Genomic DNA, 56,424 nt, shown 5'->3' on the forward strand with positions numbered 1-56,424 from the left:
AGAACAGCAGCAGCCAGAAGAACGGGACCGCGATGACGATCTTGCGCCAATTGGTCTGGAACCAGTGCGAGAGGCGGTCCAGCGGCGACCGTTGCGGTCGCGATCCTGATGGCGCGATATCCGTCATGTGTTCAACAGCATCGGGCTGGAGGGCTCCCAGGACAGGTACACCTCGTCTTCCCAGGTGATCGCGTGGGTGCGGCTCATCGGGCGGATGCGGTTCGGCGCGGTGGCGTCAATGATCGTGCCGCTGTCCAGCCGGATCTTGTAGATCGAGACCTCGCCCAGATAGCCGATATCGTCCACGACGCCCTTGCATTGGTTCGGGCCGGGCGTTTCGGGCGCGGATTTGCTGACGGTGATCTTCTCGGGCCGCAGCCCGACCCAGATCTGGCTGCCGGTGCTGACCTGCTGGCCGTGGTCGATATAGATCTCGCCCAGCTCGGTATCGACGCGCACGTGATCCGCGCTGTCCTCGGTCACCCGGCCCTGGAGGATGTTCGCCGAGCCGATGAAGTCTGCCACAAAGCGCGACTGCGGGAACTCGTAGATCTCGGTGGGCGTGCCGATCTGCTGAAAGCGCCCGGCGTCCATCACCGCCATGCGCGTTGACAGGGTCATCGCCTCTTCCTGGTCATGCGTGACGACGATAAAGGTCACGCCGACCTGCTCTTGGATATTGGCCAGCTCGAACTGGGTCTGCTTGCGCAGCTTCTTGTCCAGCGCCGCCAAGGGTTCGTCCAGCAGCAGCAGGCGCGGCTCTTTCACCAGCGCCCGCGCGAGCGCCACCCGCTGGCGCTGCCCGCCGGAGAGCTGCTGCGGTTTGCGCTTCTTGAAGTCCTGCAGCTCCACCAGCTTTAGGATCTCATGCACCCGGTCGGCGATCTCGCCCTTGGGCATCCGGTCCTGCTGCAGGCCAAAGGCGATGTTGCGCTCGACGCTCATATGCGGGAACAGCGCGTAGCTTTGGAACATCATGTTCGTCGGGCGCTCATAGGCCGGAACCGTGGACATGTCCTGGCCGCCGATGCTGATGCTGCCGGAGTTGGGGAACTCGAAACCCGCCAGCATGCGCAGCAGGGTGGTCTTGCCACAGCCGGACCCGCCGAGAAGGCAGAAAAGTTCGCCCTGGTAGATGTCCAGGTCGACATTATCGACCGCAGTGACGTCGCCGAATTTCTTTGAAACGCCCCTGATCTGGACCAAGGGCGTGTTGTTCGCCTGGTCCAGCCAGGGCTCTTCGGTCACGGAAGGTTCTCCGGCCAAGTCGCACCCCTACCTAGTCTGTCATGGGAAGGTCAGCAGCGGCGCAACCTGCGCCGCCGCCAGTTCTTACACGGGCGATCAGTTGCCCGCCTTAAAGTTGGTCCAGGTGCGGGTGCGCACGCGCTCCGCACGGGGCGGCAGCGGGCTAAGCGTGTACATCTGCGCCACTTGGTCCGGCGTCGGGAAGGCGGCGGGGCTGGAGGTCACCTCTTCATCCACCATGGCCTTGCCGGTCGCGTTCGCGGTGGCGTACCAGGTGTAGTTGCTGTCCGCCGCGCCGACCTCGGGCCGCATCATGTAGTTGAGGAAGAGATGCGCGTCCTCGACATTCTCGGCATCGGCGGGGATCGCCCAGCCATCCACCCAGAAGTTCGAGGCGCCGTCACCCTCGGGCAGGAAGAAGTCCAGCACCACGCCGGTGTTGGCCTCGGCCGCACCCGACATCGCCAGAAGGCCGTCCGGGCCCCAGGTGGTGGAGACGCAGAACTCTTTCTGCGGCATGCGCTGGTAGGCGTAGTTGTCGAAGGTCTTGATATAGGGGCGGATCTCAGCCAGCAGCGCCGCGACCTTGTTATAGTCCTCGGCGTTGGTGGAATCCGGCGGCAGGCCCAGATAGGCCAGCGCCATCGGGATCATGTCCGTCGGGCTGTCCAGGAAGGACACGCCGCATTTGGCGATCTCTTTCATGTGCTTGGGGTCAAAGATCAGATCCAGCGAGCCGATTGGCGCGTCCGGGTAGGTCTCCAGCACCAGCGCCTCGTTATAGGTCACCCCGTGGGTGCCCCACATGAACGGCACGATATAGGCGTTGTCCGGGTCCCATTTCGCCGAGAGCTGGCCCAGGACGGCCTCATCCATATGCTTGAAATTGTCCAGCTTCGACTTGTCGAGCGGCTGCACGATGCCGCCCGCCGCGATCAGGCGCGCGGTCTGCGAGGCGGCGTGGCTGACCACGTCATAGCCGGAGTTGCCTGCCAAGAGTTTGGCGTCAATCGCCTCAACGGAATCGTAGTTGTCGTAGATCACCTTGATGCCGTACTCGGCCTCGAAATTCGCGATCGTGTCCTCGGCGATGTATTCCGCCCAGTTGGTGACCTTTAGCACGCGGTCCTGAGCGCTGGCCGCGCCCGAGAGGCCGACGCTAAGCGCGACGGTCCCCGTGACACCAAGCCAGAAGTTGGTGAAGTTCATGTCCGTTTTCTCCCTGTTGTGACCGTCAAGCGTGAACCTGGCCGGCCCAAATCAATCTTATCGGCTTGCTTTCAACCCGCAAAAGTCATGCACGCCCACACAAGACCGTAATCGGGCAAAATCGGCCAAGTCAAGCAAAGCCCGGCCAACAATTTTCCCTTAGGGGCTTGCGATGATGCGCCGCTGTCTGCTCTGGTCACATCATAAGCACCTCTGGGACGCCGATTGATTGAGAGCCTTGTGCCCCGCACCGATATCCTCAAGCGAAAGCCGCACGGCGCGGCGCCCCAGATCCCCTTCGGTCGCTTTCGTGGTCAGGGCCCGGCCGTCGCCCTGACTTGGAAGCGCGCCAAGGATACCATACGATCATAAGCGCGCGCCCGCATCGCAGGCCGCGCGACAGTACGAGGAGCCCGCGCCCATGAGAGACATCCACATCCCCAAGGATTGGGACCGCCGCGGTCTTCCGGGCTGGACCTATCACAGCGCCGCCCTGTTCGAGCTTGAGACCTCGGAGATCTTCAAGACGCATTGGCAGATCGCCTGCCATGTCTCGGACATCCCCGAGGTGGGCGATTTTCAGACCTTCGACCTCTGCGGCGAGCGCGCCATCGTGCTGCGCGACCGCGAGGGGCAGGTCCGCGCGCATCACAACATCTGCCGCCATCGCGGCTCGCGCTTGGTGGCGCAGGAAAGCGGCAATTGCCCCAGCGCCCTGATCTGCCCCTTCCACGGCTGGGTCTACAACCTGGATGGCACCCTGCGGGGGGCGGCCCGGCCCGAAAGCTACCCGCCCATGGACAAGCACGAATTCGCGCTAAAGCCGCTGGAGTTCGAGATCTGGCACGGCTTCGTTTTCGTGCGCTTCCAACCCGGCCCCCAGCCCGCGGTGGCCGACCTGCTTGGCCCCTTTGACCAAGAGGCCGCCGCCTACCGGATGGACGCGCATGTGCCCACGGATGGGTTCTGGGCGCAGGACGTCCCGGTGAACTGGAAGTCGGTGCGCGACGTGGACAACGAGGGCTACCATGTGACCATCGCCCACCCCGCTTTGCAGGACCTCTACGGCTCCACCTATAGCGACGAGCCCTATATAGACGGCATCAGCCGGTCCGAGGGGCGGTTCACGCCCTCCGCCGGGCGGCGATGGGCGGTGCGCAACTACAAGAAAATCTCAAAACCGCAGGCGCATCTGCCCGAGCCTCTGCACCGGGCCTGGATCTACTACGGCATCTTCCCCAACACGGTCATCGCGGTCACGCCCGAGACCTCTTTGTTCTACCAAGAGCTGCCCATGGCGACGAACAAATCCGTCGTCCGCTCGGCCACCTACCGCAACCCCGACGAGGACCGGCAACAGCGCCTGGCGCGATACCTTGCGGCGCGCATTGACCGCGAAACCGTGGTGGAGGACATCCAGCTTACGATCTGGTCCAACGAGTCGATGGCCACGGACGCGTTCGAGGGGTTCTACCTGTCAGACCTGGAATACGGCGTGCGCACCCATCACGACCACCTTCGGGCGCTGCTGCCGATCTATGGCGTCGAAAGCGCCCCAATGGAGGGCGAGGTCCGCGCGCTGAACGCGGAAATGGCGGCAGCCGGCGGTCCATGACCCAAGCCGAGGACGATTGGCAAAAGTCGGAGCTTCACGCGCCCATTGGCCTGCCCGGTTCCGGCGCGCGGCGCTATGCGGCCGCGATGTATTTCAACCGACAGGGGCGGCTCTCGGACGCTTTGTTGGAGATCTACCGCCGCTGTTACCGGCTGGACGACGAGAATCCATTTGACTTGGCCTTGTTCGAGGGCATTGAGGTGCCAGACAACTTGGCTCCACCGGAACAGCAATGACCGCATACCCCGCCAACCCGGACGTTATCATCGTGGGCGCAGGCACCGCGGGACTTTCCGCGGCCAAAGCCTTGCGCGACGCAGGACAAGAGGTCCTGGTGCTCGAGGCGGCGGCGCGCACCGGCGGGCGGTGCTATGCGGACAGCACGCTGTTTGACATCCCCTTCGATATTGGCGGCTCTTGGCTGCATGACGCGGATATCAATCCGCTGGCGCGACTGGCCGAACAAGGCGGCGCGACGCTTCACAAGACGGCCTGGGACTGGAACTGGGTGACAGAGGAGGACCGCGCGCTGAGCCGCGCCGAGGTCAAGGACTACAGCCGCTATCAAGACAAGATGTGGGCGCATATTACCGAGGGCCCAATAAGTGGCCCAGACCGGCCCGTCGCGGACGCCCTGCCCGCCTCGCCCTGGCGCAGCACCGCGAAACACTGGGTCGCGCAGATGGAGGGTGGCGACGCTGAGGCGACCTCGCTGCACGATGTGGCGCGGTACAGCTATGGCAACGGCGATTGGCTCGTCGAGGGCGGGCTTGGCGGCTTTGTCGCGGGCTTGTTCGCCGACGTTCCGGTGCGACTGAACTGCCCCGTGACCGAGATCGACACGACCGGCCCAAAGGTCCGCGCCGTAACACCTGATGGCACCGTCGAGGCCAACAGGCTTATCCTGACGGTCTCAACCGGTGTGCTGCGCGCGGGCGCCATCACGTTCACGCCGCAGCTGCCAGACTGGAAGCAAGCCGCGCTGGAGTACCTGCCAAACGGGCTGCTCAACAAGGTCGGGCTGGAGTTCGACCCGGCCTGGCGCGGTGCCCACGAGGGCCAGATGGCCGATTACCGCACCAGCGGTGGCGGCTTTTGCACGCTGCTCTTTGGATTCTACGGCACGAACCTCGCGGTTGGCTTTGTGGCGGGGCGTTTTGCCGACCTGCTGGAGGCCGAGGGGCCCGGCTCGGCAACCGAGTTCTGCCTGCAGGCGCTGCGCGCGATCTTTGGCAATGACGTCACCAAATATGTACGCCGCACGCATGAGACCGCCTGGCGCAGCAATGCCAACACCCTTGGCGCTTATAGCTATGCCAAACCGGGCTGCGCGGACGCCCGCGCGACGCTTTCAAAGACGGTCGACGAGCGGCTGTTCTTTGCGGGCGAGGCCACGATGCCGCACGCCTATTCGACCGTTCATGGCGCCTATCTCAGCGGGATCGAGGCCGCGCAGCGCGTGATGACCAGCCGGGCTTAGGCGAACTTCGCCGCGACCTCTGCCACCGCATCGTCAATGATGTCGAACATGGCGTCGATCTGCGCGGGCGTGATCGTCAGCGCTGGCGAGAAGACGCACATGTTGATCAGAGGGCGCACGATCAGACCGCGGGCCTCGCAGGCCTTATCAAGCTCTGCCCCCATCGCGCGCTGCACCTCTAGCGGCGTGTCGCGGCCCGCGCCGGTGAGCCCTTCGATGCAGCCCAATATCCCCATCCCCCGCGTGTCCCCAACGATTGGCGAGGCTTGCAGGCGCGACAGCCGCTCTTGGAACTGCGGCGCGACCGTGCGCACATGACCCAAGAGGTCCTCACGCTCAATGATCTCGATATTCTTGAGCGCCGCGGCACAGGCCACGGGATGGGCCGAGTAGGTGTAGCCATTGGGAAACAGGACATCATGGTCCGCGCCGGTCATCCGCTCCATCACCCGGTCAGAGATGATGCAGGCGCCTAGCGGCAGGTAGCCAGAGGTGATCCCCTTGGCGCAGGTGATGATATCCGGCTCGATCCCGAATAGGTCTTGGGACGCGAACCAGTGCCCGACCCGGCCAAAGCCGGTGACGACCTCGTCCGAGATGTAAAGGATATCGTGGCGGCGGCACATTTCCAAGGTGCGGCGATGGTAGCCCTCCGGCGGGATGATCACGCCACCAGAGCACAGGATCGGCTCGGCGATGAAGGCCCCGATGCGGTCGGCGCCGACCTCGGCAATCGCGCGCTCTAGGTCGGCGACCTTGGCGTCGCACCAATCGGCCACAGACATGCCCTTTGAGCGGATATACGGGTTCACATCCGGCAGGAAATGCACCAGGCGGTCTTCGAAATCGAAACAGCTCTTGTCACGCTCTTTGCCGGTGACGCTGGCGGCGAGATAGGTCGAGCCGTGATAGCCCTTCTCGCGTGCGATCACGATCTTCTTCTCGGGGCGGCCCAGGCGGTTGTTCAGAAAGTGCACGGTACGCAGCGCGGTATCCACCGCCGTCGAGCCGCCGGTGGTGAACATCACCGTGTTCAGATCCCCCGGCGCCAGCGCGGCCAGTTTCTGGGCCAGCCGCGCCGACGGCGCGGTCGTGCTGGTCCAGGGCGAGGCATAGGGCAGCGCCATGACCTGCGCCGCGATGGCCTCTGCCATCTCCTGGCGCCCATAGCCGATCTGCACCGCCCACATGCCTGCGGGTCCGTCGATCAGCCGCCGCCCGGAACTGTCATAGAGGTAAATGCCGTCGCCATGGGTGACCACGAAGCGTTCCGATTGGCGGAACGAGCCCATATGCTCCCACGGGCGCAGGTGATGCGCCTGATCGCTTTCCGCAATACCGTGCAGCCCCTGGTTATGCCCAAGCTCTGACGAGACCAGCCTTGCGTCATCCTCAGCCATGCGGAAGCTCCTCCCCGGCCTCGGCGTAGACCGCAATCAGACAGCCGGTCTTGGTATGCGAGGTATGCTCGGTCCCAGGGGCGAGCCAGACCACATCACCGGGCCGGTAGATCGTGCCGTCATTGTCGATCAACTCGCCCTCGATCATCACGAACTCCTCGGCGCCACCATGGCGGTGCGGCGTGGATTGCGACCCCGGCTCCATCTTGTAGATGTAGAACCCCACATCGCGGGCGCCTTCGGGGTTGAGCTTGAGCATGGACGTGCCCTGCTCATTCACGCCCTCGGGATCGAACGCTTGATACGCGCTGGCATCGTGGATGTTGGCGACCCTGCGCTCATTCGGCTCGATTGGCTTCATGCTGCGCTCCCTCTGGTTGGTTTCGGCCGGCGGGCCATGAGGGGGACCCTAGCGTGTAACGAGAGAACTTATCAATCTGCTAAAGCGCTTGGCGACGCGGCGCCCAAGGGCTTTCCGGCAGTCAACCCGGCGGGCCAGTCGAAACGCGACAGGCCCGCCCGGCGTTGTTTTACAAGCAGCCCGAAAGCGCGCCTGCCAGGTTGCGCAGAAGCTGCGGGTACATATCCGCACCCGGCTCCAGGTCCGAGCCCAGCGGGTCCAGAACGCCGGTTTTGGCCTGCGTGCCGTCCAGAACAACCGCGACCATGCCCGGATTGTATTGCGGCTCCGCCAGGACACAGTCGATGCCCTCTTCCTTCACCCGCCCCTGGATCTCGGCGATCCGGGCAGGGCTTGGGTCCGACGCGTCACCGAGCGAGATTACCCCGGAGGCCGGGAAATCAAAGCTGGTCTCGAAATACTGATACGCGTCATGGAAAACGACGAAGGACTTGCCGCGCACCGGGTCCAGCATCGCGTTGATCTCGCCCTCTAGGGCCTCAATTTCGGCGCGTCCCGCTGCGGCATTGGCGAAATAGGCGCCCGCGTTGTCAGGGTCCGCCGCAGAGAGCTGCGCCGCGATGACGTTCAGCCAGGCGCTGGCGTTGCCGGTCGACAGCCAGGCATGCGGGTCGTGGGCGCCGTGGTCATGCCCTGCATGGTCGTCCCCGTGGTCGTCGTGGTCGTCCCCGTGGTCGTCATGGTCGTCATGCGCTTCTTGATCATCGTGTTCGTGATGCTCATCGTGATGGTCCCCGGCGGCGTGATCTTCGTCGCCATGCGCATCCTCAGCATGCTCGTCTTCATCATGATCGCCATGCTTGTCTTCGGCGTGGTCATCATGATCGTCATGCTTGTCTTCGGCATGGCCATCATGGTCATGATGCTCGTCTTCGGCATGATCATCATGGTCGTCATGCTCGTCTTCGGCATGATCATCGTGATCGTCGTGGCCGTCATGATCATCGTGATCGTCGTGGCCGTCATGATCATCATGGTCGTCGTGGCCGTCATGATCCCCATCGTCACCGTGATCGTCATGATCATGCGCCTCAAACAGCGCGCCCTCGCGGAACTCCAGCAGGCTGGTCTCGTCGATCTCCAACAGCGTGGTAACGGCGGCGTCTCCCGCCAGCGTCTCCAGGGCGTCCTCCATCCAGGGCGTCAGCCCCTCGCCCATCCAGAACACCAGGTCAGCGCCCTGCAGCGCACCTGCTTGTGAGGGCCGGAGGCTGAACTCATGCGGCGACGCGCCCGCGGGCACTATCAGGTCCGGCTCGCCCACGCCCTGCATGACGCGGGCGACCAAGGAATGGACCGGCGCGATATCAACGGCTACAGAGGGCACATCCGCCATTGCGGTGCTGCCTAAAAGAGTGGCAGTCATAGTGGCGGGAAGAAGCTTAATGGACATCCGTTCCTCGATGTGATGTTATAACATCTCGATCTGGTAGCGAACCACAAGCACCAAGACAAGTGCGGAGCCGGGTATGCCCGAAAAAAATCCACATTCGAGATGCGGCGCGGGTTCGAACCATCCGGGGGCCGTGGAAGCAGCGCTGGACTTGGCCGAGGCGCAGTGCCAGGCGCAGGGCCTGCGAATGACGCCGGGCCGCCGCAACGTGCTGGAGCTTTTGCTGCGCGAGCATCGCGCGCTTGGCGCCTACGAGATCCTGGACCTTTTGCGCTCGAAAGAAGACGAGATGGTCAAGCCGCCCATCGCCTACCGCGCGCTGGACTTCCTGACAAAGCACGGTTTCGCCCATAAAATCGAGCGGCTAAGCGCCTTTGTGGCCTGCGCGCATCCCGGCGAGAACCACTCGCCCGCGTTCATGATATGCCGCAAGTGCCGCGCGGTGGACGAGGCGCATATTAGTCTGGGACAGGGCGCCTTGGGTGCCGCGGCGCGCGCGACCGGGTTTCAGGTCGAGCGCACCATGGTCGAGGTCGAGGGCATATGCGCTAATTGCACGAGCGCGTCCGCGGCATGAGCCTGATTGCTGTCGAGAACCTGAGCGTTCGCTACGGCGCGAACACCGTGCTGAACCATATCAACTTGACGGTTGAGCCGGGCGAGATCGTCACCATCGTCGGGCCCAACGGTTCGGGCAAGACGAGCCTATTCCGGGCGATCATCGGCGCCGCACAGCCCTCGGCGGGTAGAATCACGCAGCGCCCGGGCCTGCGCATCGGATATGTGCCGCAAAAGCTGCATATTGACCCGACCCTGCCGATGACCGTCGAGCGGTTCATGCGCCTCATGGGGCCTGCCGGTCGCAAGGACTGCGACCAAGCACTTGCGACCGCCGGGGTGCCTGACATCGCAATGCGGCAAATGTCGGAATTGTCCGGCGGGCAGTTTCAGCGCGTGATGCTGGCGCGTGCGCTTATCAACGCCCCGGACGTGCTGTTGCTGGACGAGGCGACGCAGGGCCTGGACCAGCCGGGCTCGGCCTCTTTCTATCGCCAGATCGAAGCGGTGCGGCGCGACACAAACTGTGCGGTGCTGATGATCAGCCACGAACTGCACGTGGTGATGAGCGCCTCTGACCGCGTGATCTGCTTGAATGGGCATATTTGCTGCGCCGGCACGCCCGCTGTGGTGGCCTCGGCGCCCGAATACCGCGCGCTGTTTGGAACCGGGACCGGCGGCGCGCTGGCGCTTTACCAGCATGACCACGACCACCATCACCATGATGGTGACGATCATGATCACGGGCATAACGGCGGCGCGCGCCGCACGGAGGCGGCAGAGTGATGCTTGACGACTTTATGGTGCGCGCAATACTGGCGGGGATAGGTGTGGCGCTCGCCGCCGCGCCCCTGGGCTGCTTTGTCGTGTGGCGCCGCATGGCCTATTTCGGCGACGCGACGGCCCATGCCGCGATCCTTGGCGTCGCGATCTCGCTGGCGTTCCAGATGTCGATCTTCGTGGGCACAGTTTCGGTGGCTTTGGCGATGGCGATGGTGGTGACTGCCATCTCCGGGCGCGGCTACGCGATGGACACAATCCTTGGCGTTCTGGCGCATTCGTCGCTGGCCTTTGGGCTTGTCGCGGTGTCGTTCCTGTCGGGCATACGCATCGACCTGATGGCCTATCTGTTCGGGGATATCCTGGCGGTATCGCGCACGGATCTTGTGGTGATCTGGGGCGGCGCGGCGCTGGTCGTGGCGCTGATCGCGTGGCGCTGGTCGTCGCTGCTCACCAGCACGCTCAGCGAGGAGCTGGCCTATTCCGGCGGGCTGAACCCGCGGCGAGAGCAGCTTATCCTGACGCTCTCTTTGGCGATCACGGTTGCCGTGGCCATCAAGGTTGTCGGGGTGCTGCTGATCGCGGCGATGCTAATCATCCCCGCGGCCGCCGCGCGCGGGCTTGCGCGCACCCCAGAGGCGATGGCCGTCATCGCGGCAGGGATCGGCGCCTTCTCGGCCGTGGCCGGGCTGCGCGGGGCCTATGTGTTCGACACCCCCGCCGGACCCTCGATCGTTTGCGTCGCGGCGCTGTGCTTTGCGGTCTTCGGCATGTTCGGATGGCGGGGCGGGCGCTCTGGGTAGTCGTATCTGTTTGCGCCTCGAATGGTCAGCATTTCGGCACCTCAGATCTTGGGGGAAGGAATTCGTGTCGACTGAATGCTGTCTCAATAGCAAAAGCTTAGTTCAGCGATCCCGCTTTCTCGCGCGCCCCAAAGCGGGTAAAAGCTCCGCACGGCGCGCAATATCGTTCCTCGGTTCGGGGCGGCGGTCATCACCGTTTCGACAACGATTTACGCCAGGCTCGCCAAGAGCATACACCGCGCGAAGACGAGAAAATAACACCGGCCGGGATGACTTTGGAAAACTTGTTCCCGAGAACTCCCGCGCAAGTTTGCGTAAATAAACCGTTTTTGCTTTCGCCATCGGGATAATTTTGTAAACTTCGCAATATCATAGGCGTTCTTAAGGGAGAAATAAATGAAACTCACAACAACAGTCGCTGCAATCGGTCTGCTGGCCGGTGGTGCCCATGCGGCCGATCTGGGCTCGGTGGACGAACCCATCAAACTGGCGATCAACGAATGGACCGGGCAGCATGTTTCAACGCATGTCGCGGGATCGATGCTGGAAGCCGCCGGGTACAAAGTCGAGTACACGACCGCGGGCTACATGAACATGTACCAGGCGATGGCGGATGGCGAACTGCACGCAGCCCTTGAGATCTGGTCTTCCAACGTGTCGGAAGATTACGCCAAGAAGGTCGATGCGGGCGGCGTGGTCGAGCTGGGCGATCTCGGCTTGGACGCCAAAGAAGGCATCGCGTATCCGGCGCATGTGGCCGATTTGTGCCCGGGACTGCCAGCCTGGGAAGCGCTAAAGGATTGTGCGCAAACCTTTACTTCGGCTGAAACAATTCCGATGGGCCGCTTGGTGGATTACCCTGCGGATTGGGGCACACCGGGCGCGGACCGGATGAAGGGTCTGGACCTGCCATTCAAGGCGGTGCCGGCCGGATCTGAAGGTGCCCTGATCACCGAATTGCGCGCCTCGACCGAGAAAAAGTCGCCGTTGCTGATCACCTTCTGGCAGCCGCATTGGGCGATGTCTGCCTATGACGTGCAGTTCGTGGAGCTTCCCGTCGGTAACGAGGAATGCTTTAACGACCCGGCATGGGGCACAAACCCGAACGCAACCCATGACTGCGACTTCGCGGCTTCGCGGATCTTCAAAGCGGGATGGTCGGGAATGGCCGACAAGTGGCCGGCGGCGTATGAAATCCTGACGAACTACCAGCTTTCGGTGACCGACCAACAGCCGATGATGGGTGCTGTCGACGTCGATGGCGGCTCGGTTGAAGAGGTTGTTGCGGCCTGGATGGCTGCCAACGAGGCAACCTGGAAGCCGGTTGTAGACGCGGCGATTCAGTAAGTGACACCCGACACAGAAACGGCCCGACCCCCAAGCGCGATCTCGTGCAAGGGGGTCTGGCAAGTCTTTGGGGACAACGCAGAGAGCGCGTTGTCCCATTGGCTTTCCTCCTGCGATGGCGATGCCGCACAAGCCGCTCAAAAGCTGAAAGAAGCAAGACTGATCCCCGCGGTTCAGAACGCCAGTTTTGATGTCGCCGAGGGCGAATTATTCGTCATCATGGGCCTGTCTGGCTCTGGCAAATCGACGCTGATCCGCTGTATCTCCCGCCTGCTGGAATGCACCGGCGGCGAGATCCTGATCGACGGCGAGAACATCGCCTCGGCCAGCAAGAAACGCATGACCGAGCTGCGCCGCGGCAAGCTGGGCATGGTGTTCCAGCACTTTGGTCTGTTCCCGCATATGACGGTTGCGCAGAATGTGGGCTTTCCCTTGAAAATGCAGGGGCAAGGAAAGGCCGAGCGTCTGGCGCGCGCCATTGAGGTGATCAAGCTGGTTGGGCTTGAAGGGCGCGAGGACGCCTATCCGCGCGAATTGTCAGGCGGGCAGAAGCAACGTGTCGGCATTGCGCGCTCTTTGGCGGTCAACCCCGACATCTGGTTCCTGGACGAGCCGTTCTCTGCCTTGGATCCGCTGATCCGTCGGCAGCTCCAGGATGAGTTTCTGAACATTCAGAAGACCCTGAAGAAATCCATTGTGTTCATCACCCACGACATCACCGAGGCGCTGAAGCTGGCCGACCGGATCGCGATCATGAAGGACGGGGCGATCGTGCAGATTGGCACGCCGGCTGATATCGTATTGAACCCGGTCAACGACTACGTGGCGGAATTCTCAAAAGACGTCGCAACCGGTCGGCATGCAAGGGTGGCATCCGTGATGCAATCGACCGGGTTGGCTGAGACCCCCGCGACAGATGATCCCGGCTTGCGCACCGATATGACGCTGGAATCCGCCCTGGCGTCTTGCATGTCGCTATACGAAGCGGTCCCAGTGCGCGACGAGAAAGGCGACCTGGTCGGGTCGGTCTACCCCAGTGATCTGGCCAAAGCATCGTTGCAGGCGGACAGCTGAAGATGGAAATGACCGTGGAGCAAAGCCGGAAGATTGGCGGGCTTGGGATAACGACGCTGGCCGGGCTATTCGTCGCCGCCGTCGGGCTCATATGCGTTGCAATCGAACCCTTTGCGCCATGGATCACCGCCTGGCCCGCCTCGTTAACAATTCCGGCCTCGGATTGGATCGGCGCCGCGCTTGAGTACATCCTGAACGTCATAAAGCCGGTTGCGCGCGCGTTTTCAGCTGCGTTGGCCTATCCGATGTATTGGACCAACTCCGCTTTGACCCTAACGCCATGGCCGATTGTGATCGGAGTTGTTGTGGCGCTTGGCTGGTACATCAATGGGCTGCGGCTTGCGGCGCTTGGCTTTATCGGTTTCGCTCTTGTGGTGGCCTCGGGCTATTGGACCGAGAGCATGAACACGCTTGCGCTGGTGGCCGTTTCCGTCCCCTTGGCGCTTTTTGTTGGCATGGCCATCGGGATTGCGGCTTTTGAGTACAGGGCCCTCAAGGGGCCCATCCAGGCGGTTCTAGACGTCATGCAGACGGTGCCCACGTTTGCCTATCTGACGCCTTTGCTGCTGCTGTTTGGCTTCGGCCCGGTCGTTGGGCTGATCGCGTCCGCCATCTACGCGGCGCCGCCAATGGCGCGGAATGTTCTGCTTGGGCTAGAACGCGTGGACACAGAAATTCGCGAGGCCGCCGTGATGTCGGGGGGCAATCGCTTGCAGCAATTGTTTTTGGTTGAGATCCCGGCGGCGGCCAAACAAATCATGGTCGGCGTCAACCAATGCCTGATGGCAGCGCTGTCGATGGTGATCATCGCCGCCGTGATTGGCGGGTTTAATGATATCGGATGGGAGGTCTTGCTGACGATGCGCAAGGCTCAGTTCGGCCAAAGCTTGCTGGCTGGTCTTGTTGTCGTGGTCTTCGCGATTGTCATCGACCGGATGAGCGCCACAATGGCGCTGGAGCGGAACCGGCGGGATTGGCGGATTTCACTGGCGATCATTTTGGCCTTCGCTGTTGCGTCGCTGATCTTCCTGCGCGCATTGCCGGACCCCGGATCCTTCGGTGCCTTCAACGGCATCGCAGAGCGCGTGGACACAGGGCTTGGGAACTTTACGGCTCAAAACGGGGCGGCGTTGGACTCTTTGAAGAACAACGTTGTGTTTTTTGTGCTGCTGCCATTGCGGATAGGGTTTGACGACGCCGTGCTGCCGTTCACCTGGGGGATGCAGTGGACAGCCGCGATGAGCGTTTGGTTCTACATTGCCGCTGCCGTGCTAGGAGGCGTTCTGGCATGGTCAGGGCGCGCATTGGCGGGCGCATTACTGATGGTGCTGGCGATCGTGCTGGAAACCGGGATTGCGCAGCTGCCCTGGCCATTCTTGCTGATCGGGACTGGCGTTTTGGGATGGATGTCGGGTGGGCGTAAGCTGTCGATCCTCGTGGTGGTTTTACTGGCGCTGATCTTGATCTCCGGGCTGTGGGAGCGGGCGTTGCTGTCTGTGTACCTGTCAGGTGTGTCAGTGCTTGCCTGCGCCGTCCTGGGCGGGGCGATTGGATTGCTTTGCGCCGTCAGCCCCATGGCGTGGCGCGTCGTTCGGCCGATCTGCGACATGCTGCAGACGATTCCACTATTCGTCTTTTTGATCCCGGTTCTGATGTTCTTTCAGATCGGTGAGTTCTCGGCATTTCTGGCGATTTGTGCCTACGCGATCGTGCCGATGATCCGCTACACCCAGCATGGGCTGACCTCCACGCCGCCAGAGCTGCTGGATGCGGCAACCACATCCGGCGCAACGGCCTGGCAGACCATGGTGGAGGTGCGTGCGCCCTACGCGGTCCCCACGATCCTGTTGGGTCTAAACCAGACGATCCTTTATGCCTTCGCAATGCTCGTAATCGCGGCGTTGATTGGCACGACCGGGCTGGGCCAGTCGATCTTTCTGGCCTTGGGCAGCGCCGATGTTGGCCTTGGTATCACCGCCGGGGCAGCGATGGCGATGCTGGCGCTGGTGGCGGATCGGTTGGTGCAAGGGTTCGCAGAGGAACGCCGCAAAGCGCTTGGCCTTTAAAGCGCTCCGACCATTGTACTCAGGTTGGCAAAGAGTGCTCGACAGTCTCAGCCGATGATCTGTCGGGTCGTCGAACCCGGCACCAAGTGAAAGCCGGTGTCCCGCGCCGTCGGGTGCGGCTCGCCAGATATGCGCGCGACCATCGCCTCGGCCGCCGCCTGCCCCAGCTTGAGATGCGAGACATGCAGCGATGTCAGGCGCTGCTGCAGCACCGACGCAATCGGCATATCGCCCCAGCCCGCAACGCCAATATCTGCGGGCACCGAAAGGCCCAGCTTCTCGCAGTATTGCAGCCCGCCAAAGGCCATGGCGTCGTTCTGATAGTAGATGCAATCGACCGCGGCGCCAGAGGCCAGCAGCTGCTCGGTGCCGTAGAACCCCGGGTAGTAGCTGGCGGTGTCATGCAGGCAGAACTGCCGCGCGACGCTGCCGCCGCCATCCGTGATCGCCTTTGTGAAGCCTTCCAGACGCGCCGTCGCCGCATTCGCCGTGTCATGGCTGGTCCCGACATAGCCCAAAGAGCGATAGCCGAGCCCCACCAGATAGCGCCCCATCTCGAAACCGCAATCATAGTGGTTCACGCCCACGCTGATATCCAGCGGACTAGAGTTCAGATCCCAGATCTCAACAATTGGGATCCCAGCATTGCGCAGCATCTCTAGCGCGCGCGGCGAATGGGAGCGCCCCGTCAGGATCAGCCCCGCGGGCTGCCAGGACAGGACCGTCTCGATCCAGGCCTCTTCCTCTTGGATCGTGTGCTGCGTCAGGCCCAGCACCGTCTGGTAGCCAAAGGATCTCAGCTTTCGGTCGATCCCCTCGAGCACCTGGGCGAACACCTCGTTGCCCAAATCGGGGATGGAGACGCCCACAAATGTCGAGGTCTGATCGCCTGCGAAAACCGTCGCCAGCCGATTCGGAACGTAGCCCAGCAGGTCGATCTTCTGCATGACCAAGTCGCGGGTTTTTTCTGAATAGCCGCCCTCGCCGCGCAGCACCCGGCTGGCCGTCATTTTGGACACGCCCGCCGCTCTTGCCACCTCGGCCAGGCTTACCTTGCTGTTTTTACTTGATTTTTCTGACATTTCGCCGACTTACGTTACCGGTAACGTTTTGCCTTGACAGCGCCGCGCTTTGATCCATCATGAGTTACGTTACGGGTAACGCTACGCAGTTTGCGCCCCCGTGACAAGGGAGGACCAATGCCGCAACGCCAGCACAAGGGGCTGTTCTTTGACCGCATCGACAAGCATTTCGGTGGCACCTACGCCGTCAGGGATGTCTCGCTGGCGGTCGGGCGTGGCGAGATCGTCGCGCTTCTAGGCGAAAACGGCGCGGGCAAGTCCACCCTCATCAAGGTGCTGGGCGGCATCCACCAACCGGATGCGGGCCAGGTGCTGATCGACGGCGCCCCCTACCAGCACAAGCCCGCCGGATTTGGCGAACGCCAGAAGGTCGCCTTTATTCACCAAGACCTTGGCCTCATTGAATGGATGACCGTGGCCGAGAACATCGCCCTGGCGCTTGGCTACAAGCGCAGCGGCGGCCTCATCCAATGGGGCGCGGTGGACGATTTTGCGGCGCAGGCTTTGGCGCGCGTGGAATGCGACTTTGATCCCTCCACCCGTGTCGAGGATCTTACGCGGACCGAGAAATCCCTGGTCGCGATTGCCCGCGCGCTGGCCGTCGATAGCGAATTCCTGGTGCTGGACGAGCCGACCGCATCCTTGCCCGCCGACGAGGTCGAGCGGCTGTTCTCGGCGCTGCGCCCGTTGCGCGACAGTGGCGTTGGCATGATTTATGTCAGCCACCGGCTGGACGAGATTTTTCGCATCGCGGACCGGGTCGCCGTGCTGCGCGACGGAACGCTGGTAGGCGTGCGCAGCATCGAACACACCACGCCTGAGGAACTGGTGCAAAAGATTGTGGGCCGGAAGACGCGCGAGACGCTGAAGTCGTCGGATGTTCCGGGCGCTCCTATCCTCAGCTTGCGGAACTTCGCAGCCGGAGATGTCAGCCCGGTGGACATCACATTGCGCGATGGCGAGATCGTGGGCCTCGTTGGACTGCGCGGCGCCGGGCACGAAGCGCTTTCCCGAGCACTCTTTGGCGTCGAGCCCTACGCTGGCAGCGTGGACCTGAACGGCGAGGTGCCTGATCTGAGCTCTCCTCAGGCGGCGATGCGCGCAGGGATCGGTCTGGTGGCGAAGGACAGGACCGAAGAATCCGTCGCCATGAGCCTTACGATCCGCGAGAACACGTTCCTAAATCCTGCGGGCGTCGGGCGCAGTCTGCTCAACCTTCTGTCTTTATCCCGCGAGGCATCGCAGGCCGCCAAGATCGGCTCTGACCTTGGGCTTTCGCCGAATGATCCGAGCCTCGCCATCGAAGCACTGTCCGGCGGCAACCAGCAGAAGGTCGTGCTGGGGCGATGGCTGGCAACCAACCGCAAGCTGTTGGTCTGCGAGGATCCGACTGCCGGCGTCGATGTGGGGGCAAAGGCAGAGATCTATGCGCTCTTGAACCGCGCATTGGCGGATGGGGTCGGCATCCTGGTGGTCTCAACCGATTTTGAAGAAATCGCCACGCTCTGCCACCGCGCCATCGTCTTTAGCCAGGGCCAGATCGTCGACGAGATCACTGGCACCCGGCTTTCAACAGAGAACCTGATCCAGGCGGCCTCGGCCTCGAACATCACGCATCCAAAGGAAGACCACCATGCAATCGCTTGAGAGCAGCGCGCTTGAGCCCACAAAGGCCGAGCTAAAGACCCTCAGCTTTTCGGCGCGGCTAATGCGGTTCCTGCCGGTTTACGGCCTGGTGATCCTGATGGTGCTCTTGATCGGGCTCTTCTCGGTGCTCTTGCCGAACACCTTCCCGACGATGCTGAACATGCGGGCCATCATCTCGGACAAGGCGATCATCGCGCTGTTGTCCCTGGGCGCGATGATCCCGATGGCCGCGGGGCGGATCGACCTGACGGTGGGCTATGGCATCGTGCTGTGGCACATCCTTGCGATCTCCAGCCAGACGATACTGGGCCTGCCCTGGCCGGTGGCGGTGATGGCGGTGCTCATGCTGGGCGCCTTCACCGGGTTCCTGAATGGCCTGCTGGTGGAAGTCGCCAAGATCGACAGCTTCATCGCCACGCTGGGCACCGGCACGGTGCTTTATGCGCTGGCGCTTTGGCACACCGGAGGGCGGCAGATGGTGGGCGTGCTGCCCGAGGGGTTCTACGACATTTCCACCACCTTTGTCTTCGGGTTGCCGATCACCGGCTACTACCTGTTGTTCATCACGGTGGTGATGTGGGTGGTGCTCGAATACACCCCGGTGGGGCGGTACCTTTATGCGATTGGCGCTAACCAGCGCGCGGCGGCCCTGAATGGTATCCCCACCCGCAAATACGTGATCGGCGCCTTCGTGGCCTCGGGCACGATGACGGCGCTTGCGGGGATCATCCTGGCGTCCAAGCTGCGGATCGGGCAGGCCAGCGTCGGCCTAGAGTTCCTGCTGCCCGCGCTGGTCGGCGCCTTCCTGGGCTCCACCACGATCAAGCCGGGGCGGGTGAACGTCTGGGGCACCGTCGTCGGCGTGGCAATCCTGGCCGTGGGCATCTCGGGCATTCAACAATTCGGCGGCTCCTTTTGGGTCGAGCCGCTTTTTAATGGGGTAACCCTGCTGATCGCCATCGGCATCGCAGGATACGCGCAGCGTCGTAAGGGTGCCGCCAGACGCTGAAACACATTTGCAAAGGGAGGATAATCATATGCGCAAACGCATTTTCATGGCCGGGTTGCTGGCCGGCACGGTCCTGGCCACATCGGTGCTTGCCGAGACGCCCTGGGACGGACCGACCGAGGGCCCCGCGGCAGCGCAAGGCAAATCCATCGCGGTGCTGGCGGGAGACCTCAAGAACGGCGGCATCCTGGGCGTCACATCCGGCATCGAGGAAGCCGCGGGCGTGATCGGCTGGCAGGTGCGCGTGCTGGACGGCGCAGGCTCGATCCAGGGCCGCACCGCGGCCATCGGCCAGGCGCTGGCGCTGCAACCGGACGGCATCATCATCAACGGCTTTGACGCGGTCGAGCAGCAGGCGGCGCTGGAAGGCGTGGCTGCGGCAGGCATCCCCATGGTGGCCTGGCATTCCGGGCCCAAGATCGGCTGCGACGCGCCGGGCGGGATCTTTGCCAATGTCTCGACCGACGCGATGACCGTGTCCGAGGTTGCCGCGGAATGGGCCATCAAGGATGGCGGCGACGGAATGGGCGCGATCATCTTTACCGACTCGACCTATCAGATCGCCATCGACAAGGCTGACCGCATCAAAGAGACTATCGAGGCGATGGGCGGCACGGTGCTGGAATATGTCGACACGCCAATCGCCGACACCTCCACGCGTATGGGGCCGTTGACGATCAGCCTCTTGCAGAAATACGGCGACAGCTGGACGCATGCGCTGGCGATTAACGACCTTTACTTTGATTTCATGGGCCCGGCGTTGGCCTCGTCCGGCATCTCGACCGAGGTCGGCCCCAAGGCGGGCTCGGCGGGCGATGGCTCCGAGGCCGCGTTCCAGCGCATCCGCACCGAGAACTACCAGACGATCACGGTGGCTGAGCCGCTGAACCTGCAAGGCTGGCAGTTGGTGGACGAGATGAACCGCGCGATCCAGGGCGAGGCTTGCTCGGGCTATGTCACCTCGCCCGCGCTGGTGACCCAGGAGGGGCTCGCCAAGATCAGCGGCAACCAGTTTGACCCGGACACGCCCTACCGCGCCGCCTATGCGGCAATCTGGGGCAAGTAATTCTCCCGGGGTGGTGGCCCGGTTCGCCGGGACGCCGTCTTCTAAACCTGAACTTGAATGGAGAGACCGATGTCAGGCTCGCCTCTAGTCGAAATGCGCGGCATTACCAAACGCTTTGGCGGGGTCACCGCGTTGTCGGATGTGGACCTGGACGCCTATGCGGGCGAGGTCTTGGCCATCGTCGGCGACAACGGCGCGGGTAAGTCCACGCTGATCAAGATCCTCACCGGGGTTTACCAGCCCACCGATGGCGTGATGATGCTCGACGGACAGCCCTTGGCGGTCTCGAACCATGCCGAGGCCACGCAGCGCGGCATCGACGCGGTGTACCAGACGCTGGCGCTTGCGGACCACCTGGACCCGGCGGCGAATATGTTCCTGGGCAACGAGCTGACCCGCAACGTGCTGGGCATGCCCGTGCTCGACAACAAACGCATGCGCGCCGAGACCGAGCGCGTGCTGATGGAGCGTCTGGGCGTGCAGCTCAAATCGCTGGACGCGCCGACCGAGAGCCTCTCTGGCGGGCAGCGCCAGGCCGTGGCCATCGCCCGTGCGGTCTATCACGAGGGGCTGCGCGTGCTGGTGATGGACGAGCCGACGGCGGCGCTTGGGCCGCAGGAAACCGCGCGCACCCTCAAGCTGATCAAAACGCTGAAAGCTCAGGGCCTTGCCGTGATCTTGATCAGCCACTCGCTGGATGACGTCTTTGAGGTCTCGGACCGCATCCACGTTCAGCGCCGCGGCAAATGCGTGGGCGTCGTGAAAACCGCCGAATGCAGCACCCAGGACGTGCTGGGAATGATCGTCGGCGCAGAGGAGGCCGCATAGGATGTCCATGGCTGAGACACATAAGCCCCTGGCCGAGCGGCTAGAGCCCTATATTGCCATCATCGGCCCCATGGTGATGATCCTGGCGATCCTGCTGTTCATGGGCGTGGCGGAACCAACCCGGTACTTTCGCGCCTCGAACATAAATCTGATCTTGCTGGACGCCGCGCTTTACATGCCGATGGCCATGGCGATGACATTCGTGATCACCCAGCGCGGGATAGACCTGTCAATTGGCTCCATCGCGGCGCTGTCGGGCATCATCATGGCCTTCCTGATCAAGCAATACGGGTTCTCAGTCTACATCGCGGTGCCCATCGCGATCATGCTGGGCGCGCTGATGGGGCTGATCAATGGGTTGATCATCACCCGGTTCAACGTGCCGGACCTGATCGGGACCCTGGCGATGGACCTGGTCTATCGCGGTTTCGCCTTGGTGCTGGCCAAAGGGCTGGTGCTGGCGCGCTTCCCGGACTTGCTGACGGATATCGGCCGCGGGCAGATCCCGGGCTTTGTGCCGATCCCGGTTCTGATCGGGATCGCGACGATGATCGCGGGCTTTGTGCTGCTGCGGCGCAGCCATTTCGGGCGCTATACCATCGCCATCGGCTCAAACCCCGAGGCGGCAGAGCTGACGGGCATCGCGGTGAACCGCCACAAGGTTTATGCCTATGTGCTGTGCGGGGCCTGCGCGGCGCTGGCGGGCGTTATGCTGACGGGCAAGCTGAACGCGATCCAGGCGACCTCAGCGCCCTATTTCAACCTGCATGTCATCGCGGCTGTGGTCGTGGGCGGCACGTCGCTCTTTGGCGGGCGGGCCTCGATGATTGGCAGCTTCGCGGGGGTCCTGCTGCTGAGCATGATGATCAACGCGCTTGTGACGCTGCGGATCGAGTTCTTCTGGCAGTCCGTGGCCTCTGGCGTGGTGATCGTGTCGTCAGTAGCGCTCTATGCCTGGATGCAGAAAAAGGACCGCGACGGCGCGGCGGGCTGGCTTGCCGGGCTGTCCACACCGGAGGGGCAAAAAATGTTGCGCTTTGTGGCGCTTATCATCGGCGGTCTGATCGCGCTTTTGGCGATTGGGGCGCTGCTAGCTGGGAACCCAAACCCAAGCGGGTGACCAGCGAAATCGCGGGGTTGGCCGGGCCGGGGATGCAGCCCTAGCACCGGCCAGTGGCTCCGCACTCATGAAAAGGGAGGAACCAAATGAGACTTTTAACGACAAGCGCCCTCGTGGCAACCGTGGCCAGCGCGGCATTCGCGGACGGGCATCTGCCGCTGAAGAAACTGCCGGGGTTCGACGAGCGCGACTATTGGGTGCCCGGCGAGGTTAACGCCGAAGGCAAGCTTGAGGCCATGCAGGCGGTGGTCGGCACCGGGGCCGTTCCCTTTGCCGGCACGCAGGATGCCCCGATCCAGATCGCGCTGATCTACCCCTCTGCGGATGTATCCGACTTCTGGGCGCGCAACTATCTGGCCATGACCAAGCGCCTGGAACAGCTTGGCATCCAATACGAGACCACCGAGTTCGCCAGCCGCCAGATCGAGCACTCGCTGCAATCGACCTATGCGGCCCAGGTGTCGCAGGACGCCGACCTTTACGACTACGTGATCTTCGGCCCGTCCGAGCTGGCCACCCAGGGCGACAATATCGACAAGCTGGCGGGAAATGATGGCTTCTCCACCTATGTCTGGGCCTTCCACACCCCGCTGAAGTACCTAAGCAACCAGCCCGACGTCTGGTTCGACTTTTCCTCGGCCGCGGGCGCGCTGACCATGTGCGACTATATGATCGGGCGGCTTGGCGAGGGCGTCACGATGGCGATGAACCGCGGCATCCCGGGCATCACCGACAACCAGCGCTCGGGTGATTTCAAAGCCTGCGTCGAAGAGAAGGCCGGCTGGACAACAATCTATGAGCACTATGGCCAGTACACCCGCGAAGGCGGCTTTGATGGCACGAGCCTCATCATGCAAGCCTACCCCGAGGCCACGATTGTCCATAACGCCAACACGGCCATGGCGATGGGATCCGTGGAGGCACAGGTTGCAATGGGCAAAGAGAAAGAGATCTTCTCGACGGGCTGGGGCGGCACGGGCCTTGAGCTGGAGGCGATCCGCAATGGCGAGCTGGACGCCACCCCGATGCGCATGGGCGACGACGTCGGTGCCGCGACCGCCGAGGCGATCAAGGCCGACATGGAGGGCCGCGGGGACGAGCTGCCCTTTGTGTTTCTGGGCCGGATCACCGTGGCACATGATCAGATGAGCGCGGCAGAGATCGATGCGCTTGAACAAGAGGCGTTCCGCTTCTCGGGTGTTGGGGCGCTTGATCGCTAAACCGAGCCGAAACCAGCGGGGCCGGCACGCGTGATCGCGTGCCGCCTCCGACCACGCCCATGACCGCTAAGCGCTATTCACCTCGGCCGCTTTCCTATGGAAGAGCGGCGAAGGAGCCACGGCAAACAGCGCCGTCGCCAGGCACAAAGCAGCAACCAAACCGACCACCGACGCCAGCTCGAACGGCGCGGCGATGGCAATCACCATCGCCACCCCCAGCCTGGCTATCGAGATATCGAGGCTCGCCGCCATAGAAGACGTGCCCTCGATGCAATACCGCAGGATCAACGTGGTCGAGGTCGCGTTTCCGCAGGCGAACCCAACGCCGATCAAAGCCGCCGCGATCACCACCCAAGCCGAGGGCAGCGCGGCAAGGAAGACGCAATACCCGCCCAGCACGAGCACCGGGGAGGCGGCCAGCACCCACCAAATCGCCTGGCCATCGATCGCATTGCGCAGAACCACCCCCGCCGCCGCGAACACCGCCCAAAAGACCAGCATGATCCAAGCCTGGTCAATCGTCCGATACCCCGCCTCGTCCAGCGACAAGGGCAGCAGAAAAATGAACAGCATAATGGTGCCAAAGTTACAGAACACATAGCCGTAAAGGGACCAAACGCGGGCGGGTTGCCGCAAAGCGGCCATCAAGGACACTCTGTGGCCCGGCTCGCTTTCGGCCTCTCCCTCTATGCGCATGAAAAAGCCCGAAAAGAGGGCCGGAAGCGCGAGCCCCGCAAGACCATAAAACACCAGCTCCCAGCCAAACGCGCCCAGGAAGTAATGCGCGGCAAGCGGTGCGAGGCCCGCCACCAAACCGCTGATCGAGCCCCAAAGGATCAGCAATCGCCCCGGCCTCGGGGCGGCCGCCCTGGCCAATAGAACCGGGATCACCGGCGAGAACAGGCCACCACCAAAACCCTGCACGACCCGTCCCACGATAATCGCGCCCTGCGCGTCGGACATGCCCACAAAGATGCTGCCCGCCACGAACAGCACGACCCCCATCGCAAAGATGCGCTGCGGGCCGATACCGTCGCCCAACCGCCCTCCGACCAGAACACCGATCGCCACAGCAGCCACGTAGGCGTTAAAGATCCAGGCCAACGCGGCCCGGGTTAAGCCGAACTCAGTCTGAAGGCTCGGCAACACTAGGGGAACAAAGGAAAGCTCCACCACGTAAGCGGTGCTGGCAAGGATGGGCAAAGCAATCGAAACGGTTCTTTCAAAATTCAATGCGCGCACCCTTGCCGCCCAGGCGAGTGGACCCCGAGCCTGGCTTTCCGAACATACAAAACAGCGTTCAACCCCTGATAGTCAACCCGTAAGTTCCGACCGCGGAGATAGATTTCCGACAGCAAGATGCGTGATGATCGATTGGCCGTTAAAATGCGCCGCGGGCCGCGTCGCCAGCTTGTCCGGCTTACGTTGCGTCAGGCGCGCGATGTCATGGTTGCTCATCCACACCACCCACTCTTCGCTCAGGATCCGTTCATCCACGCTGCGCCAAATCCCCGGCTCGCCGTGGAAGTAACCATAGCGCACACCGATGCCCTTCTGCGCGATGGTCGCTGGCACCAAGCCAAAGATGTAGTCGGGGTTCCAGGTCGTATAGGCCAGCTCGAAGGTCAAGCGTGACAGCAGCGCGGTAAAGCCCTGCTTGCGAAAGCCCTCTTCGCCGCCCTGCAGCCAGAATTCGCCGTGGTAGCAGACCTCTCCGGTGATGTTACCCGCGGAACCGGGCACCGAGAAATACGCCTGATCCGCGTCCCCGATCAGACCAGGTGTCAGGTATTTCTGGCGATGCACGGTCAGGTGCTCGTCCAATGAGGTGTTGCTCATATCAAGCTTTAGGATGGCCTGGGTATGCACCAGCTCCCCCGCCGCGTTGGTTCCCGCGATCCAAAAGCTGTTGGAGGCGTCGATGAAACTGCATTGGATGTCAAACATCGGGTAGAGCGGGCGCTGCTCGAATTGCGCCGAGCGCAGGTTACGGTAAGTGGAGAAATCCGTCCCCACGGTCAGCTTCATCCCCTCAGCTTCGATGGTCTTCACAAGGTCAGATATCCGCAGAATTGTCTCAAAGTGGTTGCAGGCAGACATTCAGGGTTCCTTTCATGGTAAATGAATGTGTCGCGAAAGGAACCATAGCAGCCGAAACCGCCAAGCAATAACAATCAGTGGATGTATTAACTAAATTTTTTCGCCGTCCATAATAAGCTCTTCGGTGACGACAAAACGCTCTGCCTCGGGAATGGACTGAATTTCGACCCTGTTGGTGATCGCAACGAGAACTGCCAAAGCCTGTTGGCCGTCAGGAAAAACGCAGCCCGCAAGTACGCGCTGAAAGTTGACGGGCTGCGGCGCGTCGAAACCGCCGCGCGGCAAGTAGGCAAACAGGTGGTCTATGCGAATGCTACCGCCATAGTAGATCTCGGAATAGGCGCGCGAGACAAACGTGTTGAATTCGTCACCAACCTGATCGTCCTCTGACAGGGCGCCGCGCGCGCTCTTGGCCCATGCGGAACCAAACCAGCGCCCGTAGGCCGAATTGTCGCCGATATCGGCGCAGATCCATCCGCGCTGGCTGCGGCGGTAGATCACCAGGTACGGGCGGATGGCGTCCATCTCTTCATGCTCTAGCTGAGTGGCCGAGGTGCCCCAGGCCCGCAGCAACTCCTTCACAATCGGCAAGCCCGTGGTGTTCACGCTGCTCAGGCTGTGCTGCTGCGAATAGAACTTGCGCCCATCCGCGCCCAAATACTGGCTGTGCTCGAACCCGTCCATCTTGCGCAGAGAGTAGCGGTTGCGAATATCACAGGAATTGACGCGCCAAAGGATCTCGTTGGCGTCCTGCAGGAACTGCATGCCCAGCGTGGTCAACGCATAGCGGCCCCGCTTCAGCGTCAAGAGCTTGCCGCCGCGGATCACCTCCAGGTCGTTGATATAGCGCCGAAAAGTCTGCCGGGTGACACCCAGCTCCTGCGCGGCATCAGACACGTTTAGGGTGCGCGCCAACGTCACGAAAGATCGCAACATATCCACGGAAAGCTCTACTCGACTACCATTGCTTTTACGCATATAAGACGCCTATTGCGATAAATCACATATCAATTACTGTATGATTTATCATCCACTGCTATCAATCTCAAGCACCATAAGCGTATATTTAATAACTAATTTCCTGCCCTTGTGGGCGTGTGCTAGCTTCTTGCTTAGGGAGAGTATCTCTCCGCAGGTTCGCACAGGGAAGGGAGCACAATAAGATGTTGGGAGGAACTCCGGAGGCCATAGGCGACGCCTATCTAAGGTATAGTATTGGGAAACGGCTATGCGAGGTTCGGACCGCGCGCGGGCAAACCGTTCAGGACCTTGCGCAGGCCAGCAGCGTGCCCGCCGACAGTATCCGCGGCTACGAAAATGGGCAGCTTGGCCTGCCGGCCGACGTGATGGTGCGGCTGCTACGCGGGCTTGGCGTGTTGGCGCCAACTTTCCTCGAAGGCATTCTTGCGCAAGAGCCCCGGCCTGCCTGTGTTTCGAGAATGCGCGTGGGCCCGTCCCGCACGGCACCAGACCTGCAGGTCGCGCGCGGCGCCTAGCGCGCCATACTCTCCACACCCCAAAGCGATACGAAGCGCGCCGGCTTAGGGCCTGTGGGCGCTCATCACGCATCACTGGTTTCAATCCGAGACTGCTCAGCGCCAGGCATCTGTGCGCTATGAATAGCGGTCTCTTTCAAGCCCGAGCAACGCAGGGCTGGGCCATTGCAGGCGATTTGGGCCTCGCGCCAGTGGCGCGAGGGGAATGTCGACAGGCCTTAGTTCGGCCCGCTGCGCACGTTCTCGGGAAGCCATGTCGCCAGGTCCGGGAACCAGATCAGCACGAACACCATCAGCACCATGATCAGGAACATCGGGATGGATGCCTTCGCGATGAACGACATCTCGTGGTTGGTCATGCCCTGCAGCACGAACAGGTTGAACCCAATCGGCGGGGTGATCTGCGCCATCTCGACAACCACCACGATGAAGATGCCAAACCAGATCATGTCGATCCCAGCCTCGCGCACCATCGGCTCGACCACCGCCATGGTCAGCACCACGGACGAGATCCCATCCAGGAAGCAGCCGAGGATGATGTAGAAAACCAAGAGCACCATCAAGAGCTCGAACCGTGTCAGCTCCCAGCTTGCGATCAGATCCGCCAGCCCGCGCGGTAGCCCGGTAAAGCCCATCGCGAGTGACAAAAACGCCGCACCCGCCAGGATCAGCGCGATCATCGCGCTGGTGCGGGTGGCGCCCATCAGGCTCTCGCCGAAGGTTTGCCAAGTCAGCGAGCCCTGGATCGCCGCCAGGGTCAGCGCGCCGATGACCCCGATGGCCGCGGCCTCGGTTGCTGTCGCCAGCCCCATGAACATCGACCCGATCACCGCCGCGATCAGGCACAGCACCGGGATCAGGAACCGCGAGTTCCGCATCTTAGCGGCAAAGCTCATGCCTGCGTCCTGGATCGGCTTCCAATCTTTCGCCAACAGGGAATAGCCACCCACATAGAGCATGAACATCGAGGCCAGAACGATCCCCGGCACCACGCCCGCAAAGAAGAGCTTGATGATGCTCTCGTTGATGGTCACGCCGTAGACGATCAGCGTCAGCGAGGGCGGGATCATCAGCCCAAGCGTGGCCGCGCCCGCCAGGGTGCCGATCACCATGTGCTCGGGGTATTGGCGCTGGCGCAGCTCGGGGATGGACATCTTGCCCACGGTGGTCAGCGTCGCCGCTGAGGATCCTGAGACGGCGGCAAAGACCGTGCAGCCCACGATGTTGGTATGCACCAAGCCGCCGGGAAGGCGGCTCATCCACGGGGCCAGCCCGCGGAACATGTCCTGCGATAATCGCGTTCGGAATAATATCTCGCCCATCCATATGAACATGGGCAAAGCGATCAGCGTCCAGCTGGACGAGGCGCGCCAGATCGTGGTGGCCATCGTGTCGCCCACGGGCCGCGTGGTGAATAGCTCCATGCCCACAAAAGCCACGCCGATCAGCGCCAGGCCGACCCAGACGCCGGTGCCCAGCAGCAGGAACAGGATGAAGAGGAAAAGGATGATGATGTAGGTCTGTTCCATCGCGCGTTACTCCGAGTGCCCGTCGGCCACATCACGCACGATGCGGTGCTTGCCGGTGAAGATAAGGTTGAGAAGGTTGTCCGTCAGCGCGATCGCCAGGATCACGGCGCCCACCATCATCGGCGTCTGCGCGATCCACAACGGCGTTGCGTCCTGCCCCTGGCTCACATCGTTGAATTGGATCGCGAAGCCCAGCATCCGGTAGATGTAGTAGCACACATACCAGCCCACGGCGGTGGCGATCACAAAGCACCAGATCTCCATGACCCAGCGCGCCCGCGGCCCCAGCGCGTTCAGCAGCAGAGACACCCGGATATGGCTGCCCTTGTTCAGCGCGTTGGCAAAGGCCAGGAACGAGGCCGTGGCCATCGCGTAGCCCGCATATTCGGGGATCCCGGGGATCGCCTCGGTGATCGGAAAGAAGACCGGCGCGGTAAACGGCCAACGCGCCAGCATCTGGATCACGATCAGCGCCAGGATCACGATCAGGCAGAGCGCGGCCAGCACTCCCGCAGCGAAGTAGAGCGCGTCCAGCGCGCGTCGAACTGTGGACATGTTCCCCGCCCCTCGAAGTCTATGGGTAGGATGGGGTTGAACCCCATCCTACGTGTTTTGCTTAGTTCATCGACGCTTTGAAGGCGTCCACAATGGCGGCGCCATCGTCACCAGCAGCCTCAAGCCACTCAGAGGTCATGGTCGCGCCGACCTCTTTGAGGTCGTCCACCAGCTGGTCGCCCGCAGGACCAACCGTCATGCCACCCTCGCGCAGACCGTTCAGCGTGAACTCGGTATAGGCAATCGAGGCCTCCAGACCGGCCGCTGCTGCGGTGTCGGCGCAGGCCATCATCGCGCCCTGGGTGTCGGCGTCCAACCCACCCCAAACGTCAGAATTCACCATGACGTGGTTATAGGGCAGCCAGGCGTCCACCTCGTAGAAATGCGTCAGGCTCTCCCAGACCTTGCGGTCGTAGCCGGTCGCGCCCGAGGACACCATCGACTCCGCCACGCCGGTCGCAAAGGCCTGGCTGATCTCGGCGGCCTCGATGGTCACCGGCTGCATGCCGGTCAGCTCGGCCAGCCGCGAGGTGGCGTTGTTGTACGAGCGGAACTTGATGCCCTCCATCTCGGCCACCGAGTTCACTTCCTTCTTAAAGTAGAGCCCCTGCGGCGGCCACGGCACCGAGTAAAGCAGCGTCAGGTTCTGGTCGGCCAGAATGCCCTCAAGCGTGGGCTTTGCCGCGGCGAAAAGCTCGGCCGAGGCGTCATAGGATGTCGCCAGGAACGGCACCGAGTCGAAGCCAAAGATCGCGTTCTCGTTCTGGTGGCCGGACAGAAGGCGCTCGCCAATCGGCACCTGGCCGGTCTGGATCGCGCGCTTGATGTCCGCACCTTTGAAGAGCGAGCCGGAGGCATGCACGGTGATGTCGATCGCGCCGCCGGTGCCTTCGCGCACGCAATCGGCAAAGGCCACGCCGTTCTCGGAATGGAAATTGGTGGCCGAATAGGCCATCGGCATATCCCACTTCTGCGCGTGCCCGCCGGCAGACGCCGCCGTCGCCGCCACAGCGCTCAGCGCCGTCGCCGCCATCAATTTGGTAAAGGTTTTCATTTAGTTCTCCCTGTTGTGAGTTTCTAATGGTTGATTTCTCACCCGGCGAAGCGTGCCGGATCGTAGGCCCTAAGGTCAAGGTTTGGTTTCTTGCCGCCGATAAGTTGCGCCAGCAGGCGCCCGGTCTTGGGGCCGCCCGTCAGCCCGATATGGTGGTGGCCAAAGCCGGTAAAGACGCCCGCGGCGCTTGGGATCTCGCCGATCACGGGGATCGAGTCCGGTGGCGCGGGCCGGTGGCCCATCCATTCTTCCTCGCGCGCGCAGGTCAGGCCCGGCAGGGCGGACTTCACCTGGCACCGCAGCATCTCGAAGGGCGCCCGGGACGGCGGAGCCTTTAGCCCGCCAAACTCCACCACCCCCGCGGCGCGCAACCGCCCGTCCATCGGGGTCAGCACGAACTTGCCGCTGGCGATCATCGTGGGGGCCTTTGGCATCACCGAAGGCTCCCAGAATTCGATGTGATAGCCGCGCTCCGATTCCAGCGGGACCTTGAGGCCCAGCTTGGCGCAAAGCGGCCCCGACCACACGCCGGTGGCGATCACAACCGCATCGCAGGTGATGGTCTCGCCGCCCGCGCGCAGCCCTGTCACCGCGCCGTTCTCGTGGGCGATGTCCTCGACCTCGGCCTTGACCATGCGCGCGCCCAAGGCCTCGGCCTCTTCCGCCAGCGCTTTGACATATCCACCAGGATCGATGATGCGCCCGTGGTTGGGGCAGCGCGCGACAAAGCCGATATCGTCCGCAAGGCTGGGGTCATAGCCCGCCACGTCCTCGACCTCGTCCCAGACCATCCCGTGATCGCGCCTAATCGACCAGCTGAAGGCGTCGCCTTCGTAATGCGCGCGGTCCCGGTAAGCGAAAAGGTAATCGCTGGGCACGATGAACCGCTCGGCGCGCGTGCCTGAGGCCAGCGCCTGATGATCCGCCAGGCTGTCGCCGACGATGCCATTCAGCGCCTCGGCGATGCGCTTGGTGTCGGCGGCATTGGCGTGGGAGAGATACTTCACCAGCCACGGCGCCAGCCTCGGCAGATAGGGCCAGCGCAGAAACAGCGGCTGGTCGCGGTCAAACAGCATCCCCGGCGCCTTGCGGATCAGCCCCGGCCCGGTGACCGGCACGATGGAATAGCTGGCCAGGACGCCCGCGTTGCCATAGCTGGTGCCCGAAGCGGGGCCCTCACGGTCTACGATCAGCACCTTATGCCCATCCCGCAGGAGCCAAAGCGCGGTCGAGACGCCGACGATCCCCGCCCCGATGATGGCCACAGTCTTGGTCATGCGCGCGCCTTGTCGAATTTGGTGATCTTTTCGGGGTCCGGATCAAGCCCCAGCCCGGGCGCATCTGGAACCACCACATGCCCGTCTTTGACCGGGAATGGCTGGGCCAAAAGGTCCTCCCGGACGTAGTAGGTCGCGTGGTAGAATTCGCAGCCCAGCGTGATCTCTGGCGTGGCGGCCATCAGATGCGCGCCCGCCAGATGCGCCAACCCCGTCTCGTGCATATCGCCGCCATAGGCCGTCCAGCCCGCCTGCACGGCCAGCCGCGCGGTCTCCTGCGCCCGGGTCAGCCCGCCGGATTTCATCACCTTGATCGAGACGCCATCGGCGATGCCCTCGCGCGCCGCGCGGTGCATGTCCTCGGGTCCAAACACGCTCTCGTCAGCCAGCAAAGGCACCGGGCAGATCTTGCGCAGGGCCGCCATGCAGTCGAACTCGTAGGCGCGCACCGGCTGCTCGATGAAATCCGGCGCGAAGGCGGCCAGGTCCAGCACGCTTGCCTCGGCCTCGGCCGTCGGGAGCCCCTGGTTATAGTCCAGCCGCAGGCCAAACTCGGGGAAATGCGCGCGGATGTGTTCGCAGCGCAGCACGTCGAACGCGTGATCCTTGAACCCGGTCTTGAGCTTGACCAGCCGCACGCCCTCGTCGCGGATGCGCTCCATCAGCGCGATATCCTGGTCGAAATCGGGGTTGGCGATGGACACCGACAGCGGCGCGCGGTCCCGCACCTTACCGCCCAAAAGCGCGTGGACAGGCACGCCAGTCAGTTTGCCCTCTAGATCCAGCAGCGCGGATTCCAGCGCGGCCTTGGCCTCGGTCGCGTGCGCCACGACATAGCGCGCCTGTGCCATGATCTCGGCCCGCGCCCCGACGGGGCGCTGCTCCACCAGCGGCCGGATGTAGCGATCCAGCGCGGCAAGGCTCGCCTCGGGCGAGCCGGTGAAGACCGACCAGCAGGCCGCTTCTCCCCAGCCCTGGGTGCCGTCCTCGGTGGTCAGGCGCAGCACCACGACCTCGAACCCGCCCTCGATGCTGCCAATGCCGTGATCACGGCGCGACGTGACGGGCACCTCAAGGTGCCAGACGTCAAAACCGATGATCTTCTGCGCTAGCTCAGACATGAAATCCCCAACTCGTAGCCTGACGAGCAAACCCCATCATTTCCAATATAAATTTTTACCCAAGGCATCACAAGAAGTGATATGCTGCGGATCATGGCGCTCAATTTCCGGCAATACCAAGCCTTCTATGCCACGATAGAGACCGGCACGGTGACCGGCGCCGCGGAAGCGCTGGGGATCTCGCAACCGGGCATTTCGAACCTATTGGCGCAACTGGAAGGGTCCACCAAATTGCGCCTGTTTGAGCGCCAGCGCGGGCGACTGGTGCCGACCCCCGAGGCCGAAGTGCTCTATCGCGAGGTAGAGACGCTCGTGCGCGGGCTTGACCAGGTCAGCCAGGCAGTATTGGATCTGCAAAACCAGCGCGTGGGCCAGCTGCAGCTTGCCGCAACCCATGCCTTGGCGGCGGGTTTCCTGCCCAACTTGATCGCCGATTTTGTTGCCGACAAGCCAGATCTCAGCATCTCGTTTCAGTCGCAATATTCGGCGCGCATCCAGGAATGGGTCGCGGCGGGGCTCTATGAGATCGGGATCTGCGAAATGCCCTTGTTGCAAGATGGCCTGTCGCATGAACTCTATACGTTCGAGACCTTCTGCGCGCTCCCCCAGGGCAGCCCTTTGGCCAAGCACGAGGTGCTGACGCCCGAGATCCTGGACGGGCATCCGTTTATCGTGCTTGGGGCCGATCACATGGTGACCCGCCGCAGCGCCGAGGCATTCCACACCAGCGGGGCCACGCTCAAGATCCGCTGCCAGACCGATCTGTTTCAGAACGCGCTGAACCTTGTGCGCCAGGGCGTCGGGGCGACGCTGGTCGCGCCGTTCGCGCGCATCGATACCGATGACATGGGCTATGTGCTGCGCCCATTCCGGCCAAAAATCATGCTTGACCTCATGATTGTGACCGCCGAGGGGCGGCCGATTTCAGCGCTTGGGCAGCAGTTCCTAAGCAAGATTCGCGCCCATCTTGCCGAGCAATGATCCGGTATCGACCGGGGCGAGCGGCGGCGCAGACCGACGGTGAGAATAACGCCGTCTTTACGCGACCCACTCGCTCACCGGCGCGGCAGCCTCATGCAGCGGCTGACTGATCACATCGACCAGCGTTGGGCCGTCATGCGCCAAGGCTTCGCCCAGCACCTGTTTCAGCTCGGCGGGATCGCTGACGGTCCAGCTGCGCACGCCGAATGCCGACGCCACCGCCGCGTGGTCGGTCCGGTTGAAATCGACGTTGTAGAACCGCTGGTCGAACCCGGCGTTCTGACCCGCCTTGATCCAGCCAAAGGTCGCATTGGAGAACACGATGGATTTGATGGGCAGGTTGTAGCGTGTGATGGTCTCATATTCTCCGCAGGCAAAGCCAAAGGAGCCGTCTCCCATCACCGACAAGACCGTGGCATCGGGCCGCCCCACCTGGGCGCCGATGGCCGCCGCCAGTGAGTAGCCCAGCGCTCCATGCGCGCGGTTGGTGATGAAGTGCCGCCCCGCCAAGGGCCAGCGGTAATGGGCAGAAAAATACGGGCACGGCGTGCCCGGATCCGCGCAGACCACCGCATCCTGCGGCAAGAGATCCATCAGCGCGGCCATCACCGCCTCTGGACGAATTGGGCGCTCCGGGCTGGTCGCAAGTGGCGCGAAACCTGCCAGCTTGGCCTCCCAAGCGCTCTTGGCACGGGCGGCGCCCCTTTGGGGTGCGATCCTACGGCCCGCCATCTCGGCGACCAGTGCCTCCAGCGCCAACCTAGCGTCGGCGCAGATCGCCACATCCGTGGCGTAGTTCGCGCCAATCACCATTGGGTCGCTGTCGATATGGACGATCTTCGTGCCCGGCTCGGGCGAGCGCCAGCGCTCGGTGGTCACGGACCCGGCGCGGCACCCGACAAATATGACAAGATCCGCGGCATCAATCACGTCTCTTGTGGCGGCCACGCCGCCGTTCGAGCCGACAACGCCCAGCGCCTGAGGGTGGGTCTCTGCCAGGCTGCCCTGCCCCGAGACCGTTGTGGCGATTGGCAGGTCGCAGAGCTCTGCAAGGCGTTGCAGGGCGCCCTCCGCGCCCGCCAGCACCGGCCCGCCGCCGCAGATCACAACCGCCGATTGCGCCGCGCCCAGCATGTCCGCGGCCTCTAGGATCGCGTCCGGGACAGGCGCCGCGCGCTCCGTCGGGAAGCTGCGGTGCCGCGGATCCGCCCAGAGCTCGGCGGCATCCACCGCGTTCTTTTGCGTGTCGAAGGGCAGCGCCAGATGCACCGAGCCGGGGCGCCCCGTGGTCATCGCCCGAAACGCTTGGCGCATCATCGCGGGCAGCCGCGCGGCATTGTCCAGCGAGGCGTTCCACTTGGTCAGCGGCTTCATCAGCGCGACCTGGTCAAGCTCGGTCAGAGGGTATTTCCCGCGCGATGTGGTGGCGACATCGGTGGTGATCGCCAGAACGGGCACCGAAGAATCATTCGCCTCCACCAAACCGGGAAGGATGTAGGTCGCGCCGCCCCCGGATGGTCCCTCGCACACGCCGGGTCGCCCCGTCACGCGGGCATAAGCATCCGCCATATAGCAGGCGTGGCGTTCATCGCGGGTCAGAAAATGGGTCATGTCATGATCGAGCCGCGCCAGCGCGTCATAGAACGGCAGCGTGGTGTCCCCGCAAAGCCCGAAGATGTGCCGCACGCCATAGGCCTCCAGCATGCGCACCATCGCCTCGGCCCCGGTCAGTTCGTTTGTCCGTGTCATAACGATCCCCCTTGGCCGCCACTGGAAACCCGTTAACATCGCCGAGTCAACGGGAGGAGGACGCAATGAAGGCAAGGGGCGGCAAATCCATCTACGGCGCGAGCGTCGGGATTTTGATGCTGGACGCGCGGTTCCCCCGCATCCCCGGCGACATGGGCAATGCCGTGACCTGGCCCTTCCCCGTGCTCTACCGCGTGGTGCGCGGCGCCAGCCCGGACCGGGTGGTGCGCCAAGGCGCAGAGGGGACGCTGGATGCGTTCATCGACGCCGCGCGGGGCCTGGTGGCGGACGGCGCGACAGGCATCACCACCAATTGCGGGTTCCTGTCACTGTTCCAGGCGGAACTCGCGGCGGCGGTAGAGGTGCCCGTGCTGACGTCTTCCCTGATGCAGGTGCCGATGGTGAACGCTCTCTTGCCGTCAGACAAGCGGGCTGGAGTGCTGACGATCTCGGGCTCCAACCTCACGCCGGCGCATCTGCAGGCGGCAGGAGTGCCCGACGGCACACCGATTGGCACCACCGAGGGCGGCCAGGAATTCACGCGCGCCATCTTGGGCAACGAAGAGGAGCTGGATGTGGACCTGGCGCGCGCCGACAACGTGGCGGCCGCCCTGCAGCTTCAGGCCGCGCATAGTGAGCTTGGTGCCATCGTGCTGGAATGCACCAATATGTGCCCCTATGCCGCCGACATTCAGCGCGCGACGGGCCTGCCAACATACTCGATGGTTGATTTTGTCAGCTGGTTCCAGGCTGGGCTTTCACCATTGCGTTATCCGCTGGTGTAGAGCGGTTCGATCATGAGGTCAGTTTAACCTGGAGTGGGCATTGGCGCGCCGCAATTTTCTTGCAAGAAAATTGCGAAACTCTTACAAGAGTTTCTTCAGCGCGCCACGAAATGATCACTCTATTGCAACCTCTTACCGGCGCGGGGGGCCACTTTCCTTGCAAGGAAAGTGCAAATCTCTTGCAAGAGATTTGGCGCCCCCAAAGACCTGCTCCAGGCCAAAATTGCCCAGCGCCATCTTCCACCCTAACGCCCCAGACGAAACTCCAGATTCGCTCGAACACTCGGCCACTCGCTGGCGATGATCGAGTAGCAGGCCGTGTCGCGGATCGATCCATTCGCCACCACCATGTGGCTGCGCAAAACGCCGTCCAGTTTCGCGCCAAGCCGTTCTATTGCGCGGCGGCTCTGCACGTTGACGAAATGCGTGCGGAACTCGACCGCGATGCAGCCCAGCTCTTCGAAGGCATGGCGAAGCATCATCAGTTTGCATTCGGTGTTCATTGGGGTCCGCTGCACGGCCTTACGGTACCAGGTCGAGCCGATCTCCACCCGCTTATTCGCGGCATCTATGTTCATGTAGGTGGTCATGCCCACGGCCTTCCCCGAGGGGTCCAGGATCGCAAAGGGCAGCATATTGGACAGCCCCAACCGCCGTTCGATCTCGGCGGGCACGTCCTCAGGGGCGGGCACGGTTGTGTACCAGAGCCTGTGCAGGTCGCCATCCGCGCTGGCCTCGGCCAGATCGGCGGCATGCGCTTGGCTGAGCGGCGCGAGCGTTGCGTGTTGGCCTTGAAAGGTGACAGGGCTGGGCCACATGACGAGCATCTCCGATCGCGGTTTGCGGTATGAAAATTGCGGAACGCAGCGCGACCAATCGCAGCTGCGTTTCATAAATATTCACCGAATCGCCCAAGGATAAAGGGCGGTAGGGAGGGGGTAAACTTTGGAAACGGGCCGTTAACTTATTGCGCGGCCCTTTTGCCGATTCTTAACCAAACACCCGCCCCAAAGCGCCATCCACCGCATCAGTGATTGCGTCGATGTCATCTGCCGTGGCGATCAGCGGCGGCGAGAAGCAAAGCGTGTTGTTGCGACCAGGAACAGAGCGGTTGGTCGCCCCGATGATCACGCCTTGCTGGTTACAATCCGCAACAACCGCACCAACCATGGCCTCCGCCACAGGGTCTTTGGACCCCCGGTCCGCCACAAGCTCGGCTCCACAGAACAGACCCGCGCCGCGCACATCGCCGATTACCGCGTGCTTCTCCGCCATAGCATTCAGGTTGGCGATCAAACGCGCGCCCATATCCAGGGTGTTCTGCAGCAGGCCCTCATCCTCAAGGATACGCATATTCTCTAGCGCCGCGGCGGGCCCCGCAGTGCAACCGCCAAAGGTCGAGATGTCCCGGAAGTAGTTCAGCGGATCGCTGCTGTCGTCGCGGAACATGTCGAACACGGCCTCGGTGGTCACGCAGCACGAGATCGCCGCATAGCCCGAGGCCACGCCCTTGGCCATCGTCACGATATCCGGCTGTACGTCGTAGTTCTGATAGCCGAACCAGGTGCCGGTGCGACCCATGCCACAGACGACCTCGTCGATATGCAGCAGGATGTCGTACTTTTTGCAGATCTCCTGTACGCGCGGCCAATAGCCCTCTGGCGGGGTGATCACGCCACCGCCCGCGGTCACCGGCTCTAGGCACAGCGCGCCCACGGTGTCGGGGCCTTCGGCCAGGATCACCTTCTCGATCTGATCCGCGGCCCATTCGCCGTAGTTCTCGACCGGCGCGCCGTCCTGCTCGTGCTTGCGGTACTCCATGCAATGCGGCACCCGCACAAAGCCCGGCGCGAAGGGGCCGTATTGCGCGTTGCGCTCGTCCTGCCCGCCCGCGGACATCGTGGCCAGCGTCGAGCCATGGTAGTCGCGGTCACGATAGAGAACCTTGTGCTTCTTGCCGCCATATCGCTTATGCGCGATCTGCCGGACGATCTTGAACGCCTTCTCGTTCGCCTCGGACCCCGAGTTCGCATAGTAGAGCCGCGTCATCCCGGGCATTTTGGTCATCAGCTTCTCGGCGAATTGTGCGCCGGGAATTGACCCCACCGTGCCGCCAAAGAAGTTCATCCGCAGGATCTGCTCGCGCACGGCGTCGGCGATGCTCTCGCGGCCATAGCCCACGTTCACGGTCCAGACCCCGCCCGCCACGGCATCGATATGCTCTTTGCCGTGCTGGTCCCAGACGCGCAGGCCCTTGCCCTCGACGATGATGCGCGGGTCCCCCTTGGGCGCGTCACCGGTCCAGGGCGCGTGCTGCACGAGGTGATGCCAGACATGGGCGCGATCCGCCTCGACGACCGCTTCGAGATCATTGGGAGAGATATAGACGTTCATCGCGCGGGCTCCGTTCAGGTGAGATGGCTGGGAAACTTCAAGCATCTAAAATTACCTAAAAATGAGACTCGATATAGGGCCAGCGGCACCGAGCCCGTAGCGCCAGTTCCACGCCAAACTTGCCGGACGCGCCTTCGCCCCCCTACAGTCCGCCCACTCAATAGGGACAGAATTCCCTGGACCTTGCGAAGAACCAATGCCACCATCGCCCGTACGCATAACTTCACGGGCGGAATTTCAAACAAAATACCAACTGGGAGACACTACATGAAAACAAAGTTCACGCTGATGAGTGCGGTCGCTGGTGCAGCGATGATTGCCGGCGGCGCAGCTTTCGCCGACGGGCATCTCGACGAGATCACCGTCGCCTACTTCCTCGAGTGGCCCACACCGAACCAGTTCGCGCAGGTCCAGGGCCTGTACGACGAGGCGCTTGGCGTGAAGGTCAACTGGGTGTCCTTCGACGCCGGAACCGCGATGTCTGCGGCGATGGCCTCGGGCGATGTGCACATCTCGTTCAGCCAAGGCGTGACGCCCTTCCTGGTGGCCACCGCCGCCGGTCAGGACCTGCAGATCGTCGATATCGCGGTGTCTTACTCGGACAACGACAACTGCGTTGTGCGCTCCGAACTAGAGATCACCGCCGAGAACGCGGCCGAGCTGGAAGGCAAAGAGGTGGGCGTGCCGCTGGGCACGATGGCGCATTCGGGCTTCCTGACGCAGATGGAGCATTTCGGCGTCGACACCGCGACGATGAAGGTCGTCGACATGTCGCCGGTGGACAGTGCAGCGGCCTTCGCCAACGGCTCGCTGGACATGGTCTGCGGCTGGGGCGGCCCGCTGCGCCGCATGAAGGAATACGGCAACCCGCTGCTTGAGGGTCAGGCGAAAGAGGACGTTGTCGGCAAGGTGTTTGACGTGACCTCGATCCCGACCGAGTTCGGCGAAGAGAACCCCGAGCTGCTGGCGAAGTTCCTCAAGGTCACAGCCGACATGAACGCGATGTATGCGGCTGATGCCAGCGGTATGATGGGCGACATCGCCAAGGCCGCCGGCATGGACGCCGAGGGCACCGCCGCGGTGATCGGCACCTTCCGCTTTCCCGACGTCGCGACGCAGCTGTCCGACAGCTGGATGGGCGGCGGCGTGGTTGAGTTCCTCGCGAACTCTGCGGCCAGCCTGGAAGCCAACGGCCAGCTGACGGCGCTTGATGACTACGCGCCGCTGGTCAACAGCTCTTACCTGCAGGCCGCGTCGGAGATGTAAGACCCCTTGCGCTTAAGGGAAACATTCGGGCGCGGCGGTCATTTCGACGGCCGCGCCCATTTCAAATGTAACACCAACAGGCAAGAGGGGGAGCGCATGTCAGGTCTGGTGATCGACGACGTATCCATGACGTTCGAACTGCCCGACGGCGGCAAGGTCGAAGCGCTAAAGAACATCAACCTCGACATTAACGAGGGCGAACTGATGTCGGTGCTGGGGCCCTCGGGCTGCGGCAAGACCACGCTTTTGAACATACTGGCGGGCTTTCTTGCGCCCACGGGCGGCAAAGTCGCGCTGGCGGGCAACCACGTCACCGGGCCAAGCTCTGAGCGGGGCATGGTGTTCCAGCAAGGCGCGTTGTTCGAGTGGATGAACGTGTCCAAGAATATCGGTTTCGGCCCCTCGATGGCCGGCGTCGACCAAGGCACGATCAACGCCAAAGTGAACGAGCTTCTGGGCATCGTGGGCCTGCAGGATTTCGGCGAGAAGATGATCTACGAGCTGTCGGGCGGGATGCAGCAGCGGGTCGCGCTGGCGCGCTGCCTGGCCAATGACCCCGACGTGATCCTGATGGACGAGCCGCTGGGCGCGCTGGACGCGCTGACGCGCGAGAAGATGCAGTCGCTGGTGCTGGATATCTGGAAAGAGACCGGCAAGACGATCATCCTGATCACCCACTCGGTGGAAGAGGCGTTGCTGCTGGGCGAGCGCCTTCTGGTCATGGCCCCGCGCCCGGGCCGGGTGCACACGGAATACCGCCTCCCCTTCGCAGAGCTCGGCGTCGGCGCCGACCTGCGCGAAGTGAAACAACATGCGGACTTCGGTCCGAAACGCGATGAGATCCTCAACATGATCTGGGACATGGAAGAGGAAATCATGGGCCGGACGGAGACCGCCTAATGGGACAGGAAATTCTAGACCTCCTCGTATCGACATTCTGGATGATCCTCGGGATCGCCGGGATCTTTGCAATCTACCTGGCGATCTCGGCGGGCTGCTGGTTCGTGCACTCGCTGTTCACGCGCAACCGTGCGGGGACGGGCTATGGCAGCCTGAAGACGGTGACCTTCGGCGACGAGAGCTCGGTTGTGGCCAACCGGATCGCCTCGATCGCGGCGGTGGTGGCGGTGTTCGTGCTGTGGGGCGTGGCCACCGGGTCCAACCTGTTGCCCTTCACCCTGCCGCAGCCGTTTACCGGCGATACGCAGTTTGAATACACCGCCGTCAACCCGGCGGGGGACACGGACACGGGCATGGTCTTTGTGCGGGTCCACGCCTTTGGCGAGGAGGGCGTCGAGAAGCCCGAGGGCAAGGATGGCGGAGACGGCTTTGCCAAGGACGACATCGTGGTCGTGGCCGAGCGGCGCTCGAAGGTCTTGCGCGTGCAGAACAACGACGAGGGCGGCAAGGAGGACGGCTTTAGGGTCACCCATGTGAACGGTCAGCCGATCTCGTCCGACAGCCCGGTGACCTATTCGGATGCCACTGTCGAGATGACCGGCAAGGGCTCGCTCTTTATCAAACCGGACACCGGCTGGACAATGGAGGCGCTCTATCTGCCGCCGCCCGAGCAGGTGTGGAAGCGGTTCTGGCAGCTGAACGCCGAGGGCTACCAGAATGTGGGCCTATGGGAGAACGTGTTCTGGTCGTTGATCCGGGTCGTGGTGGGCTTTGGCTTGGGCTGCCTGTTTGGCATCCCGCTTGGGTTCGCGATGGGCCTTAACTCTTGGATGCGGGGCTGGTTCGACCCGATCGTCGAGTTCATGCGCCCGGTGCCGCCCCTGGCGCTGATCCCGCTGGTGATCATCTGGTTCGGCATCGGCGAGCAGGGCAAGATCTCGCTGCTGTTCCTGGCCGCGCTTTGGATCATGACGATCGCGGCGCGGGCGGGCGTGTCCGGCGTGAACATCTCGAAGGTGCACGCCGCCTACTCGCTGGGCGCGACCAAGCGCCAGATCCTGTCCAAGGTGATCCTGCCGAACAGCTTGCCAGAGATCTTCACCGGCGCGCGTGTCGCCATGGGCGTCTGTTGGGGCACCGTGGTGGCCGCCGAGCTTGTGGCCGCCGAGAAGGGCGCCGGCAAGATGATCATCGCGGCGTCGAAGTTCCAGCTGACCGACATCGTGATCGTTGGCATCATCCTGATCGGCATCATCGGCTACATGATCGACATCATGATGCGCCAGGCCGAGAACTTCCTGGTGCCTTGGAAGGGTCGCGGGTAGCGCCGCTCGGCGGTTTACGCGGCATCGCGCGCATGCGCGTTTACGTTCTCGCAGCTCTGCCCCGGGCGTGACCCGGGGCGGGCTAGTGCTCGGCGCGCCGCGCCGACCCTAGGCTTGCCTGATCTCTTACCCAAAACCCGTTGCCGCCTCCATCAAGACGCCTCGCCGCGCTGCCCGCCGGGGTGCCATAGTGAACCGACGCGTTGCGGATCGGGGATCAAACCCAAAACGTTACACATCCATAACATTAGATTCACATAGAGTAACATTTCTGATTGCCGGGTTCGGTGATGCTTGCTATAAAACGGGCCAACCAGTCACCCAGGATACGCCCTACCATGTATGCTCAGATGGTCAAATCCACCGGCAGCTCGGTCAAGACCCGCGAAGAGATGTCGCCGGAGGAAGCGCGCTTTCAGGCCCGCGTCGACGCCGGCGAAAAGATCGAGCCCAAGGATTGGATGCCAGAGGGCTATCGCAAGAACCTGATCCGCCAGATCGGCCAGCACGCGCATTCCGAGATCGTCGGCCAACTGCCCGAGGGCAACTGGATCACCCGCGCGCCCACCCTGTCGCGCAAGGCGATCCTGCTGGCGAAGGTGCAGGACGAGGCGGGGCACGGGCTTTACCTTTACTGCGCGGCCGAGACCCTGGGCGTCACCCGCGACGAGCTGTTCGACGCGCTGCATGAAGGCCGGATGAAATACTCCTCGATCTTCAACTACCCGACGCTGACCTGGGCCGATATTGGCGCCGTCGGCTGGCTGGTGGACGGCGCGGCGATCATGAACCAGGTGCCGCTGCAGCGCTGCTCTTACGGGCCTTACAGCCGGGCGATGATCCGGATCTGCAAGGAGGAGAGCTTTCACCAGCGCCAGGGCTTCGACATCATGATGAAGATGGCCAGCGGCACCGAGGCGCAGCGCGCCATGGCGCAGGACGCGCTGAACCGCTTCTGGTACCCCTCGCTGATGATGTTCGGCCCGTCGGATGCGAACTCGGTCCATTCCGCCCAAAGCATGGCGTGGAAGATCAAGATGAACTCCAATGACGAGCTGCGCCAGAAGTTCGTCGACCTGACGGTGCCGCAGGCCGAGTATCTCGAGCTGACCGTGCCGGATGAGAACCTGTCATGGAACGAGGAGAAAGGCGGCTACGACTTCTCGGAACCCGATTGGGACGAGTTCTTTGAGGTGCTGCGCGGCAACGGCCCCTGCAACAAAGAGCGCCTGGGCGCCCGCGTGAAAGCCTGGGAGGACGGCGCCTGGGTCCGCGAGGGGCTGGTGGCGAACGCGCAGAAGAAACAGCGGATGGCGGCGGAATGAAGCTCGCAGAGTTGAACGTCGCATATGCAGCGCATGACCTCGATAGCCCCAAAATGGCGGATTTCATGGACAATCTCGACCGCGTCAACGCGCTTGCCGAGCGCAGCCCAGGCTATGTCTGGCGCCTGCAGTCCGACAGCGGCAACGCAACCGACATCTCGGTGCCGGACGAGCCGAATATGCTGCCGAATATGAGCCTGTGGGATAGCGTCGGAGACTTGGGCAACTACGTGTTCAACACGGTGCACGCGCGCTTCTACGAGCGCCGGGCCGAGTGGTTCAAGGTCATGAAATCCTTCCACTTTGTGATGTGGTATGTCGAGGACGGGCACATCCCCACCCTGGCAGAGGCGATGGATCGCCTGGCGCATCTGGACCAACACGGGTCCTCAGATCACGCCTTTGGCTGGGACTACGTGGATCAATCCGCATGGCGCCGCTGCGCCGTCGCGGCGGAGTAAAGCACATGAGCGAACTGCCCCTTTGGGAGATCTTCATCCGCGGCCAACACGGGCTGAACCACCGCCATGTGGGCAGCCTGCACGCCGCCGATGCCGAGCAGGCCATCCTGAACGCCCGCGACGTCTACACCCGCCGCAACGAGGGCGTCTCGATCTGGGTGGTGCCGTCGTCGGCGATCACCGCCTCGTCGCCGTCCGAGAAGGGACCGCTGTTCGATCCGGCCGAGGATAAGGTCTATCGCCACCCGACCTTCTTTGAGATCCCCGACGAGGTCGGGCCCCTATGAGCGAGACCTTCGAATACCTCCTGCGGCTGGGCGACAGCGCGCTGATCCTTGGGCATCGCGTCAGCGAATGGTGCGGGCATGGGCCCTACCTAGAGGAGGACATCGCGCTGGCCAACACCGCGCTGGACCTCATCGGGCAGGCCACGCTGTGGCTGGAATACGCCGCCGAGGTCGAGGGCAAGGGGCGCAGCGCCGACGACCTGGCCTATCTGCGCGACGCCCATGAATACCGGAACCTGCTGCTGGTGGAGCGCCCGAATGGCGACTTCGGCCAGACCATCATGCGCCAGTTCCTGTTCGACGCCTATATGGTGCCGCTGCTGGACCGGCTGAGCGCGCATGACGACCCACGCATCGCCGAGATCGCCGCCAAGACCGCCAAGGAGACCGCCTATCACTTGGAGCGCTCGCTGGATCTCTGCGTGCGGCTGGGCGATGGCACCGAGCAGAGCCATGCGCGGATGCAGGCCGCCCTGGATGACCTCTGGCCCTATACCGGCGAGATGTTCCTCGGCGACGCGGTGGACGCCGCGATGGGCGTCGACCCCAGCGCCCTGCGCGAGGCCTGGCTGGCCACGGTGCGGCAGCTTGAGACCGCCGGGACCCTGGCGCTGCCCGACAGCGAATACGCCCATAAGGGCGGCAGGAGCGGCCAGCACTCAGAGCATCTGGGCTATGTGCTGGCCGAGATGCAGTGGCTGCAGCGCAGCAACCCAGGTGCCGCATGGTAGCGGCTATGACAACCGCCCCGGACGTGCTCCGGGGCCTCTCGGCGGGTCCCGCCCACGAGGTGCCGGGTCAGGCCCGGGACAGGGTCGCGCCGGGTTCGGATCTGGCGCCCATATGGGGCTGGCTTGACCAGGTGCCCGACCCAGAGATCCCGGTGATCAGCCTGGTCGATCTGGGCGTGATCCGCGGCCTGGCCTGGTCCGGGGACACGCTGGAGGTCACCGTAACGCCGACCTATTCCGGCTGCCCCGCCACCGCCATCATCAACATGTCGATCCAGGACGGGCTGCGCGCCCGCGGCGTCCAGAAGGTCGCGATCACGCGCCAGCTTTCACCGCCCTGGACCACCGATTGGCTGTCCGAGAAGGGCCGCGCCGCGCTGGAAGAGTACGGCATCGCGCCGCCGCAGCCCGCCGGCGGCCCAAGCCGCTGCCCGCATTGCCAATCCGAAAACGTCAGCAAAATCAGCCAGTTCGGCTCCACCCCCTGCAAGGCGCAATGGCGTTGCGGGGACTGCCTGGAACCCTTCGACTACTTCAAGTGCATATGAACACCCGTTTCCTTCCCCTCACCGTGACCGCCGTAGAGAAGACGATCCGCGACGCGGTCGTTTTGACGCTTCAACCCGAAGACGCAGAGGCCTTTGCCTTCACCCAAGGCCAATACCTGACGTTCTCCAAGGACTTCGCGGGGACCGAGCTGCGCCGGAACTACTCGATCTGCACCGCACCGGGCGGGCCGATCCAGGTGGGCATCAAGCGGGTGGATGGCGGGGCGTTCTCGACCTGGGCCAACACGGACCTGGCCCCCGGCGAGGTGCTGCACGCGATGCCGCCCGCCGGGCGGTTCCATGCGCCGATCGAGCCGGAGGCCTCCAAGCACTATCTGGGCTTCGCCGGGGGGTCCGGGATCACACCCATCCTGTCGATCCTGCGCACCGTGCTGGCGCGCGAGCCGCTGAGCCGCTTCACGCTGATCTACGCCAACCGCGCGGTCTCGACGATCATGTTCCGCGAGGAGCTGGAGGACCTCAAGAACCTCCATCTGGGACGGCTGAACGTGATCCATGTGCTGGAGAGCGACAGTCAGGATATCGACCTGTTCACAGGGCAGCTAACCCCCGAGAAATGCTCGGCTTTGTTCCATCATTGGGTGGATGTGGCCAGCGCGGATCACGCCTTTATCTGCGGGCCCGAGCCGATGATGATCACCGTCCGGGACGCGCTGCAAGACGCCGGTATGGGCAAGGATCGCATCAAGATCGAGCTGTTCAAATCGGCGCAGACCGGGCGCCTGGCCAAGCCCGTGGCCACCGCCGCGAGCAGCCAGGCGAAGGGCACCGCGGCCACCGTGACCCTCGACGGGCGCACCCGCACGCTGGAGATCCCGCGCGACGGCACGCCGCTCTTGGACGCGGTCAACGCGCATTCGATGGACGCGCCGTTCGCCTGCAAGGCGGGCGTCTGCTCGACCTGCCGGGCCAAGCTGATCGAGGGCGAGGTGGAGATGATCGCCAACCACGCGCTGGAGGATTACGAGGTGCGCGCGGGCTATATCCTGACCTGCCAGTCGGTGCCGCTGACGGACACCGTCGTGCTGGACTATGATCAGTGAGATCCTAACGGTTCGCTAACGCCAAGTGCGCCCGGCGCCCGCGAATCGCGCGTTAACGCCTTATTTCTCTACCAAATCCCGTGTCGGCAAAGCGTCGGCAAAACGTCGGCTTTGCGTATGGCACGCGTATGGCAAACCCCATAGTTAACATACCGCGCGGTGGCTTTCGCGACTGTCTCACACGCAGATCAAGCCGACCTTGTGTTTTTGAAAGCCCAATCCAGGCCACGTCTTCGCCGCATGGCTTTCGAATTTGAGATACGTGGTGCAACGCTGCCATTTGACGAAGGGAATGCAAAAAGGGGGGGCAGACCCCATAAATCTGACCGGGCCAGAGGCCTTACTGACCGCGTTCAGCGCAGCATTGGCATTACCCCCATGCCGACCACATTGGCTACGTAAATACTTGGCCGGTCACTTCCAGGATATCGTTTCCAGCGCTTCAAAGTCCTCGTCGATGCCAAAGCACCGGGGACCAATGACCTTCAGCGCCTCTGGTGTCCGCATGTTTTCCGCGGCGGCGATTGCTACGACCTTGACGCGCTGACCGTATCCGAGGTTCTCGGTTGTGATCGGCTCTCCTGTCTCTCGATCCAGAATTGTGATCAGATCGGGCACAATCGCCAGGGTCTGATCCCCGATGGAGGCCCGTGAGAACTCGTTCTGAAACGTCACCAGCATTTCCGTGTCAGGATCATCAAGCGCAGTCAGGCGCACCTTGCCGACCGCGAACCCGGCGGTTGTCTCACGCAGGATGTCTTGAATTTTGCCGTCAAACAGAACGGTGGCAAAGCGCGGCGGATTGGACGTTTTGAAGTAGTCCACCAAGGCCTCGCACACATCCTGTTCACCCGCGCTGCGGGCCGATCGCAGCGCCGCACCGATCTCGATCGCAAGCGAGATGGTGCGCGGCACGCAGGTGTCGCGGATCACCGGGCCCGTCATTGGATAGCTGGCGCAGGAGGCGATGCCGCCCATCTGCACGCAGACCGGGCGCCCATAGTTTTCCGTTCGATGCGCGTTGTCGGTGTTGATCAGGACGGTGTTGCGAAAATCATCCGACATGACAAAGGGGTTCACATCCGCACCGTAAATATTGAACGTGGTCATCTGAAACTCGGGAAAGGCGCGCCCCATGCCGTCGCCGTCGACCACGGGCAGTCCCAAACGCGCGGCGACAACAAGAGGGATGGTCGCGTTGATACCGCCGGCCTCAAGCGGGACGATGCAGTTGAATTTGCGGCCCAGCTCCTTTTCGGCGCGCTCCATAGAGGCAATCATTGAACTGGCGTTGGGCAGCTTTTCCACAAAGGCCGTAGGGGCCCCCATGCAGGCCAAAGACACGCCGAAATGGTCCTCGGTCAGCTCATCTGGATCAAGGATGTCGATGGCACGGCAGGTTTCCAGCTCCTGAGCAACCATCAGACGGCCGATATAGGGATCGCCGCCGCCGCCGGTGCCCAGCAGCGCGGTACCGCGGATGAAATCTTCGAGGTTCTCGGGGGTGATCTGTCTCATGCCAGCTCCTCCATGTTGGCCAGATCGCCGATGGCTTTTGCCTTGATCCGCACGGCACCGCCCGGAAGATAGGCCAGCGGCACTTCGTCCACGCTGATGATTTCGGCGCCGTCTCGGGCGCATCCGGCCTCTACCGCGCGCTCAATCGCTTCTTTCTTGGCGGTTTCCATGGCGGTATCGCGCCCGATATCCTCGTAGGAGAATATCTTGTCCACCTCGCCGCCCACCTGCGCCAAGCCGGCCCCAATTGCGTTTGCAACGCCGGAGTTTTCGGGTCGGATCACCTTGGACGCGCCTTTGAGGTCGCGGTTCACCAGAATGGCCCCGCCCCCAACGAGGATCACAGGCACGCTGCCCTGACTGGATTTCACCTTGTCGATGGTCTGTTCCAGCATGTCATGGAGTCGGTCGAGAGCTTGCCCCACAAGCTCCTTGGACAGGTGCGCCACCTTGGTCTTGTCGCCAATCTCGGCCAGTCCTGCTGCCACCGCAACATCTGTGGTGGTCAGTGTATCCCCCCCAAACACCAGTGCTTTTTCGGTCAGCTTAAGCGCGACCGAGTCCGGGCCAACCGCCACACCCTGTTCGGTTTCGCGCACCAGACTGCCGCCGCCCAAACCGATGGCCAGAATGTCAGGCATACGAAAATTCGTTCGCACCGATCCGATATCCACGGCCAGTGCGGATTCCCTTGGGAACCCGTCCTTGAGCACGCCCACGTCAGAGGTCGTGCCGCCAATATCTATCACCACACCGTCCTTGACGCCCGACAGAAACGCAGCGCCGCGCATCGAATTTGTGGGGCCCGAGGCAAATGTCAGCACCGGATATTTTTCAGCAAATTCTGCCGTCATCAGGGTGCCGTCATTTTGGGAGATGAAGAAGGGGCAACGGAACTCCAGCGCATCCAGTGCTGCGCGAAAAGCGCCCACAACGATGCGCGACAAATCGGCCAGCGAGGCGTTCATGATCGTTGCATTCTCGCGCTCGATCAGCCCCACGCGCCCGATTTCACAGGACAGCGCGATATGCAGGCCGGGCACTTCGCGGCGCAGGATATCTGCCACCTGATTTTCCAGTTTCGCGTTTATCGGGGAAAACACGCCCGAGACAGCTGCCGAGGTGATGCCGCGCTCACGCATGTCTTTTGCTGCACTGACAACCTCTGCCTCATCCAGCTCGGCATATTGGCGTCCGTCGAATTCAAACCCGCCGCGCAGCAGATAGGATTGATCGCCAATTGCGGCGCGCAGATGTGGCGGGAAATCGGCCATCGGACGCAGGCTGTCGGTGGAGGGCAGGGCCACGCGGAAGGTCGCCACCTTCACCAGCTTCTTGCCTTCGATAAAGGCGTTGGTGAACTGCGTGGTGCCGATCATCACACTGGTCATGTCACGCGGGCTTGCTCCCGTCTGATCCAGTACGGACCGGATCGCGGCCATGACCCCGGTGGCGACATCATCGGTCGTTGGCGCTTTGATGGAGGCAATGACCTTGCCTCCATCTATCAGGGCTGCATCGGTGTTTGTGCCGCCGACGTCTACACCAATGTGCATGTCTATCCTCGCCTTTGTTTATGCGCTCAGATCAACGCGCGCGGCGGGTGGCTTCAAGCGGACAGAGGGATAGGCCGCAGAGTGATCTGGCTAGGCCGCAGGCATCCCGTGTTGGTGCGCGATCTCAATCGCCAGTTTGCGGGCTGAGACGCCCAGCTTTCGGTAGATGTTTTGCAGGTGGAATTTCACCGTCGGTTCGGACACATCAAGGGCGCGCGCAATAACTTTGTTGCTGTGGCCCTTGGCCAGCTCGGCCAGCACGTCGCGCTCTTTTTCGGTGAGGATCTCCATGAAAACATCGGCGCTTTGTCCGTTCTTGCGGCCAGAAAGGTGCCACAGGCATTCAGAGATGTAGCGGACCTCGGCGGGTTCAAAACGTGCCAGACCGTTTTGCGAAATGGTCCAGTTTATGGCCTGTGCCGAGGCCAGCCCCTCGCGTAGGGCGGCCCCGTAGGATCCGGTTTGGGAGGCCGAGGTGACGTAGGCACGCAGGGCCGCCATCGCTTGCGCTCGATCTTCTGTGGCGGCAAATAGGATAACGCGCTGCATCAGACAACGGTCACGTAAGCGCCGATAGCCCCCCGCTTCGCATTTTGCCAAGACGGCGGAACAACGGGCAATGGCCGTGTCAAACTTTCCGTTTGCGGCCGCATGTCGTGTCAGCGCGAGCTCCGCCCGCAGCGCCCCGCGCCATCGCAGTGTTTCACCACTTTTGCGTGCGAGAATATCTTCCAACTCAAGGGCCAACCGGTCGGCCTCTTCCCGCACACCGGCACGCAGGGCCAAATCAAGCTCCATGATGCGCAGTTGGTTGGAAAACAGCTTGGCCCCCCGGTCGGCCATCACATGCCCGGCATGTTCCAGCAAATCGACGGCCGCGTCGAAACGGTTCTCGAACAGGATCAGGGCAAGGCAGGTTTCATAGCCCGCCAGATAGAGCATGTTCCACCCTTCCTGACGGTCGATCTGTGCCAGTTGGCTGTTCAGCCAGCTTTGCAGCCCCCCGGTTTCGCCCAGTTCAAACGCCAACTCGCCCCAGTAAATCTCTGCATGGGCGCGCATGGCGGCATCAAAGGAGAACTCTGTCTCGCAGATCTGTCGCGCGGCCTTGCGATGAGCGCGCGCGGAATCCAGTGCCCCCAGCTCTAGATCAATTGCGCTGAGGTGCAGATGCATGAAGAATTGCAGGTGCATCGTCTCAAGATCGACAAAAGCGTCCATGGCCACCTGACCGACCTGCCGGGCCTTGGTCAGGTCGCCCTGTTCGATCAGGAACATGCACAGGAAATTGTTCAGCAGCCCGCGCATCATCGGGTCGCTGGATGGGGCCGACCGGCAGGTATACTCCAATGCATCAAGTTGCGAGGCGCTGAGGGGGATATCTTCATAGATGCGTAAATGCGCCTCGACCAGAATGATCTCTCGCTCCAACAGGGGATCGCGCAGGTCAGAGCGCCCGCGCAGCTCTTGCAGGATGCCGGCACCGTCGCGCACCCGGTTGGATTTGAGCAGCAGATAGGCCTGTGCCACCAAAAGCCTGGGGCGTTCATAAATGAGTGTCTTTGGCAAAATGGACAGGCAAGCCCGCAGGCGCGCGGCCCCTTGGGTAAAGGCGAATTGCACACCGCCCGCATCAAGCAGGACCTGCGCGGCTATCTCGTCTTGGCCGGCACTCTTTGCGTGGTGCATCGCGGCGTGTACCTTGCCACGTTCCGCCAGCCACCTGCTGGTCGCCAGGCGCAGGTTCATGCATCGCTCGGCCCCAAGTGTGCGCTGTTCTTTCATCAGAAAGTCGCGCAGCAATTGATGATAGCGATAGGTCGGCGCATCAGGTCCTGCGCGCTCTTCGATCAGGGCGTGACGCGCGGCAAGCTGGCCAAGAGCGTGCCAGCCGTCACTTTGACCCGTTAAGACATTCGCAAGATCGGGAGCAACCTGATCCAGATGCGCTGTGGCCAGCAGCAGATTCTGATCCATCGGGTCCAGTTGCAGGAAATACTGTTCTTTGAGGTATTCAACAAACTCGCGGTGCGGCATTGTCCCTGGCTCTGCCGCAGTCGGACCCGATTGCCGCATCAGGTGCAGCGCGGCCACCCAGCCTTCTGCCTTTCTCAGCACGCCCTGATGCACGTCGCCTTTCAAAAGCGCCCCGGCCTCGGCATCGGTAAAGCGCATGTCCTCAAGGCGAAAGTCATTGATCTGCCCCGCCATGCGCAGCTTGGTCAGAGGGAACTGGGGCGCCTCGCGTGTGCCGATCACGATGTGCAGCTTGTCAGAGCCCAGCCGGATCAGTTTTTGTATCAACGCGGTGCAGTCTGGCGTTGCGTCGTGAAAATCATCGAGGATCAGGAAAACCCGTGATTGCACGGTCTCGACCTGTCCCACTATATCCCGGGTGCCGTCACGCGCTGGCCCAGCCCCCCTGCCGCCGGCGTCGCGGCAAAGCCCGGCCAGCGCCGCGCGAAACATATCTTCGGCGTCCTCGCCGGCCAGTTCAAATGAGAGATAGGTCGATTGCAAGCCCGCGTCCTGCAACATCTCTATCCAGCGCCGGATGACTGTTGTCTTGCCGAACCCCAGGGGGGCCTGCACAAGGGTCAGTTGCCGTGACATCCCCTGCCTGAACTTGTCATTCAGGCGTGGGCGGTCGATCAGTTCCAGTGTTTGGGCGGTGTCGCGCACGGCAGGCAGTTACCTTGATATCGTCGCGTGATCGTATTGCCCTGATGCTGCCCTAGACAAGTGGCGGGTTGAGAGACAGCACCTGCTCAACAGGTTTGCGCGCTGACACGGGCACGTTGAAGCGGTCCTTGAGATGCCCGGCAGATATAAAGGTGATGACCAGTTCACTTTCTGGGATGCCGACACGTGCGCGTAAAGCCATGTCCTGTTCCATCTCGACGCTCCAGTTCAGGAAACAGCCGCCAAGCCCCTCAGCGTGGATGGAGAGCGCGAGCGTCTGGGCAAAGATGCCGCCGTCAATCCAGCCCTGATAGCGCTCACCAATCAGGTTCATGTGTTCCATATTGGCCGTGATGATGAACAATGTGCGGATTTCAGGACGGAACCCGGCATTGCCCGCCTGATAGGTCAAAAGGTCCTGAACGGTGCCATAGTCATTGAACGCATAGACCTTGATCGTTTGGCGATTACAGACGTTGGAGCACTCCTGCGCATTGGCCACGATCTTGCGGATGGTCGCATCGTCCAACGGCTCATCAGTGTATTGGCGCACGGAATGGCGGGTCAGCAGGAACCGGCGGTAGTCGAAATCGACGGCCTCTTCGATCTGCGCCTTTGTGACTTCCTCAGCACCGCCGGCCTGCGCTTTAGGCGTGTAGGCCGCTTGCGCAATGGCCTTCTCCAGACGCGCGGCAATCTCTGGCTGGGGCATGTCGCGTGCTGCGTGAAACTCCAAGTAAGAGGTGATCGTGGACAATGCCCATTCGACAGTTTCATCGACGCCAAACTCGGACATATAGCCGTCAAGTTTGCTCAGGATGGATGTGATCTTTTCCTGCCCGTAGCCGAGCCGCACATCCGGGAAAGACATCCCCCCTTCGATGTAGTGGGTCAGGATCCGCAGGATGGCGCGGCGATGCTCCCGCGTGGTGCCACCGTCGACAAAGCTGTGTTTCGCATAGCGTTCGTAGTCGTAGCGCGCATTTGAGGCGAGAGGATTGCTATCCCGCATGATCTTCCTTTCCGGTGTTCAGAAGCCAGGCATGTGCCGGATGCCACATCACCTGCACGCTTTGGCCCGTATCGAGTTCGGGGCCGCCATGCCCCACTGTGCTTTCGCTGATCACGCTCTGGCCCATGAAATCCAGCTCATAGCGCAGTGACGCGCCCTGATAGCTGACCGCAAGCACGACCGCGCCGCCGCTGTTCCAGTCGGGATCGGGCTCTTGGGTCGTGATGCGCACATGTTCGGGGCGCATCACAATCTGTGCGGTGTCGCCCAGTTTGAGGTCCGCGCGCGCGGCGGCCTGAAATTCCCGGTCACCGATCTGAATGGTGCATTTGTCATCCGCCATGGCGGCGATACGGCCTTCAAGCAGGCTGGAGTCGCCGATGAACTTGGCGACAAAGACATCCTTCGGCTTTTGGTAGATTTCACGCGGGGTGCCCAACTGTGCGATCTTGCCGTCTTTCATCACGGCGATCCGGTCGGACATGGTCAGCGCCTCGCCCTGATCATGCGTGACGTAGATTGTGGTGATCCCAAGGTTGGCCTGAAGTTCCTTTATCCAGAACTTCATCTCCTCGCGCAGGTTTTTGTCGAGCGCTGAGAGCGGCTCATCCAGCAACAGGATCCGCGGTTCGGTGACCAGCACGCGGGCCAGTGCGACGCGTTGCTGCTGGCCGCCCGACATCTCGCGCTGCATCCGGTGCTCCAGGCCCGCCATGCCGACCTGTTCCAGTGCAGCACCAACCTTTTGTTTGATCTCTGTCTCGCTGAGTTTGCGCAGCCGCAGCCCAAAGGCGATGTTTTCAAAGACGTTCATATGCGGAAAAATCGCGTAGTTCTGAAAGACAAAACCGATGTCGCGTTTTTCCGGCGGCAGGGCAGAAACGCCTTGCCCGTCCAATTCGATTTCGCCGCTGGTGATGCTTTCGAACCCGGCGATCATCCGCAAAGTGGTTGATTTCCCGCAGCCCGACGGACCGAGAAGCGAGAAGAACTCGCCCTCTTCGATGTCGACGGACACATCGTCAACCGCTTTGGTCTGGCCATAGGTCTTGACCAGATTTTTCAGAGAGACGTTGGACATAACTTTTGTTTCTTCCAGAAAAATCCCGACGGCGGATGCCGTCGGGATAAGTTGCCACGGGTGTGGCCTAGCTTGCGAAGATCTCGTTCACCGTTTCCACGATGTCGTCTTCGTTGTCGAGGTACCAGTTCCAGTCCGGGATCCACAGCCCGTCCAGCGCGTTGGCATCGTTCGTGACGCCCTTGTCGGTCAGTCGCGCGGGCAGCGCGGACTTCTTGTTTGAGGGGCGCAAATAGAAAGTCTCGGCCATCTTGGTCTGGTAATCCGGATCGAGCTTGGCGTTGACATAGGCCAGTGCCAGCTTCTTTTCGATCGGATCGGAATAGCGCGACACCGAAAGTGTCTGGGTCAGGATCGGTTTGCGCTCCCAGGTGAAGGGGGCCACGGAAATGCCCTTGTCCATTTGCAGGAAGATCTCGCCTTCCCACTGCACGCCCATCTCGACCTCGCCGCGTTCGACCAGCGTCTGCATGTTGCCGGTGAAATCCGAGATCTTCATCGGCATGGCCGCGCGCATCGCCTCAAAGCCCGCTTCCATATCGTATTGGTCTTTGCCGAACTCCGCAGCGGCGGTCATGAAAAAGACCTGCTGCAAGCCGTTGGAGGTGATGTAGGTGGCGCGCTTGTTGGCAAGCTCGGGCCGCCAGAAATCCTTGAACGACGTGGGCGCCGGAGACACCAGATCGGTGCGATAGGCATAGGCATATTGGCCAAAGCCCCATGTCGCGCCAAGGCCAGAGCCAAAGGCAAAGTCCCAAAGGTCCGAGGCATTGGGGACGTTCTCTTTGATTTCGTCAGTGGTCAGGAAGAAATCCCCGATGCGGTTCAGTTTTATGATCTCGTTCAGGTTCCAGTTGCCGACATGATGCGACGGGTTCTGCGGGCCGCCCGCGACGTATTTCGGAAACCATGGGAAGCCGCTGTCATAGGAGACTGTGCAGTTATAGGTCTTCTCGAAGTCGTTGATGATCGCCTCGCGCTGCGCCTCTTCCCAGAAACCACCCCATTCGTTCAGCCGTAACGTGGCACCCTGGGCATCAAAAGGCTCCCCATCCCAGGCGACGTCCTGCGCCCAGGCATGGTTGATATAGAAGGAATTGACGCCCGCAGCGCCAGCCAAGGCCGCGCTGCCGGTTTTTAGGAAGGAGCGGCGGTTTGGCCCTTTGGGCTTTGAAGTGTCAGTCATGATCAGTTCCCATGTTGTGTGCTACTTGTAAGTGGCCGCAGTCAGGCGGCGCAGGCTGGTAATTTTGGCGGTGATGACCATCGAGACGACCACCAGCGCGATGGCAAAGATCCCAGCTGCAGCGGCGGTCGGCTCGAAGGTGTAGCGAAGAGAGGAATACAGCGCGATTGGCAGCGGCGTGTTGTTCGGCGGTGTGAGAAATAGCGAGACATCGAACTGCCCAAAGGACACGATGAACGCGAACACTCCGCCTGCAATCAGTGCGGGCGAGATCATCGGCATGGTGATCTTGCGAAAGGTCGTCCAGCGGCTTGCACCCAGGCTGCGGGCCGCTTCCTCCAGCGATCTGTCAAAGCCCACAAGTGCGGCGCTGACCATTCCGATCACGTAAGGACAGGTAACCAGCACATGCCCGATCACCAGCCCAGCCTGTGTTCGCGCCAGACCGATATCCGACGAGATATAGAACAAATAGAGCGCCAGCCCGATAACGATCCCGGGCAACATGATGGGGGCCATCACCACCGCCCGGATCATGTTGCGGCCCAATGCGGTGCTGCGGATCAGGAACAGGCTGATTGCGGTGCCCAGGATCAGAGAGATAACCATGGTTATCAGGGCGATGATCAGGCTGTAGAAATAGGCGCCCAGAAAGATATCCGAGGCAAAGAAGGCCTCGATCCAGCGCAGGCTCAGCCCCTCTGGCGGGAAGGTCAGGAACTCGCCGGCATTCAGCCCGGACAAGATCACCACGACCATGGGTGCGAGCAGGATGAACAGCGTCAAACCCGAAATCCACTTGAACGCACCGGGGATCAGGGCCTCGGAATAGGGTTTGGAGGCCATCAGACGCGCCCTCCGGCCAAGCGGTTTGAGGTGCGCTGATACACCAGCATCGCCGTGATGCTGATCAGGAACATGATCACGGCCACCGATGCGCCGAACTGCCATTTGGCCAGTTCCGAGATCTGCTGGAAAATGTGGATCGGCAGAACGATGACCTTCCAGCCCCCCATCAGGGTGGGCACCACATAGGACGAAATCGCCAGCGCAAATACCAGCAGCAGCCCCGCAA

The 56,424-nt window shown here is 62.4% G+C and carries 53 protein-coding genes (2 of these 53 cut by a window edge); 27 read left to right on the plus strand and 26 right to left on the minus strand.

The genetic code is table 11. The annotated features are described in order from the left end of the window. The 3 genes from AIOL_RS01915 to AIOL_RS01925 form a co-directional block, all read right to left on the minus strand. Positions 1-127 carry the 5' end (the start) of an ABC transporter permease subunit gene (locus AIOL_RS01915; protein WP_049641331.1) on the minus strand. The gene continues 824 nt to the left of window position 1, outside the view, so 127 of the gene's 951 nt are visible here — the first part of the coding sequence; the start codon lies at positions 125-127; the stop codon falls past the left edge of the window. Then, positions 124-1,266, minus strand: a complete 1,143-nt coding sequence (locus AIOL_RS01920) for an ABC transporter ATP-binding protein (protein ID WP_049641332.1) — start codon at positions 1,264-1,266, stop codon at positions 124-126. Before AIOL_RS01920 ends, AIOL_RS01915 begins: the two co-directional genes overlap by 4 nt. Before the next feature lie 78 nt (positions 1,267-1,344). Next, complete coding sequence (locus AIOL_RS01925; RefSeq protein WP_049641333.1) at positions 1,345-2,457, minus strand: extracellular solute-binding protein; 1,113 nt, start codon at positions 2,455-2,457, stop codon at positions 1,345-1,347. 421 nt (positions 2,458-2,878) lie between these two features. Between AIOL_RS01925 and AIOL_RS01930 the strand changes: the two genes are divergently transcribed. Genes AIOL_RS01930 through AIOL_RS01940 form a run of 3 tightly spaced genes read left to right on the plus strand, consistent with a single transcriptional unit; the run spans position 2,879 to position 5,552 of the window. Then, positions 2,879-4,072: an aromatic ring-hydroxylating oxygenase subunit alpha gene (locus tag AIOL_RS01930; RefSeq protein ID WP_049641334.1), complete on the plus strand. Its 1,194-nt coding sequence runs from the start codon at positions 2,879-2,881 to the stop codon at positions 4,070-4,072. Next, entirely contained in the window at positions 4,069-4,308 is a 240-nt protein-coding gene (locus AIOL_RS01935) for a hypothetical protein (RefSeq protein ID WP_049641335.1), read from the plus strand. The genes AIOL_RS01930 and AIOL_RS01935 overlap by 4 nt, the downstream gene beginning before the upstream one ends. Next, positions 4,305-5,552 carry a flavin monoamine oxidase family protein gene (locus tag AIOL_RS01940; protein ID WP_049641336.1) on the plus strand — a complete coding sequence of 416 codons (1,248 nt, stop codon included), beginning with the start codon at positions 4,305-4,307 and terminating at the stop codon, positions 5,550-5,552. Before AIOL_RS01935 ends, AIOL_RS01940 begins: the two co-directional genes overlap by 4 nt. On the opposite strand, the gene AIOL_RS01945 is transcribed toward AIOL_RS01940, so the two are convergent. The 3 genes from AIOL_RS01945 to AIOL_RS01955 all read right to left on the minus strand — a co-directional run bounded on the left by AIOL_RS01945 (position 5,549) and on the right by AIOL_RS01955 (position 8,766). Next, complete coding sequence (locus AIOL_RS01945; protein WP_152912312.1) at positions 5,549-6,952, minus strand: aminotransferase; 1,404 nt, start codon at positions 6,950-6,952, stop codon at positions 5,549-5,551. The two genes, AIOL_RS01940 and AIOL_RS01945, sit on opposite strands and share 4 nt — an antisense overlap. Then, positions 6,945-7,313, minus strand: coding sequence for a cupin domain-containing protein (locus AIOL_RS01950; RefSeq protein WP_200898717.1), 369 nt, complete (start codon positions 7,311-7,313; stop codon positions 6,945-6,947). The genes AIOL_RS01945 and AIOL_RS01950 overlap by 8 nt, the downstream gene beginning before the upstream one ends. Before the next feature lie 169 nt (positions 7,314-7,482). Beyond that, positions 7,483-8,766, minus strand: a complete 1,284-nt coding sequence (locus tag AIOL_RS01955) for a zinc ABC transporter substrate-binding protein (protein ID WP_049641337.1) — start codon at positions 8,764-8,766, stop codon at positions 7,483-7,485. Positions 8,767-8,842: 76 nt separating this feature from the next. Here AIOL_RS01955 and AIOL_RS01960 point away from each other — a divergent pair, with 76 nt between their 5' ends. The 6 genes from AIOL_RS01960 to AIOL_RS01985 all read left to right on the plus strand — a co-directional run bounded on the left by AIOL_RS01960 (position 8,843) and on the right by AIOL_RS01985 (position 15,394). Next, positions 8,843-9,343 carry a Fur family transcriptional regulator gene (locus AIOL_RS01960; RefSeq protein WP_082152376.1) on the plus strand — a complete coding sequence of 167 codons (501 nt, stop codon included), beginning with the start codon at positions 8,843-8,845 and terminating at the stop codon, positions 9,341-9,343. Beyond that, positions 9,340-10,110: an ATP-binding cassette domain-containing protein gene (locus AIOL_RS01965; protein ID WP_049641339.1), complete on the plus strand. Its 771-nt coding sequence runs from the start codon at positions 9,340-9,342 to the stop codon at positions 10,108-10,110. Before AIOL_RS01960 ends, AIOL_RS01965 begins: the two co-directional genes overlap by 4 nt. After that, entirely contained in the window at positions 10,110-10,907 is a 798-nt protein-coding gene (locus AIOL_RS01970) for a metal ABC transporter permease (protein ID WP_049641340.1), read from the plus strand. The genes AIOL_RS01965 and AIOL_RS01970 overlap by 1 nt, the downstream gene beginning before the upstream one ends. 396 nt (positions 10,908-11,303) lie before the next feature. Beyond that, positions 11,304-12,254 carry an ABC transporter substrate-binding protein gene (locus AIOL_RS01975; protein WP_049641341.1) on the plus strand — a complete coding sequence of 317 codons (951 nt, stop codon included), beginning with the start codon at positions 11,304-11,306 and terminating at the stop codon, positions 12,252-12,254. A 90-nt stretch (positions 12,255-12,344) separates the two neighbouring features. Next, positions 12,345-13,328, plus strand: coding sequence for a quaternary amine ABC transporter ATP-binding protein (locus AIOL_RS01980; protein WP_235438831.1), 984 nt, complete (start codon positions 12,345-12,347; stop codon positions 13,326-13,328). 2 nt (positions 13,329-13,330) lie between these two features. Then, positions 13,331-15,394 carry an ABC transporter permease gene (locus tag AIOL_RS01985; RefSeq protein ID WP_082152377.1) on the plus strand — a complete coding sequence of 688 codons (2,064 nt, stop codon included), beginning with the start codon at positions 13,331-13,333 and terminating at the stop codon, positions 15,392-15,394. A gap of 47 nt (positions 15,395-15,441) precedes the next feature. On the opposite strand, the gene AIOL_RS01990 is transcribed toward AIOL_RS01985, so the two are convergent. Continuing rightward, positions 15,442-16,476, minus strand: a complete 1,035-nt coding sequence (locus AIOL_RS01990; RefSeq protein WP_049641343.1) for a LacI family DNA-binding transcriptional regulator — start codon at positions 16,474-16,476, stop codon at positions 15,442-15,444. Positions 16,477-16,593: 117 nt separating this feature from the next. Here AIOL_RS01990 and AIOL_RS01995 point away from each other — a divergent pair, with 117 nt between their 5' ends. From AIOL_RS01995 to AIOL_RS02020, 6 genes are all read left to right on the plus strand, one after another. Further along, a complete protein-coding gene (locus AIOL_RS01995; RefSeq protein ID WP_049641344.1) occupies positions 16,594-18,123 on the plus strand; it encodes a sugar ABC transporter ATP-binding protein in 1,530 nt (509 codons plus the stop codon). Beyond that, positions 18,110-19,132 carry an ABC transporter permease gene (locus AIOL_RS02000; protein WP_049641345.1) on the plus strand — a complete coding sequence of 341 codons (1,023 nt, stop codon included), beginning with the start codon at positions 18,110-18,112 and terminating at the stop codon, positions 19,130-19,132. Before AIOL_RS01995 ends, AIOL_RS02000 begins: the two co-directional genes overlap by 14 nt. Before the next feature lie 28 nt (positions 19,133-19,160). Next, positions 19,161-20,198 (plus strand): substrate-binding domain-containing protein, encoded by a 1,038-nt coding sequence (locus AIOL_RS02005; protein ID WP_049641346.1) that lies wholly within the window; start codon positions 19,161-19,163, stop codon positions 20,196-20,198. Positions 20,199-20,291: 93 nt separating this feature from the next. After that, on the plus strand, positions 20,292-21,026 hold the full coding sequence (locus AIOL_RS02010; protein WP_082152378.1) for an ATP-binding cassette domain-containing protein: 735 nt from the start codon (positions 20,292-20,294) through the stop codon (positions 21,024-21,026). A 7-nt stretch (positions 21,027-21,033) separates the two neighbouring features. Further along, positions 21,034-22,146 (plus strand): ABC transporter permease, encoded by a 1,113-nt coding sequence (locus AIOL_RS02015; protein WP_200898718.1) that lies wholly within the window; start codon positions 21,034-21,036, stop codon positions 22,144-22,146. Between the two features lie 86 nt (positions 22,147-22,232). After that, entirely contained in the window at positions 22,233-23,366 is a 1,134-nt protein-coding gene (locus AIOL_RS02020; protein ID WP_049641349.1) for a substrate-binding domain-containing protein, read from the plus strand. 66 nt (positions 23,367-23,432) lie between these two features. Here AIOL_RS02020 and AIOL_RS02025 read toward each other — a convergent pair whose 3' ends face one another. The 3 genes from AIOL_RS02025 to AIOL_RS02035 form a co-directional block, all read right to left on the minus strand. Next, positions 23,433-24,569, minus strand: a complete 1,137-nt coding sequence (locus tag AIOL_RS02025; RefSeq protein WP_049641350.1) for an MFS transporter — start codon at positions 24,567-24,569, stop codon at positions 23,433-23,435. A gap of 111 nt (positions 24,570-24,680) precedes the next feature. Next, on the minus strand, positions 24,681-25,466 hold the full coding sequence (locus tag AIOL_RS02030) for a hypothetical protein (protein ID WP_049641351.1): 786 nt from the start codon (positions 25,464-25,466) through the stop codon (positions 24,681-24,683). Positions 25,467-25,556: 90 nt separating this feature from the next. Continuing rightward, positions 25,557-26,402 carry a LysR family transcriptional regulator gene (locus tag AIOL_RS02035; RefSeq protein WP_049641352.1) on the minus strand — a complete coding sequence of 282 codons (846 nt, stop codon included), beginning with the start codon at positions 26,400-26,402 and terminating at the stop codon, positions 25,557-25,559. Positions 26,403-26,629: 227 nt separating this feature from the next. On the opposite strand from AIOL_RS02035, the gene AIOL_RS26300 reads away from it, so the two are divergent. Further along, the gene (locus AIOL_RS26300) at positions 26,630-26,962 is read left to right on the plus strand and encodes a helix-turn-helix domain-containing protein (RefSeq protein ID WP_049641353.1); all 333 of its coding nucleotides are present in this window, start codon (positions 26,630-26,632) and stop codon (positions 26,960-26,962) included. Between the two features lie 218 nt (positions 26,963-27,180). On the opposite strand, the gene AIOL_RS02045 is transcribed toward AIOL_RS26300, so the two are convergent. The 5 genes from AIOL_RS02045 to AIOL_RS02065 form a co-directional block, all read right to left on the minus strand. After that, positions 27,181-28,491, minus strand: a complete 1,311-nt coding sequence (locus AIOL_RS02045) for a TRAP transporter large permease (protein ID WP_049641354.1) — start codon at positions 28,489-28,491, stop codon at positions 27,181-27,183. Positions 28,492-28,497: 6 nt separating this feature from the next. Continuing rightward, positions 28,498-29,046, minus strand: a complete 549-nt coding sequence (locus tag AIOL_RS02050; protein WP_049641355.1) for a TRAP transporter small permease — start codon at positions 29,044-29,046, stop codon at positions 28,498-28,500. 61 nt (positions 29,047-29,107) lie between these two features. Continuing rightward, complete coding sequence (locus tag AIOL_RS02055; RefSeq protein WP_049641356.1) at positions 29,108-30,100, minus strand: TRAP transporter substrate-binding protein; 993 nt, start codon at positions 30,098-30,100, stop codon at positions 29,108-29,110. Positions 30,101-30,138: 38 nt separating this feature from the next. After that, positions 30,139-31,377, minus strand: a complete 1,239-nt coding sequence (locus AIOL_RS02060; protein ID WP_049641357.1) for an NAD(P)/FAD-dependent oxidoreductase — start codon at positions 31,375-31,377, stop codon at positions 30,139-30,141. Then, positions 31,374-32,498: an enolase C-terminal domain-like protein gene (locus AIOL_RS02065; protein ID WP_049641358.1), complete on the minus strand. Its 1,125-nt coding sequence runs from the start codon at positions 32,496-32,498 to the stop codon at positions 31,374-31,376. Before AIOL_RS02065 ends, AIOL_RS02060 begins: the two co-directional genes overlap by 4 nt. 81 nt (positions 32,499-32,579) lie before the next feature. Between AIOL_RS02065 and AIOL_RS02070 the strand changes: the two genes are divergently transcribed. Then, on the plus strand, positions 32,580-33,479 hold the full coding sequence (locus tag AIOL_RS02070) for a LysR substrate-binding domain-containing protein (protein ID WP_235438832.1): 900 nt from the start codon (positions 32,580-32,582) through the stop codon (positions 33,477-33,479). A gap of 57 nt (positions 33,480-33,536) precedes the next feature. On the opposite strand, the gene AIOL_RS02075 is transcribed toward AIOL_RS02070, so the two are convergent. After that, complete coding sequence (locus AIOL_RS02075) at positions 33,537-35,228, minus strand: thiamine pyrophosphate-binding protein (protein WP_049641359.1); 1,692 nt, start codon at positions 35,226-35,228, stop codon at positions 33,537-33,539. A gap of 65 nt (positions 35,229-35,293) precedes the next feature. On the opposite strand from AIOL_RS02075, the gene AIOL_RS02080 reads away from it, so the two are divergent. Then, positions 35,294-36,013 (plus strand): aspartate/glutamate racemase family protein, encoded by a 720-nt coding sequence (locus AIOL_RS02080; RefSeq protein ID WP_049641360.1) that lies wholly within the window; start codon positions 35,294-35,296, stop codon positions 36,011-36,013. Positions 36,014-36,258: 245 nt separating this feature from the next. Here the strand turns inward: AIOL_RS02080 and AIOL_RS02085 are convergent, their stop codons facing one another. Both AIOL_RS02085 and AIOL_RS02090 read right to left on the minus strand, forming a co-directional pair. Next, positions 36,259-36,831, minus strand: a complete 573-nt coding sequence (locus AIOL_RS02085; protein WP_082152381.1) for a GNAT family N-acetyltransferase — start codon at positions 36,829-36,831, stop codon at positions 36,259-36,261. Between the two features lie 172 nt (positions 36,832-37,003). Continuing rightward, complete coding sequence (locus AIOL_RS02090) at positions 37,004-38,407, minus strand: aminotransferase family protein (RefSeq protein ID WP_049641362.1); 1,404 nt, start codon at positions 38,405-38,407, stop codon at positions 37,004-37,006. A gap of 267 nt (positions 38,408-38,674) precedes the next feature. Between AIOL_RS02090 and AIOL_RS02095 the strand changes: the two genes are divergently transcribed. From AIOL_RS02095 to AIOL_RS02135, 9 genes are all read left to right on the plus strand, one after another. Further along, complete coding sequence (locus AIOL_RS02095) at positions 38,675-39,673, plus strand: taurine ABC transporter substrate-binding protein (protein WP_049641363.1); 999 nt, start codon at positions 38,675-38,677, stop codon at positions 39,671-39,673. 96 nt (positions 39,674-39,769) lie between these two features. Next, complete coding sequence (locus tag AIOL_RS02100; protein WP_049641364.1) at positions 39,770-40,573, plus strand: ATP-binding cassette domain-containing protein; 804 nt, start codon at positions 39,770-39,772, stop codon at positions 40,571-40,573. Beyond that, positions 40,573-41,898 (plus strand): ABC transporter permease, encoded by a 1,326-nt coding sequence (locus tag AIOL_RS02105; RefSeq protein ID WP_082152382.1) that lies wholly within the window; start codon positions 40,573-40,575, stop codon positions 41,896-41,898. The genes AIOL_RS02100 and AIOL_RS02105 overlap by 1 nt, the downstream gene beginning before the upstream one ends. 338 nt (positions 41,899-42,236) lie before the next feature. Beyond that, positions 42,237-43,223 carry a 1,2-phenylacetyl-CoA epoxidase subunit PaaA gene (gene paaA, locus AIOL_RS02110; RefSeq protein WP_049641366.1) on the plus strand — a complete coding sequence of 329 codons (987 nt, stop codon included), beginning with the start codon at positions 42,237-42,239 and terminating at the stop codon, positions 43,221-43,223. Continuing rightward, entirely contained in the window at positions 43,220-43,684 is a 465-nt protein-coding gene (locus AIOL_RS02115) for a DUF3291 domain-containing protein (protein WP_049641367.1), read from the plus strand. Before paaA ends, AIOL_RS02115 begins: the two co-directional genes overlap by 4 nt. A 5-nt stretch (positions 43,685-43,689) precedes the next feature. After that, entirely contained in the window at positions 43,690-43,971 is a 282-nt protein-coding gene (gene paaB, locus AIOL_RS02120; protein WP_049641368.1) for a 1,2-phenylacetyl-CoA epoxidase subunit PaaB, read from the plus strand. Continuing rightward, entirely contained in the window at positions 43,968-44,702 is a 735-nt protein-coding gene (gene paaC, locus AIOL_RS02125) for a 1,2-phenylacetyl-CoA epoxidase subunit PaaC (RefSeq protein WP_049641369.1), read from the plus strand. The genes paaB and paaC overlap by 4 nt, the downstream gene beginning before the upstream one ends. A 5-nt stretch (positions 44,703-44,707) precedes the next feature. Next, positions 44,708-45,250 carry a 1,2-phenylacetyl-CoA epoxidase subunit PaaD gene (paaD, locus tag AIOL_RS02130; protein WP_082152383.1) on the plus strand — a complete coding sequence of 181 codons (543 nt, stop codon included), beginning with the start codon at positions 44,708-44,710 and terminating at the stop codon, positions 45,248-45,250. Next, positions 45,247-46,314 (plus strand): 2Fe-2S iron-sulfur cluster-binding protein, encoded by a 1,068-nt coding sequence (locus AIOL_RS02135; protein WP_049641370.1) that lies wholly within the window; start codon positions 45,247-45,249, stop codon positions 46,312-46,314. Before paaD ends, AIOL_RS02135 begins: the two co-directional genes overlap by 4 nt. 414 nt (positions 46,315-46,728) lie before the next feature. On the opposite strand, the gene AIOL_RS02140 is transcribed toward AIOL_RS02135, so the two are convergent. From AIOL_RS02140 to AIOL_RS02175, 8 genes are all read right to left on the minus strand, one after another. Beyond that, complete coding sequence (locus tag AIOL_RS02140) at positions 46,729-47,832, minus strand: DUF917 domain-containing protein (protein ID WP_049641371.1); 1,104 nt, start codon at positions 47,830-47,832, stop codon at positions 46,729-46,731. Then, positions 47,829-49,388: a hydantoinase/oxoprolinase N-terminal domain-containing protein gene (locus AIOL_RS02145; protein WP_049641372.1), complete on the minus strand. Its 1,560-nt coding sequence runs from the start codon at positions 49,386-49,388 to the stop codon at positions 47,829-47,831. The genes AIOL_RS02140 and AIOL_RS02145 overlap by 4 nt, the downstream gene beginning before the upstream one ends. Positions 49,389-49,478: 90 nt before the next feature. Further along, positions 49,479-52,070, minus strand: a complete 2,592-nt coding sequence (locus AIOL_RS25785) for a LuxR C-terminal-related transcriptional regulator (protein ID WP_049641373.1) — start codon at positions 52,068-52,070, stop codon at positions 49,479-49,481. Positions 52,071-52,122: 52 nt separating this feature from the next. Next, complete coding sequence (locus tag AIOL_RS02155) at positions 52,123-53,082, minus strand: nitroreductase family protein (protein WP_049641374.1); 960 nt, start codon at positions 53,080-53,082, stop codon at positions 52,123-52,125. Continuing rightward, complete coding sequence (locus tag AIOL_RS02160) at positions 53,072-54,163, minus strand: ABC transporter ATP-binding protein (protein ID WP_053101150.1); 1,092 nt, start codon at positions 54,161-54,163, stop codon at positions 53,072-53,074. Before AIOL_RS02160 ends, AIOL_RS02155 begins: the two co-directional genes overlap by 11 nt. Positions 54,164-54,230: 67 nt before the next feature. Then, complete coding sequence (locus AIOL_RS02165; protein ID WP_049641375.1) at positions 54,231-55,349, minus strand: ABC transporter substrate-binding protein; 1,119 nt, start codon at positions 55,347-55,349, stop codon at positions 54,231-54,233. Positions 55,350-55,370: 21 nt separating this feature from the next. Beyond that, on the minus strand, positions 55,371-56,195 hold the full coding sequence (locus AIOL_RS02170) for an ABC transporter permease (RefSeq protein ID WP_049641376.1): 825 nt from the start codon (positions 56,193-56,195) through the stop codon (positions 55,371-55,373). After that, on the minus strand, positions 56,195-56,424 hold the 3' end of the coding sequence (locus tag AIOL_RS02175; RefSeq protein WP_053101152.1) for an ABC transporter permease. 631 nt of this gene lie beyond the right edge of the window; the window shows 230 of its 861 coding nt (coding positions 632-861); the start codon falls outside the window, past its right edge; its stop codon occupies positions 56,195-56,197. Before AIOL_RS02175 ends, AIOL_RS02170 begins: the two co-directional genes overlap by 1 nt.

It is taken from the genome of Candidatus Rhodobacter oscarellae (assembly GCF_001078595.1).
GTDB lineage: Bacteria > Pseudomonadota > Alphaproteobacteria > Rhodobacterales > Rhodobacteraceae > Rhodobacter_B > Rhodobacter_B oscarellae.

Excerpts from the sequence above, each read along its gene's own strand:
- AIOL_RS01940 (WP_049641336.1), top strand. The coding sequence starts at position 4,305 with ATGACCGCATACCCCGCCAACCCGGACGTTATCATCGTGGGCGCAGGC.
- AIOL_RS02055 (WP_049641356.1), bottom strand. The coding sequence starts at position 30,100 with ATGAAAACCTTTACCAAATTGATGGCGGCGACGGCGCTGAGCGCTGTG.
- AIOL_RS01970 (WP_049641340.1), top strand. The coding sequence starts at position 10,110 with ATGCTTGACGACTTTATGGTGCGCGCAATACTGGCGGGGATAGGTGTG.
- AIOL_RS02170 (WP_049641376.1), bottom strand. The coding sequence starts at position 56,195 with ATGGCCTCCAAACCCTATTCCGAGGCCCTGATCCCCGGTGCGTTCAAG.
- paaC (WP_049641369.1), top strand. The coding sequence starts at position 43,968 with ATGAGCGAGACCTTCGAATACCTCCTGCGGCTGGGCGACAGCGCGCTG.
- AIOL_RS02090 (WP_049641362.1), bottom strand. The coding sequence starts at position 38,407 with ATGAACGTCTATATCTCTCCCAATGATCTCGAAGCGGTCGTCGAGGCG.
- AIOL_RS02165 (WP_049641375.1), bottom strand. The coding sequence starts at position 55,349 with ATGACTGACACTTCAAAGCCCAAAGGGCCAAACCGCCGCTCCTTCCTA.
- AIOL_RS01935 (WP_049641335.1), top strand. The coding sequence starts at position 4,069 with ATGACCCAAGCCGAGGACGATTGGCAAAAGTCGGAGCTTCACGCGCCC.
- AIOL_RS01950 (WP_200898717.1), bottom strand. The coding sequence starts at position 7,313 with ATGAAGCCAATCGAGCCGAATGAGCGCAGGGTCGCCAACATCCACGAT.
- AIOL_RS02030 (WP_049641351.1), bottom strand. The coding sequence starts at position 25,466 with ATGTCTGCCTGCAACCACTTTGAGACAATTCTGCGGATATCTGACCTT.
- paaD (WP_082152383.1), top strand. The coding sequence starts at position 44,708 with ATGACAACCGCCCCGGACGTGCTCCGGGGCCTCTCGGCGGGTCCCGCC.
- AIOL_RS02000 (WP_049641345.1), top strand. The coding sequence starts at position 18,110 with ATGCAATCGCTTGAGAGCAGCGCGCTTGAGCCCACAAAGGCCGAGCTA.
- AIOL_RS02005 (WP_049641346.1), top strand. The coding sequence starts at position 19,161 with ATGCGCAAACGCATTTTCATGGCCGGGTTGCTGGCCGGCACGGTCCTG.
- AIOL_RS02070 (WP_235438832.1), top strand. The coding sequence starts at position 32,580 with ATGCTGCGGATCATGGCGCTCAATTTCCGGCAATACCAAGCCTTCTAT.
- AIOL_RS02085 (WP_082152381.1), bottom strand. The coding sequence starts at position 36,831 with ATGTGGCCCAGCCCTGTCACCTTTCAAGGCCAACACGCAACGCTCGCG.
- AIOL_RS02020 (WP_049641349.1), top strand. The coding sequence starts at position 22,233 with ATGAGACTTTTAACGACAAGCGCCCTCGTGGCAACCGTGGCCAGCGCG.
- AIOL_RS01985 (WP_082152377.1), top strand. The coding sequence starts at position 13,331 with ATGGAAATGACCGTGGAGCAAAGCCGGAAGATTGGCGGGCTTGGGATA.
- paaB (WP_049641368.1), top strand. The coding sequence starts at position 43,690 with ATGAGCGAACTGCCCCTTTGGGAGATCTTCATCCGCGGCCAACACGGG.
- AIOL_RS01945 (WP_152912312.1), bottom strand. The coding sequence starts at position 6,952 with ATGGCTGAGGATGACGCAAGGCTGGTCTCGTCAGAGCTTGGGCATAAC.
- AIOL_RS02080 (WP_049641360.1), top strand. The coding sequence starts at position 35,294 with ATGAAGGCAAGGGGCGGCAAATCCATCTACGGCGCGAGCGTCGGGATT.
- AIOL_RS02160 (WP_053101150.1), bottom strand. The coding sequence starts at position 54,163 with ATGTCCAACGTCTCTCTGAAAAATCTGGTCAAGACCTATGGCCAGACC.
- AIOL_RS02010 (WP_082152378.1), top strand. The coding sequence starts at position 20,292 with ATGCGCGGCATTACCAAACGCTTTGGCGGGGTCACCGCGTTGTCGGAT.
- AIOL_RS01965 (WP_049641339.1), top strand. The coding sequence starts at position 9,340 with ATGAGCCTGATTGCTGTCGAGAACCTGAGCGTTCGCTACGGCGCGAAC.
- AIOL_RS01995 (WP_049641344.1), top strand. The coding sequence starts at position 16,594 with ATGCCGCAACGCCAGCACAAGGGGCTGTTCTTTGACCGCATCGACAAG.
- AIOL_RS02100 (WP_049641364.1), top strand. The coding sequence starts at position 39,770 with ATGTCAGGTCTGGTGATCGACGACGTATCCATGACGTTCGAACTGCCC.
- AIOL_RS02015 (WP_200898718.1), top strand. The coding sequence starts at position 21,034 with ATGGCTGAGACACATAAGCCCCTGGCCGAGCGGCTAGAGCCCTATATT.
- AIOL_RS02135 (WP_049641370.1), top strand. The coding sequence starts at position 45,247 with ATGAACACCCGTTTCCTTCCCCTCACCGTGACCGCCGTAGAGAAGACG.
- AIOL_RS02095 (WP_049641363.1), top strand. The coding sequence starts at position 38,675 with ATGAAAACAAAGTTCACGCTGATGAGTGCGGTCGCTGGTGCAGCGATG.
- AIOL_RS02035 (WP_049641352.1), bottom strand. The coding sequence starts at position 26,402 with ATGTTGCGATCTTTCGTGACGTTGGCGCGCACCCTAAACGTGTCTGAT.
- AIOL_RS02045 (WP_049641354.1), bottom strand. The coding sequence starts at position 28,491 with ATGGAACAGACCTACATCATCATCCTTTTCCTCTTCATCCTGTTCCTG.
- AIOL_RS02105 (WP_082152382.1), top strand. The coding sequence starts at position 40,573 with ATGGGACAGGAAATTCTAGACCTCCTCGTATCGACATTCTGGATGATC.
- AIOL_RS02115 (WP_049641367.1), top strand. The coding sequence starts at position 43,220 with ATGAAGCTCGCAGAGTTGAACGTCGCATATGCAGCGCATGACCTCGAT.
- AIOL_RS01960 (WP_082152376.1), top strand. The coding sequence starts at position 8,843 with ATGCCCGAAAAAAATCCACATTCGAGATGCGGCGCGGGTTCGAACCAT.
- paaA (WP_049641366.1), top strand. The coding sequence starts at position 42,237 with ATGTATGCTCAGATGGTCAAATCCACCGGCAGCTCGGTCAAGACCCGC.
- AIOL_RS02075 (WP_049641359.1), bottom strand. The coding sequence starts at position 35,228 with ATGACACGGACAAACGAACTGACCGGGGCCGAGGCGATGGTGCGCATG.
- AIOL_RS02065 (WP_049641358.1), bottom strand. The coding sequence starts at position 32,498 with ATGTCTGAGCTAGCGCAGAAGATCATCGGTTTTGACGTCTGGCACCTT.
- AIOL_RS02145 (WP_049641372.1), bottom strand. The coding sequence starts at position 49,388 with ATGCACATTGGTGTAGACGTCGGCGGCACAAACACCGATGCAGCCCTG.
- AIOL_RS01925 (WP_049641333.1), bottom strand. The coding sequence starts at position 2,457 with ATGAACTTCACCAACTTCTGGCTTGGTGTCACGGGGACCGTCGCGCTT.
- AIOL_RS02060 (WP_049641357.1), bottom strand. The coding sequence starts at position 31,377 with ATGACCAAGACTGTGGCCATCATCGGGGCGGGGATCGTCGGCGTCTCG.
- AIOL_RS01975 (WP_049641341.1), top strand. The coding sequence starts at position 11,304 with ATGAAACTCACAACAACAGTCGCTGCAATCGGTCTGCTGGCCGGTGGT.
- AIOL_RS01990 (WP_049641343.1), bottom strand. The coding sequence starts at position 16,476 with ATGTCAGAAAAATCAAGTAAAAACAGCAAGGTAAGCCTGGCCGAGGTG.
- AIOL_RS02155 (WP_049641374.1), bottom strand. The coding sequence starts at position 53,082 with ATGCGGGATAGCAATCCTCTCGCCTCAAATGCGCGCTACGACTACGAA.
- AIOL_RS26300 (WP_049641353.1), top strand. The coding sequence starts at position 26,630 with ATGTTGGGAGGAACTCCGGAGGCCATAGGCGACGCCTATCTAAGGTAT.
- AIOL_RS01955 (WP_049641337.1), bottom strand. The coding sequence starts at position 8,766 with ATGTCCATTAAGCTTCTTCCCGCCACTATGACTGCCACTCTTTTAGGC.
- AIOL_RS02140 (WP_049641371.1), bottom strand. The coding sequence starts at position 47,832 with ATGAGACAGATCACCCCCGAGAACCTCGAAGATTTCATCCGCGGTACC.
- AIOL_RS01930 (WP_049641334.1), top strand. The coding sequence starts at position 2,879 with ATGAGAGACATCCACATCCCCAAGGATTGGGACCGCCGCGGTCTTCCG.
- AIOL_RS02050 (WP_049641355.1), bottom strand. The coding sequence starts at position 29,046 with ATGTCCACAGTTCGACGCGCGCTGGACGCGCTCTACTTCGCTGCGGGA.